This is a genomic window from Paraburkholderia sp. GAS199 (assembly GCF_050436585.1).
Taxonomy (GTDB): Bacteria; Pseudomonadota; Gammaproteobacteria; order Burkholderiales; family Burkholderiaceae; genus Paraburkholderia.
Genome location: NZ_JBNDMM010000006.1, coordinates 230,687 through 288,164 on the forward strand (window position 1 = coordinate 230,687; position 57,478 = coordinate 288,164).

General features: G+C 64.9%; 49 protein-coding genes and 1 pseudogene (2 of these 50 cut by a window edge). 31 read left to right on the forward strand and 19 right to left on the reverse strand.

All coding sequences use genetic code 11. The annotated features are described in order from the left end of the window. Positions 1–145, forward strand: the final stretch of a protein-coding gene (locus P3T18_RS23045) for a LysR family transcriptional regulator (RefSeq protein ID WP_429302275.1). 782 nt of this gene lie to the left of the window's left edge; the window shows 145 of its 927 coding nt (coding positions 783–927); the start codon falls outside the window, past its left edge; it ends in the stop codon at positions 143–145. 26 nt (positions 146–171) lie between these two features. Here P3T18_RS23045 and P3T18_RS23050 read toward each other — a convergent pair whose 3' ends face one another. Then, complete coding sequence (locus tag P3T18_RS23050) at positions 172–1,263, reverse strand: nucleoside hydrolase (protein ID WP_429302276.1); 1,092 nt, start codon at positions 1,261–1,263, stop codon at positions 172–174. A 2-nt stretch (positions 1,264–1,265) separates the two neighbouring features. Next, positions 1,266–2,375, reverse strand: coding sequence for a porin (locus tag P3T18_RS23055; RefSeq protein WP_429302277.1), 1,110 nt, complete (start codon positions 2,373–2,375; stop codon positions 1,266–1,268). Between the two features lie 349 nt (positions 2,376–2,724). Here P3T18_RS23055 and P3T18_RS23060 point away from each other — a divergent pair, with 349 nt between their 5' ends. Continuing rightward, complete coding sequence (locus P3T18_RS23060; protein ID WP_429302278.1) at positions 2,725–4,299, forward strand: methyl-accepting chemotaxis protein; 1,575 nt, start codon at positions 2,725–2,727, stop codon at positions 4,297–4,299. Positions 4,300–4,419: 120 nt separating this feature from the next. Then, entirely contained in the window at positions 4,420–5,469 is a 1,050-nt protein-coding gene (locus P3T18_RS23065) for an NAD(P)/FAD-dependent oxidoreductase (RefSeq protein WP_429302279.1), read from the forward strand. A gap of 158 nt (positions 5,470–5,627) precedes the next feature. Here the strand turns inward: P3T18_RS23065 and P3T18_RS23070 are convergent, their stop codons facing one another. Continuing rightward, complete coding sequence (locus tag P3T18_RS23070) at positions 5,628–5,858, reverse strand: hypothetical protein (protein ID WP_429302280.1); 231 nt, start codon at positions 5,856–5,858, stop codon at positions 5,628–5,630. Positions 5,859–6,041: 183 nt separating this feature from the next. On the opposite strand from P3T18_RS23070, the gene P3T18_RS23075 reads away from it, so the two are divergent. The 4 genes from P3T18_RS23075 to P3T18_RS23090 all read left to right on the forward strand — a co-directional run bounded on the left by P3T18_RS23075 (position 6,042) and on the right by P3T18_RS23090 (position 10,954). Next, entirely contained in the window at positions 6,042–8,192 is a 2,151-nt protein-coding gene (locus tag P3T18_RS23075; protein ID WP_429302281.1) for a PAS domain S-box protein, read from the forward strand. A 236-nt stretch (positions 8,193–8,428) separates the two neighbouring features. Then, on the forward strand, positions 8,429–9,688 hold the full coding sequence (locus tag P3T18_RS23080) for an acyl-CoA dehydrogenase (RefSeq protein ID WP_429302282.1): 1,260 nt from the start codon (positions 8,429–8,431) through the stop codon (positions 9,686–9,688). 1 nt (position 9,689) lies between these two features. Continuing rightward, positions 9,690–10,295: an SAM-dependent methyltransferase gene (locus tag P3T18_RS23085; RefSeq protein ID WP_429302283.1), complete on the forward strand. Its 606-nt coding sequence runs from the start codon at positions 9,690–9,692 to the stop codon at positions 10,293–10,295. After that, on the forward strand, positions 10,292–10,954 hold the full coding sequence (locus tag P3T18_RS23090; RefSeq protein WP_429302284.1) for a glycosyltransferase: 663 nt from the start codon (positions 10,292–10,294) through the stop codon (positions 10,952–10,954). Before P3T18_RS23085 ends, P3T18_RS23090 begins: the two co-directional genes overlap by 4 nt. Before the next feature lie 7 nt (positions 10,955–10,961). On the opposite strand, the gene P3T18_RS23095 is transcribed toward P3T18_RS23090, so the two are convergent. Further along, on the reverse strand, positions 10,962–12,362 hold the full coding sequence (locus P3T18_RS23095) for an MFS transporter (protein ID WP_429302285.1): 1,401 nt from the start codon (positions 12,360–12,362) through the stop codon (positions 10,962–10,964). Between the two features lie 235 nt (positions 12,363–12,597). Between P3T18_RS23095 and P3T18_RS23100 the strand changes: the two genes are divergently transcribed. Beyond that, a complete protein-coding gene (locus P3T18_RS23100) occupies positions 12,598–12,750 on the forward strand; it encodes a hypothetical protein (protein ID WP_429302286.1) in 153 nt (50 codons plus the stop codon). A gap of 88 nt (positions 12,751–12,838) precedes the next feature. Here the strand turns inward: P3T18_RS23100 and P3T18_RS23105 are convergent. Both P3T18_RS23105 and P3T18_RS23110 read right to left on the reverse strand, forming a co-directional pair. Next, positions 12,839–13,418 (reverse strand): annotated as a pseudogene (locus tag P3T18_RS23105) (PaaI family thioesterase). Between the two features lie 122 nt (positions 13,419–13,540). Then, on the reverse strand, positions 13,541–13,690 hold the full coding sequence (locus P3T18_RS23110; RefSeq protein WP_429302287.1) for a hypothetical protein: 150 nt from the start codon (positions 13,688–13,690) through the stop codon (positions 13,541–13,543). 442 nt (positions 13,691–14,132) lie between these two features. Between P3T18_RS23110 and mprF the strand changes: the two genes are divergently transcribed. The 8 genes from mprF to P3T18_RS23150 all read left to right on the forward strand — a co-directional run bounded on the left by mprF (position 14,133) and on the right by P3T18_RS23150 (position 25,918). Beyond that, on the forward strand, positions 14,133–16,727 hold the full coding sequence (mprF, locus tag P3T18_RS23115) for a bifunctional lysylphosphatidylglycerol flippase/synthetase MprF (protein WP_429302288.1): 2,595 nt from the start codon (positions 14,133–14,135) through the stop codon (positions 16,725–16,727). Further along, positions 16,724–18,037: a virulence factor family protein gene (locus P3T18_RS23120; RefSeq protein ID WP_429302289.1), complete on the forward strand. Its 1,314-nt coding sequence runs from the start codon at positions 16,724–16,726 to the stop codon at positions 18,035–18,037. Before mprF ends, P3T18_RS23120 begins: the two co-directional genes overlap by 4 nt. A 335-nt stretch (positions 18,038–18,372) precedes the next feature. Beyond that, complete coding sequence (locus P3T18_RS23125) at positions 18,373–20,013, forward strand: amino acid adenylation domain-containing protein (RefSeq protein ID WP_429302290.1); 1,641 nt, start codon at positions 18,373–18,375, stop codon at positions 20,011–20,013. A gap of 70 nt (positions 20,014–20,083) precedes the next feature. Then, on the forward strand, positions 20,084–20,344 hold the full coding sequence (locus P3T18_RS23130) for an acyl carrier protein (RefSeq protein ID WP_429302291.1): 261 nt from the start codon (positions 20,084–20,086) through the stop codon (positions 20,342–20,344). 19 nt (positions 20,345–20,363) lie between these two features. Beyond that, positions 20,364–22,202, forward strand: a complete 1,839-nt coding sequence (locus P3T18_RS23135) for an alpha/beta fold hydrolase (protein WP_429302292.1) — start codon at positions 20,364–20,366, stop codon at positions 22,200–22,202. Positions 22,203–22,483: 281 nt separating this feature from the next. Next, positions 22,484–24,058 (forward strand): threonine ammonia-lyase, biosynthetic, encoded by a 1,575-nt coding sequence (gene ilvA, locus P3T18_RS23140; protein WP_429302293.1) that lies wholly within the window; start codon positions 22,484–22,486, stop codon positions 24,056–24,058. Positions 24,059–24,343: 285 nt separating this feature from the next. Further along, positions 24,344–25,516: a 4-hydroxybenzoate 3-monooxygenase gene (locus P3T18_RS23145; protein ID WP_429302294.1), complete on the forward strand. Its 1,173-nt coding sequence runs from the start codon at positions 24,344–24,346 to the stop codon at positions 25,514–25,516. 180 nt (positions 25,517–25,696) lie between these two features. Further along, on the forward strand, positions 25,697–25,918 hold the full coding sequence (locus P3T18_RS23150) for a hypothetical protein (protein ID WP_429302295.1): 222 nt from the start codon (positions 25,697–25,699) through the stop codon (positions 25,916–25,918). 179 nt (positions 25,919–26,097) lie between these two features. On the opposite strand, the gene P3T18_RS23155 is transcribed toward P3T18_RS23150, so the two are convergent. Together P3T18_RS23155 and P3T18_RS23160 are read right to left on the reverse strand one after the other, a co-directional pair. Next, a complete protein-coding gene (locus P3T18_RS23155; protein ID WP_429302296.1) occupies positions 26,098–26,346 on the reverse strand; it encodes a hypothetical protein in 249 nt (82 codons plus the stop codon). Between the two features lie 84 nt (positions 26,347–26,430). Next, complete coding sequence (locus P3T18_RS23160) at positions 26,431–26,820, reverse strand: hypothetical protein (RefSeq protein ID WP_429302297.1); 390 nt, start codon at positions 26,818–26,820, stop codon at positions 26,431–26,433. 691 nt (positions 26,821–27,511) lie between these two features. Between P3T18_RS23160 and P3T18_RS23165 the strand changes: the two genes are divergently transcribed. Then, positions 27,512–28,444 (forward strand): TauD/TfdA dioxygenase family protein, encoded by a 933-nt coding sequence (locus tag P3T18_RS23165; RefSeq protein WP_429302298.1) that lies wholly within the window; start codon positions 27,512–27,514, stop codon positions 28,442–28,444. 323 nt (positions 28,445–28,767) lie between these two features. Next, positions 28,768–29,790: a 2-keto-3-deoxygluconate transporter gene (gene kdgT, locus P3T18_RS23170; protein WP_429302299.1), complete on the forward strand. Its 1,023-nt coding sequence runs from the start codon at positions 28,768–28,770 to the stop codon at positions 29,788–29,790. A gap of 170 nt (positions 29,791–29,960) precedes the next feature. Here the strand turns inward: kdgT and P3T18_RS23175 are convergent, their stop codons facing one another. Further along, positions 29,961–30,560 (reverse strand): GNAT family N-acetyltransferase, encoded by a 600-nt coding sequence (locus P3T18_RS23175; RefSeq protein ID WP_429302300.1) that lies wholly within the window; start codon positions 30,558–30,560, stop codon positions 29,961–29,963. A 206-nt stretch (positions 30,561–30,766) separates the two neighbouring features. Continuing rightward, positions 30,767–32,212, reverse strand: a complete 1,446-nt coding sequence (locus P3T18_RS23180; protein WP_429302301.1) for an NAD-dependent succinate-semialdehyde dehydrogenase — start codon at positions 32,210–32,212, stop codon at positions 30,767–30,769. 521 nt (positions 32,213–32,733) lie between these two features. On the opposite strand from P3T18_RS23180, the gene P3T18_RS23185 reads away from it, so the two are divergent. Beyond that, a complete protein-coding gene (locus P3T18_RS23185) occupies positions 32,734–32,937 on the forward strand; it encodes a cold-shock protein (RefSeq protein ID WP_007181784.1) in 204 nt (67 codons plus the stop codon). Positions 32,938–33,202: 265 nt separating this feature from the next. After that, positions 33,203–34,018, forward strand: coding sequence for a ProQ/FinO family protein (locus tag P3T18_RS23190; protein WP_429302302.1), 816 nt, complete (start codon positions 33,203–33,205; stop codon positions 34,016–34,018). Positions 34,019–34,207: 189 nt separating this feature from the next. On the opposite strand, the gene P3T18_RS23195 is transcribed toward P3T18_RS23190, so the two are convergent. Next, positions 34,208–35,539 carry a TAXI family TRAP transporter solute-binding subunit gene (locus P3T18_RS23195; RefSeq protein WP_429302303.1) on the reverse strand — a complete coding sequence of 444 codons (1,332 nt, stop codon included), beginning with the start codon at positions 35,537–35,539 and terminating at the stop codon, positions 34,208–34,210. Between the two features lie 250 nt (positions 35,540–35,789). On the opposite strand from P3T18_RS23195, the gene P3T18_RS23200 reads away from it, so the two are divergent. The 3 genes from P3T18_RS23200 to P3T18_RS23210 all read left to right on the forward strand — a co-directional run bounded on the left by P3T18_RS23200 (position 35,790) and on the right by P3T18_RS23210 (position 37,695). Then, positions 35,790–36,290, forward strand: a complete 501-nt coding sequence (locus P3T18_RS23200; RefSeq protein ID WP_429302304.1) for a DUF2946 domain-containing protein — start codon at positions 35,790–35,792, stop codon at positions 36,288–36,290. A 101-nt stretch (positions 36,291–36,391) separates the two neighbouring features. Continuing rightward, a complete protein-coding gene (locus tag P3T18_RS23205; protein ID WP_429302305.1) occupies positions 36,392–37,300 on the forward strand; it encodes a hypothetical protein in 909 nt (302 codons plus the stop codon). Between the two features lie 14 nt (positions 37,301–37,314). Further along, positions 37,315–37,695 carry a copper resistance CopC family protein gene (locus P3T18_RS23210; protein WP_429302306.1) on the forward strand — a complete coding sequence of 127 codons (381 nt, stop codon included), beginning with the start codon at positions 37,315–37,317 and terminating at the stop codon, positions 37,693–37,695. 33 nt (positions 37,696–37,728) lie between these two features. Here the strand turns inward: P3T18_RS23210 and P3T18_RS23215 are convergent, their stop codons facing one another. After that, complete coding sequence (locus P3T18_RS23215) at positions 37,729–38,613, reverse strand: LysR family transcriptional regulator (protein WP_429302307.1); 885 nt, start codon at positions 38,611–38,613, stop codon at positions 37,729–37,731. 160 nt (positions 38,614–38,773) lie between these two features. Between P3T18_RS23215 and P3T18_RS23220 the strand changes: the two genes are divergently transcribed. Beyond that, on the forward strand, positions 38,774–39,523 hold the full coding sequence (locus P3T18_RS23220) for a sulfite exporter TauE/SafE family protein (protein ID WP_429302308.1): 750 nt from the start codon (positions 38,774–38,776) through the stop codon (positions 39,521–39,523). Between the two features lie 149 nt (positions 39,524–39,672). Here the strand turns inward: P3T18_RS23220 and P3T18_RS23225 are convergent, their stop codons facing one another. Then, entirely contained in the window at positions 39,673–40,632 is a 960-nt protein-coding gene (locus P3T18_RS23225; protein ID WP_429302540.1) for a LysR family transcriptional regulator, read from the reverse strand. A 157-nt stretch (positions 40,633–40,789) separates the two neighbouring features. On the opposite strand from P3T18_RS23225, the gene P3T18_RS23230 reads away from it, so the two are divergent. From P3T18_RS23230 to P3T18_RS23245, 4 genes are all read left to right on the forward strand, one after another. Then, positions 40,790–42,100 (forward strand): MFS transporter, encoded by a 1,311-nt coding sequence (locus tag P3T18_RS23230; protein ID WP_429302309.1) that lies wholly within the window; start codon positions 40,790–40,792, stop codon positions 42,098–42,100. Between the two features lie 21 nt (positions 42,101–42,121). Further along, positions 42,122–43,375, forward strand: coding sequence for a Zn-dependent hydrolase (locus tag P3T18_RS23235; protein ID WP_429302310.1), 1,254 nt, complete (start codon positions 42,122–42,124; stop codon positions 43,373–43,375). A 16-nt stretch (positions 43,376–43,391) separates the two neighbouring features. Next, the gene (locus P3T18_RS23240; protein ID WP_429302311.1) at positions 43,392–44,414 is read left to right on the forward strand and encodes a histone deacetylase family protein; all 1,023 of its coding nucleotides are present in this window, start codon (positions 43,392–43,394) and stop codon (positions 44,412–44,414) included. A gap of 271 nt (positions 44,415–44,685) precedes the next feature. Then, positions 44,686–45,432, forward strand: a complete 747-nt coding sequence (locus P3T18_RS23245) for an SDR family NAD(P)-dependent oxidoreductase (RefSeq protein WP_429302312.1) — start codon at positions 44,686–44,688, stop codon at positions 45,430–45,432. A gap of 42 nt (positions 45,433–45,474) precedes the next feature. Here P3T18_RS23245 and P3T18_RS23250 read toward each other — a convergent pair whose 3' ends face one another. Then, complete coding sequence (locus P3T18_RS23250) at positions 45,475–46,356, reverse strand: LysR substrate-binding domain-containing protein (protein WP_429302313.1); 882 nt, start codon at positions 46,354–46,356, stop codon at positions 45,475–45,477. A gap of 122 nt (positions 46,357–46,478) precedes the next feature. Here P3T18_RS23250 and P3T18_RS23255 point away from each other — a divergent pair, with 122 nt between their 5' ends. Both P3T18_RS23255 and phnX read left to right on the forward strand, forming a co-directional pair. Then, positions 46,479–47,723, forward strand: coding sequence for a 2-aminoethylphosphonate--pyruvate transaminase (locus P3T18_RS23255; protein WP_429302314.1), 1,245 nt, complete (start codon positions 46,479–46,481; stop codon positions 47,721–47,723). A gap of 26 nt (positions 47,724–47,749) precedes the next feature. After that, entirely contained in the window at positions 47,750–48,553 is an 804-nt protein-coding gene (gene phnX, locus P3T18_RS23260; RefSeq protein WP_429302315.1) for a phosphonoacetaldehyde hydrolase, read from the forward strand. 43 nt (positions 48,554–48,596) lie between these two features. On the opposite strand, the gene P3T18_RS23265 is transcribed toward phnX, so the two are convergent. Next, positions 48,597–49,502, reverse strand: a complete 906-nt coding sequence (locus tag P3T18_RS23265; RefSeq protein ID WP_429302316.1) for a LysR family transcriptional regulator — start codon at positions 49,500–49,502, stop codon at positions 48,597–48,599. A 460-nt stretch (positions 49,503–49,962) separates the two neighbouring features. On the opposite strand from P3T18_RS23265, the gene P3T18_RS23270 reads away from it, so the two are divergent. After that, positions 49,963–50,994 (forward strand): diguanylate cyclase, encoded by a 1,032-nt coding sequence (locus P3T18_RS23270; RefSeq protein ID WP_429302317.1) that lies wholly within the window; start codon positions 49,963–49,965, stop codon positions 50,992–50,994. Between the two features lie 13 nt (positions 50,995–51,007). Here the strand turns inward: P3T18_RS23270 and P3T18_RS23275 are convergent, their stop codons facing one another. The 4 genes from P3T18_RS23275 to P3T18_RS23290 form a co-directional block, all read right to left on the reverse strand. Next, positions 51,008–53,857 carry an Hsp70 family protein gene (locus P3T18_RS23275; RefSeq protein WP_429302318.1) on the reverse strand — a complete coding sequence of 950 codons (2,850 nt, stop codon included), beginning with the start codon at positions 53,855–53,857 and terminating at the stop codon, positions 51,008–51,010. After that, positions 53,854–55,701, reverse strand: coding sequence for an Hsp70 family protein (locus P3T18_RS23280; protein ID WP_429302541.1), 1,848 nt, complete (start codon positions 55,699–55,701; stop codon positions 53,854–53,856). Before P3T18_RS23280 ends, P3T18_RS23275 begins: the two co-directional genes overlap by 4 nt. Before the next feature lie 5 nt (positions 55,702–55,706). Further along, positions 55,707–56,306 (reverse strand): DUF2760 domain-containing protein, encoded by a 600-nt coding sequence (locus P3T18_RS23285; RefSeq protein ID WP_429302319.1) that lies wholly within the window; start codon positions 56,304–56,306, stop codon positions 55,707–55,709. A 294-nt stretch (positions 56,307–56,600) separates the two neighbouring features. Next, positions 56,601–57,478, reverse strand: partial view of a helix-turn-helix transcriptional regulator gene (locus P3T18_RS23290; protein WP_429302320.1) — the 3' portion only. Its footprint extends 31 nt past the window's final position; only the last 878 of its 909 coding nucleotides appear in the window; the start codon falls outside the window, past its right edge — the gene reads right to left on this strand; its stop codon occupies positions 56,601–56,603.

Genomic DNA, 57,478 nt, shown 5'->3' on the forward strand with positions numbered 1-57,478 from the left:
CATGCATCTGCACGACGCCGAACTGGTCGCGCTGCGTCTGGACAAACCGCGTGTGGCGCGCTCGATCGCGCTCATCTCGCTGGCGGGCGACGACCGTGGCCCGCACGTGCGCGATTGCCGCGAATGGCTCGCCGCGCACATCTGAGTGCGCGGCGGCCCTGAGCGCGCGAATCACGGCAGCGTGGCGAGCCGCGCGCGCAGGGCGGCGTAAAAGCCGTCCGCGTCGACTTCGGTGATCCACGTCGCGTTCGGCTTGCGGCCGCTGCGGCCGTTCCAGTCCACCACGGTTTCGCCGAGCGTCCATTCGCCGGTCGTTTCGACCATCACGTTCACCTCGCGTCCCTTGAAGAGCGACGGGTCGATCAGGTAGCCGGTCGCGCACGGGTCGTACATCGGGGCTTCTTCCACGCCGCGACGGCCTTTCTGATAAGCCACTTCCGCCGCCATGATGTCGGCGGCCATGGTCGCGCAACGATTCCCCAGCGCGCGGATCGGCGCGATGCGTGCCGGCGTGATGGGTGCTTTCACGGCGACGTCGCGCGGCAACACGACGATCGGCACGCCGCTCGTGAACACGATCTGCGCCGCTTGCGGGTCGACGTAAATATTGAATTCGGCCGCGGGCGTGATATTGCCGCGCTCGAAAAATGCGCCGCCCATCAGCACAATTTCGCGGATGCCGTTGCGGATCTCGGGCGCTTCCGTGAGCGCGGTGGCGAGATTGGTCAGCGGACCGAGCGCGCACAAGGTCACGCTATGCGCCGGCGCCGCGCGCAAGGTGTCGATCAGATAAGCCACGGCGTGCTGCGAGGCGAGCGGCGCAAACGGTTCGTGCAGCGGCACGCCTTCGAGGCCGGTCTTGCCGTGCACGTTGGCGGCGGTGATCAGCTCGCGCATGAGCGGACGCGGACAACCCGCGTACACCGGCAGCGACTGCGTGCGTTCGGCCCAGTCGCGCACGATCCGCGCATTGCGTTCGGTGAGATCGAGCGGCACGTTGCCGGCCACGGTGGTGAGGGCGCGCACGTCGAGACGGTCGGCGGCGCCGAGCGCGAACAGGATCGCGATGGCGTCGTCCTGGCCCGGATCGCAGTCGATGATGACGCTGCGGCGCGCGCCGTTCGATGCAGTTGCGGCCGTGTTGCTTGCAGTATTGCTGACCGCGCCGGCGGTCAGCGGCCAGACGGATGCGCCGGCGGCGAGGCTCGCTGCCGTGCGCAGGAACGCGCGGCGTCCGGTGGTTCGATCGAGGGTCGTGGTCATGGTCAGAAAACGTGGCGCATGCCGAGTGTCGCGATCATCTGACGGATACCCGTGGACTGCGCGTACGCGAAGATTTGCGCATGTTGCGCGTCGCCGGCCGCCTGCTGCGCGATCACCGTGAGCGCGACGTCCGTGCGCTTGGAGAGGAAGTAGTCGGCCTGCAAGTTGACCTGATGCCATTTCGGGCTCGTGTTGATCACGTCGTATTTGCCGTCGGTGAAGGCATATGCCGCGCCGAGAATGAAGGCGGGCGTGACGCGATAGTTCAGGTTCAGGTTGTAGTTCTGCAGATGCAGATGCGAACCGTCCAGATAATCGTAGTGGACATCGGTGAACAATGCCGCGAACTGTGCGGCGCCGACCGTATAGAAGCCGCCCGTGCCGAAAATGCGTTGTTTCTGCGCATATGCAGCGGGATGCAGCGCGCTCTTCGAGAAGATCAGCAGCGACGAAGCGTAGTCGTTCGAGATCGCGCCGTCCTGATTGGTCGGGCTATACGGATTGTTGTACTGCGCGTACACGGCCGCCCATTTCAGCGGACCATGCTCGTAGCCCACGCCGAAGCTGTAGGCGTTGTTGTTGGCGAAACCGGTGGCGTTGCTGAAGCCGTATTCGGCCGTGGCCTTGAGTCCGCGATAGTCGGGCGTCACGTATTTGACGGCGTTCTGCACGCGGATGTCGTTATAGCCGTTGTCGTTGTCGCCGATATTCACGCCGTTGCTGGCGATGATCACCGGGCCCACGTAGTCGTGCACGGTGTCGTACTGACGGCCGAACGTCAAGGTGCCGTACTTCTTGCTCGCGAGTCCCACATAAGCCTGGCGGCCGAATTCGCGGCCGTTCTGCGAGGCGGTGCCGCTCATCACGTTGAAGCCGTTTTCCAGCTGGAAAATCGCCGTCATGCCGCCGCCGAGATCTTCCACGCCCTTCAAACCCCAACGCGGATTCTGGTTGGTGCCCGACAGCGCCTGCCACGCATTCTTGCCGCCCTGATTCGTCGCGTAACCGACACCGGCCGAAATCAGGCCGTACAGCGTCACGCTGCTTTGCGCGTGAGCGGCGCTGGAAAGCGCGCCGACGATCGCGAGAGGGGCGAACTTGAGGAGTTTCATCGTGGTCCAGTAGCGAGAGAGTGAGCGCGAGACATGCGCGTTTTTTCGAATGGGCTCGACTATACGAACTGGACGTCCATAAAAATAATGTTGTTTTCTTATAGTTCTATAAATTTAATCTATTTTATCCTGCTGGCCTCGCTGCAGGCGGCAACCACTGGTGAAACGGCGCGTTTGTCGCGCGGCGCCAGCGGTGTTGCGTGTTTACCTCGGGCCGCGGTTTTTGTTTTTGAGCGCTGTAACCTCTCGCTATAATTTCCATATACGGTTTTATTGTCCATATATGAAACAAACAAGGGCGAAGAACCGTCACCACACAAAACGGCGACCAGAGCGAGAACAAGAACCGATGACCCGACACCTCACCATCAATCTGCGCATTGCGATCACCATTGCGTTTCTCGGTCTGCTGCTGATCGCCACCGGCGCGCTCGGCATTCTCGGCATGGACGAGAGCAACGACGCGCAGCGCGAGGCGTATGCGGTGCATTTTTCGTCGGTGGTGGCGTTGGGCAAGTCGGGCACGGCGATGTCGCGTGCGCGCTTCGGGCTCGACTGGGCGATGAGCAATCCGCACTCGCCGCAACTCGCCGCGCAGCTCGAACGCGCGCGTAGGTTGCTGGCCGACTCCGACAAGTGGTGGAACAGCTTCCGCGCCTTGCCGAAAACGCCCGACCTGCAACGTCTCACGGACGACCTCGACGCGAAGCGCACCGCCGTGCGGCGCGACGGCATCGACAAACTGATCGACGCGATCCGGACCGGCGACGCAAGCTGGATGGACGAAAGCCGCGCGAATCATCTGATCGGCCTGTACACGGCCATGAACGCGAGCCAGGGCGCGCTGGAGGACTATCTGAACCAGCAGGCGAGCGACGCCAACGCGCGCTCGGCCGCGCGGTTCCGCACCTTGCTCACGGCCTGCATCGTCAGCATTCTGCTCGGCCTCACGGTGGCCTTCGTCAGCTGGCGCACGCTGCGTCGCGCGATCATGGCGCCGCTGAACGACGCATTGCGCCAGTTCGACGCCATCGCCGCCGGCGAACTCACGACCCAGGTGCCGATCCGTTCGAACGACGAAATGGCGATGCTGTTGCGCGGTCTGGCGTCGATGCAGGACAAGCTCGGCGCAACGGTCACGACCGTGCGGGCCGGCTCGCATTCCATCGCGTCGTCGACGCAGCAGATCGCGGCCGGCAATCTCGATCTGTCGCAGCGCACCGAAGAGCAGGCGGCGTCGCTCGAACAGACGGCGGCGGCGATGGAGCAGCTCACGTCCACCGTGCAACTGAATGCCGAGAATGCGCATCACGCGAGCGAACTGGCGCGTCGCGCCTCCGAGATGGCCGAGCGCGGACGCACGTCGGTCGGCAGCATGGTCGAGACGATGCGCGTGATTCACGCGGGGTCGTCGAAGATGACCGGCATCATCGGCGCTATCGAAGGCATCGCGTTTCAGACCAATATTCTCGCGCTCAACGCGGCGGTCGAAGCGGCGCGCGCGGGCGAAGAAGGTCGCGGTTTCGCGGTGGTGGCGGGCGAGGTGCGCAGTCTCGCGCAACGCTCGGCGGCCGCGGCCAAGGAAATCGGCGCGCTGATCGCCGAGTCCACCGCGCGCGTGGAAAGCGGCGCGGGCCTCGTCGATCAGGCGGGCGGCACGATGCAGGAAGTGCAGGCGGCGATCGAACGCGTCGCGCGCATCGTGAGCGAAATCGCGGCGGCCTCGAAGGAGCAGAGCGAAGGCATCAAACAGGTGAGTCTCGCCGTCACGCAGATGGACGAGGTCACGCAGCACAATGCGGCGCTCGTCGAGGAAAGCGCGGCAACCGCGAATTCGCTCGCGGATCAGGCGCGCCAGTTGAGCGAACTCACCGCGGCATTCAAGGTGGCGAATCGCGCGGCCGTGCACGAAGCCGCGTTCTGACGCGCGCCTATCCTCGCGAACTGCGGGTCGGCGAGCGTCCTTACGGCCTGTAATGGCATCGTTGCCGGGCGCGGGGCGATTCGGTATGGTGGACTATCGATCCTTCCATAGAGACTGCGCATGTCGTCCGACGCCCTTCAAGTTTCAACGCCGATTCGTTCCGATGTCCTGATTGTCGGCGCGGGTCCGGTGGGTCTGTTCGCCGCGTTCGAAGCGGGCGTGATCGGGCTGTCGTGCCAGATCGTGGATGCGCTCGACAAGGTGGGCGGCCAGTGCATGGAGCTTTATCCCGACAAGCCCATCTACGATATTCCCGCCATTCCGTCCTGTACCGCGCGCGAACTGGTCGAGCGTCTCATGACGCAATGCAAGCCGTTCGACGTGCCGATCCATCTCGAACAGCGCGTGGAGTCGGTCGAGCAGCGCGACGACGGCCGCTGGACTGTGCAGACCGATCGCGGCCTCGTGTTCGATGTCGCGGCAATCCTGCTGGCGGCGGGCAACGGCGCGTTCGTGCCGCAACGTCTCGCGCTGGCCGAAGCCGTGCCGCTGGAGTCGCGTCACGTGCATTACAGCGTGCAGCGTCTGGCCGATTTCGCGGACAAAAACGTGGTGGTGGCCGGTGGCGGCGATTCCGCGCTCGACTGGGCGCTCGCCTTGCGCAAGGTGGCGCGTCGCGTGACGCTCGTGCATCGGCGCAACGGCTTCAGCGCGGCGAATTCGAGTGTCGATCAGATGCGTCGTGCCGTGGAGGCGGGCGAGATGGACTTCGTGGTCGGCGCGATTTCAGCGCTCGGCGTCGAGGACGATGCGCTGAAGGCGCTGACGTTACGGCAGATCGAAGGCGAAACGCAACTCGCGGCCGAGCAACTCGTGGTGCTGTACGGGCTCGTGGCCGATCTGGGTCCAATCGCCAGATGGGATCTCTCGATTCACGGCGGCCGTGTCGATGTCGACACATCGAATTACGAAAGCTCGCGCGCCGGCATTTTTGCGGTCGGCGATATCGCCAACTATCCGAACAAGCAGAAGCTCATTCTGTCGGGTTTTCACGAGGCTTCGCTGGCGCTGCGCAAAGCGTATGGCTACGCGTATCCCGAGAAGAAACGCGTCCACGTCCATTCGAGTTACGACGCGAAACTGGCGGAGAAAGTCGCGGCAACCGAGTGATGTAATAAGTGACGTAATGAGTGACGTGTCGGGGCGTTTGCCGGGCTTTGCAGATCCCGTTAAGGCCCGGCCCGATCGGTAGATCGTCGGCCGGGCTCGTGACTGAAAACGCGGTTTGCTGTCAGCCGAAGTCGGTCAACTATCGACCGCGCATCCGCTTATTTTGCCGCGCCGCTGGCCGCGGCCGCGCTCGCGGCCTTGTCTTTCTTCTTGGCCTCGTGGTGGCCGATCGCGCAGCCGGCTGCCGCGCCCGCGACGCCGTGATCCCCGGCCACATGGCCCGTCACTCCGCCAACCGCGGCGCCCTTGGTGCAGCCTTCGGCCTGGGCGGCCGTGTTGACGAGTGCGAGCGCCGAAGCGAGTGCGAGGGTAGTGAGCGTTCTGTTCAATTCAAACTCCTTGGTGGTTTTCGACGAGAGTGAATACGGCGTAGCAATCCGGAGGCCCGGTCGGGAAAAAACGATTGCATGGCGGCGACGGCAGGCTGGCGGCATCATGGGCGAGCACATCGGCTGAATGAAAGCGGCGAGCGCGGTGTATGCTTTTAGTCGGAACCCACGATGAATCGAACCATGAACGAGCTTGACGTCTCCCCAGCCGGCGAAAACGGCGAGCCAGCCCGCGCGCAGGCAACGCCGGACGTGCCCCTGGCGGCCGCGTTGCAATCGGCAGCGGGGACACCGACGGAGGCCGCCGGGCAATCCGTTTCGCTGCCTGTTTCGGAGCCCGCGGCTTTACAGTCTTCTTCACCACCTTCCGCGCCGCAGACCTCGTTGCGGGCCGCCGCAGAAACAAGCACGCAGACAACCACGCAGCCGGCGGGTACGCCCGTCGCCGTCGATTACGAGTCGCTGGTTCAATCCATCGGCGACTACGCGATCTTTTTGCTCAATGCCACGGGCCATATCGTCAGCTGGAATGTCGGCGCGCAGAAGCTCAACGGTTACGCGCCGCACGAGATCATCGGTCAGCACTTCTCGCGCTTCTATACCGACGAAGCCGTGGCGCGCGCGTGGCCGGCCTACGAGTTGCAGCAGGCGTCGCTCACCGGCCGTTTCGAAGACGAAGGCTGGCGCGTGCGTAAAGACGGCTCGACTTACTGGTCGAATGTCGTCATCACGTCGATTCGCAACCAGGCCGGCATTCTCACCGGCTTCGCCAAGATCACGCGCGATCTGACCGCCGAGCGCGCCTATGTCGAAGCGCTGCGGCAAAGCGAAGAACGCTTCCGTCTGCTGGTGGACTGCGTGAAAGACTACGCGATCTTCATGCTCGATCCGGACGGCTATATCGTGAGCTGGAATGCGGGCGCGGCGCGTATCAAAGGCTATACGCGCGACGAGATCATCGGTCAGCATTTCTCGCGCTTCTACGTGCCCGAAGAGGCCGCGGCCGGCAAGCCCGCGCGCGAACTCGCGATTGCCCGGCAACTCGGTCACGTCGAAGACGAAGGCTGGCGCGTGCGCAAGGACGGCAAGACGTTCTGGGCCAATGTCGTCATCACTGCGGTGCACGACGAATCGAACCGCCTGCGCGGTTTCGCCAAGGTCACGCGCGATCTGTCGGAGCGGCGGCAACGCGAGGAACTCGAACGTTCCGGCGACCGCATGCGCAAGTTTCTTGCGACGCTCGCCCACGAGTTGCGCAATCCGCTGGCGCCCGTGCGCAACGCGGTCGGCGTCATGCAACTCGAAACGGGGCTGAGTTCCACGCTGGCGCGTTCACGCGACCTGATCGATCGTCAGGTCACGCACATCACGCGTCTCGTGGACGATCTGCTCGACGTGGGCCGCATCATGTCCGACAAGGTCGACCTGCGCCGGGCGCGGATCGATCTGAACGAAGTGCTGGCGCGCGCCATCGAAGCCGCGCGACCCTTCACCGATTCGCGCGAACAACGCGTCGAGGTACATATGCCGGTTGAACCGATGGTAGTGGATGGCGACATGACGCGCCTCGTGCAGGTCGTGCAAAACCTGTTGCATAACGCGTCGAAGTTTTCTCCGGTGCGTGGGCGAATCGAAGTGTCCGGCCGGGTCGATCATCGCGTCGCGGTGATCGAGGTACGCGACTTCGGTCGCGGCATTTCCATGCGGTCGCTCGATTCGATTTTCGAACTGTTCGCACAGGAGAAGGAAGGGCAGGACCCAGGCGAAGGCGGCCTCGGTATTGGTCTGACGTTGTGCAAATCGCTGGTGGAAATGCACGGCGGCAGCATTCTCGCCACGAGCGACGGCGTCGGACACGGCAGCGCGTTTACCTTCACGGTGCCGCTCGCCGCGGCGCCCGCCGACAACCCCGAGGCCGACACCGGCGCGCCGTCCGCGGTCGATACGCCGCTGCGCATTCTGCTGGTGGACGACAATCGCGATTCCGCGGACAGCCTCGCCATGCTGCTCGAACTCAAGGGCCACGAGGTGCGCATCGCCTACGACGGCATGCAGGCCGTGGACCTCGCGCCGCGCGTGGTGCCCCATCTCGCCATCGTCGATATCGCGATGCCGAAGATGGACGGTTACGCGACGCTCGCGGCCTTGCGCGAAATGCCCGCGCTCGCCGACACGCTGTACGCCGCCATGACCGGCTTCGGTCAATCGAGCGACCGTCAGCGCACCCAGGAAGCCGGCTTTCACACGCATCTGGTCAAGCCGGTCGAATTCTCCCTGCTCGAAGCCTTGCTCGCCGAAGTCGAGGCGCGGCGTAGGCAGCGCGGTCTCAACTAAGGCTCGTCCACGGCGCTTATCCACGGCGAGATTCAGTAGCGTGATTTAGAAGCGCGACTTGGAAGCGACGCAGGCGCCGCTCACTCCGCAATTTGCGGTGATCCCGTTCGCTTTTTCCTTTCTGCTTCCCGTTCGGTAAGCGGCGTGCACAAGGCACGCCGCTTGCTGAATTTCTGCGCAGGCACCGCGGCTACCGAGTCCGCCGGCCTGAAGTCGAACAGGTGCAGGGAGGCAGAATGCTCGATATGGATGATCGTGCGGCCGGCGTCGGCATGCCGATGCACAGGCCAATTCCGGCGTCAGGTGCGCGCGGCAGCGGCAAAGTGGGTCTGCGTGATGCGCAGCTTCCGTCTGGAGTCGCGCCGACAGCCGCTTCGCTCCAACGTTTTCTCGACGACGCGATATTCGCAGCCGAGGCGCACGCAACCGCACCTGCATCTGCGGCCACAGCGCTCGGCGCGATGCTCGAGGCGCTGATCGAACGCGGCTACGACCGCGCGCCGTTCATGCCGCTGCCGGGCGACGGCGACACGACAGCGCGCTGGGCGACCCTCGCTGCGGTGGCCGCGCGCGATCTCGGGCTCGTCAAACTGTTCGAAGGTCATACCGATGCGCTCGCCATTCTCGCGGAGTTGCGTGGGCCGACGCCGCCCGCCGGCAGTCGCTGGGGCGTGTGGGCCGCCGAGCCGCCCGACGCGCGCGTGCAGGCGACGCTCGCCGGCGCCGTCGCGTCCCCGATGCAAAAATTGACGCTGAACGGCACCAAATCCTGGTGCTCCGGCGCGAGCGTGCTGAGTCACGCGCTCGTCACCGTGTGGTTAAGCGATGGAACGGATAGTGGAGCCAACCGCGAACCCATGCTCGCCGCGGTGGCGCTCGATGATCCGTCGATCTCGATCGACACATCCGCATGGCAAGCCGTCGGCATGCAGGCGACCGCCAGCGCCGACGTCAGCTTTGCCGATACGCCCGCGACGCTGATCGGCGGCGCGCACGCATATGTGCGGCGTCCCGGTTTCTGGCACGGCGGCGCGGGCATCGCGGCCTGCTGGTTCGGCGCGGCCGCGCAGATCGGCGAGATGCTGCTGGATGCGTCGGCGCAACGCGCGGACGCGCATCGTCTGGCGCATCTCGGCGCAGTGGATGTCGCGCTATCGGGGGCGGCCGCGCTGCTGCGCGAAACCGCCGCGCTGATCGACGCGCATCCGCGAGCCGATTTGCAGCGCGAATGCGTGCGCGCGCGTCTTGCGGTGGAAGAGGCCGCGAGCGCCGTCATGACGCACGCGACGCGTACGCTCGGCGCGGGACCGTTGTGCCGCGACGCGCGTTTTGCCCGCTTGCTCGCGGATTTGCCGGTGTTTCTGCGGCAGAGTCACGCGGAACGCGATCTCGCGGGACTCGGCGAGTCGGTCGTGCAAAAGCATCGGGCCGACGTGGGCGACGCGGCCGACGCGGACCATCCATGGACGCTCGGGCAACGCAGGGAGGGCCGCTGATATGTCATCCGCCGTGATCTACATCGACGAGCTTTACCGTAACAGCGACGATCCCTGGCATCTGCGCGAAGGCTGGTACGAGCATCGAAAGCGGGCGTTGACGCTGGCGTTGCTGCCGCGTCCGCGGTATCGCAATGCGTTCGAACCGGGTTGCGCGAACGGCGAGCTGACTGCGGCGCTCGCACCGCGTTGCGACATGCTGCTCGCCGTCGATCTGCACGAAACGGCGGTAAGTCTCGCGCGCGAACGGGTGGCCGATCTGCCGCAGGTGCGCGTCGAGCAACGCATGGTGCCGCTCGAATGGCCCACGGATACCGGGCCGTTCGATCTGATCGTGATCAGCGAATTCGCGTATTACCTGGACGCCGCCGACCTCGAAACTTTGGCGGCGCGCATCAGTGCATCGTTGACGCCGGACGGCACCTTGCTCGCCTGTCACTGGCGGCGTCCGTTTGCCGAGGCGCTCGAATCCGCCGACGCCGCGCATGCGCTGTTCGACGAGCGCTGCGGTTTGTCGCGTCTTGCGCATCACGACGAGCCCGATCTGCTGATCGACGTCTGGTCGCGCGATGCGCGCTCGGTGGCGCAACGCGAGGGGCTTCTATGATCGGCGTGATCGTTCCTGCCCATAACGAAGAGGGTCTGCTCGCGCCGTGTCTGGCCGCGTTGATCGAGGCGTCGCGTCACGCCGACCTGGCGGGCGAGGCAGTGCGCATCGTCGTCGTGCTCGATGCGTGCACGGATTTTTCGGGCGCCATTGCGCGGGCTTACGGTGTCGAGACGCTCGACGTCGAGGCGCGCAACGTCGGCGTGGCACGCGGCACGGGCGCCGATTTTCTGCTCGCCGACAGCGCCCGTTGGCTTGCATTCACGGACGCCGATAGCCGTGTGTCGCCCGCGTGGCTGGTCGCGCAACTGGCGCTCGATGCCGACGCCGTATGCGGCTCGATCGCCGTCGACGACTGGGACTGGCGCACGCATCCCGAGAACGTGCGCGAATATTTTCGCAAGACCTACGTCGATGCCGACGGGCATCGGCACATACACGGCGCGAATCTCGGCGTGTGCGCCGAGGCCTATCGTCGCGCGGGAGGTTTTCCGCCGCTCACGTGCAGCGAAGATGTCGCGCTCGTCGATCGTCTGATCGCGACCGGCGCGCGCATTGCATGGAGTGCCGCGCCGCGCGTGACGACCAGTGCGCGCACGGCGGTGCGGGCACACGGCGGTTTCGGCGACACGCTCTCGGCATGGGCGACAGCGGTCTGAGCCGATCCTAGCCGCGTCCGCCGCGCGAAATCTCTTCGCCGGCACTGCGCGGCATGCGCAGCGTCACGGGAATCGACGCGAACGAGCAGAGACCGACCACGAGGAACGCAGGCCAGAAATCGGACCACGTGAGCGCCGGATGACCGTTCAGAACGCGCGAAATCTGCAGCGCGATCCCGCCGATCGTCACGCCCAGGCCGAGCGACATCTGCTGCACGACGCTGCCGAGACTCGTGGCGCGACCCACGTCGCGGCTGGCGATTTCGGCGTAGGTCAGCGAATTCAGACTGGTGAACTGCAGGGCAGGGAAGAAGCCGCCGAGCAGCACCACGACCCAGATGATCCAGGTCGGCGTGCCGGGAAAGAACAGGCCGCAGGCGGCGATCGATATGCCCGAGAGCGCGGCATTGACCACCAGCACCGAACGGAAGCCGAACCGGTGCAGCACGCGCGATGCGATCGTGCGCATGAACATGCCGCCGAACGCGGACGCGCAGGTGATCAGGCCGGACTGGAACGCGCTCATGCCGTGACCTTCCTGCAGCATCAGCGGCAACAGGAACGGCAGCGCGCCGAGGCCGATGCGAAAGAGCGATCCGCCCAGCACGCTCGCCTGGAACGTCGGCACCTTGAAGAAACGCAGATCGAGCAGCGGCAGTTTCACGCGCTGCGCGTAAGCCACGTAGAGCGCGAGCAGCACCGCGCCGCAGGCGCACATGCCGAAGGCGTCGCGATTCGAGATCAGCTCGCCGCCCACCAGTGAAAGACCCAGCAGAAGCAGTACCGCGCCCGCCGCCGACAGCAGGAACCCGATCCAGTCGAGCGGGCCGGGGTCCGGTTCGCGCGTGTTGGCGATGTAGCGGTTGGTCAGATAGATACCGAGCATGCCGATCGGCACGTTGATGAAAAAGATCAGACGCCAGTGCAGATACGTGGTGATGAAGCCGCCGAGCAGCGGACCGGCGGCTGGCCCGAGCATCGCGGGTACGCTCAGGTAATTCATCGCGCGGATGAAATCGGCTTTGTCGACAACACGGAAAATGATGATGCGCCCGACCGGCACCATCATCGCGCCTCCCACGCCCTGCACGAAGCGGGCGAGCGTGAAGGTTGCCAGTGAATTCGACGCGGCGCACAGCAGCGAACCGGTCACGAAAATGCCGATTGCCGTGCGGAACACCGTGCGCGCGCCGAAACGGTCGGCGAGCCAGCCGCACACCGGAATGAAGACGCCCAGCCCGAGCACGTAGCTCGTCACCGCAATCTTGAGCGTGACCGGATCGCGCCCGAAGTCGCGGGCCATGGCCGGCAAGGCGGTGACGATCACGTTCGCGTCGACGCTTTCCATGAACATCGCGCAGGCGACGATGAGTGGCGCAATCAGGGCTTTCTGCTGGGCAAGCGTCATGGAAGAGCTGCGGCGAAGCGTCGCGGGCGGGAGAGCAAAAAGGGCATTATTGCACCTGTACGGTGCGGATGGTTAATAGCCGCCAGGCTCGGCCCGGCCCTTTTTGGGATTGGGCGCCCGGCGGTCGTGGTTGCGGCGCAACACTTCCCCGGATTATTGATATTTGTTGCGGTGCGACACGAGAAGACTATAATCGGGTTATTGCCTAGGTATAAACCCTATACAGGAAGTCGCCATGAACACCGCAACGAACACCGCCGCCGCCCGTGCCACTCGCGCTACCAGCACCACGTTTTTCGGCAAGCTTCGCGCCTTGGCCCTGCACGCGCTGAACCTGCACCTGCAAAACTGCGCAGTGATCGCCGAAGCGCATCGTCGTCCGAACTAAGCACGGTGGAGCGGGGCGCTGTCCGGTTATCCGGATGTCGCGCCCGCAAAGTCGTGGTCGAAGCTGGAAGTCAGACGTCGGTTAGACGTCAGCGAACGGGCATTTCAAACACGAGGCAGGTCGTCGTGGCGTGAGCGAACAGCGTGCCGTCGGGTCCGATCAGGCGCGCTTCGGCCGTGGCCAGTTGTCTGCCGCAATGAATGACCTTGCCTTCGGCGCGCACGCGTTGCACGCGCGGCGTCACGGCTTTGACGTAGTTCACGCTCAGTTCGGCCGTGGTGTAGCCGCGTCCCGGCGGCATCATGGTGTTGGACCGCGCAACCCAGCGCGGAATCGAGCAGCGTTGCGATCCAGCCGCCATGCACGGTGCCGAGCGGATTCAGATGCTGCGCGAGCGGCGTCCCCTGAAACACTGCCCGCCCGGCCTCGGCTTCGACAATCAGAAAGTCCAGCGTACCGGCGATCGCCGCATAGGGCAGTTCGCCGTCAAGCATGGCCTGCATCACGTCGAGGCCGGTCTTTCCCGCTACCTGAGCGGGCGTCGCGACACCCGGCCCCGGCCCGGCTTCGATCTTCGCCAGCACTTCCCGTTCGCGCGCGAGCCAGCGTTCGAGTTGCTGGCCCGGCTGATCGTCGGCTGGCTGTTCAAGTTGAGCTGCGTTCGTCAATCCGTCTCTCCTGTTGTTCTGCTGGATCTGGTGTCCGATGGTTGCATCGTCATCGATTAAAGCACCAAAGCCTCGAACACGCAGGCGAGCCGGTGAGCAGACCCGATGGTCCGCGCGATCGGTCAGTGTCGGCTGATCCTCCATTCCGCCACGCGTACGACAGCGGGCCGGCGCATTTTCGTCGCCCGAGCGGAAAGCGCGCTCACCAGCAGCGCACTGGCCACGATTCCCACGAGATACACCCCAGCCATCAGCCAATCCAGTTCCGCCATGATCCTTCTCCATCGAGTGCAAATAACGCGTAACGACAACACGAAAACTCAACTGCTATAGCTCTCGATTACGGCGCGCCAATGCAAATCTTGACCCGGCAAAACCCGGTTTAAAACGGGGCGCGAAAAAAATCGCACGACGCAATCTCTGTCTCGCGATCCGCGATTAGCGTTTAAACTCCAGCCCCCGTTTGACGCGTTGTTCCCGATGCGAAAAGGTTGCGTCGACCCGTAATTTCGACCGTTTTCGCGAAACGCGGCCACTCATTGCGATGACCTGCTTTTTTATCTGCGCGAAATCGCTCGGATAAACCCTGCAATATCCCTGCGCGTGTCAACCTTTTTAACAGTCTGCCGTTATCCGTTTGTAATCGCCTGATTGGGGCGACGCCGTGACAGACGACCCGTCGTCACGACAGCACTAAGCAAGGCCGCATCGACCATGTTCCACCGAGTTCACAATAAATTCGACCAGCTGAGCGCGCGCTACGACCGTGTATCGAAAGCGCTCGGCAGCCGGGGCATCCTCTCGCCGTTGCTCGCGCTCGTCATTTGCGCGCTGTTGCTGGTCGTCCTGCAACATCTCTCGCAAGCGGTCGACTACCGTTCGGTGATCCGCCAGCTGCGCAATCTGTCGGTCGTGGAATGGAGCGCGGCGCTCGGCGCAACGGCGCTCAGCTACGTCGCGCTCGTCGGCCGCGACGCGGTCGGCCTGCGTTATCTCGGTGCTGTCGTGCCGCGCGCGGCGTTGTGGATCGGCGCGACGGCGGGCTCGGCGCTCGGCAACGCGACCGGTTTCGGCGCCTTGACGGGCGGCGCGGTGCGCGCGCGCGTCTATGGCGTGGCCAGCGTCACGCCGGCCCAGATCGGCCGCATGACGGTTTTCACGAGCGTCTCGCTGGCACTCGCGCTGGTGCTGATGACGGCGCTCGGCATGGTGTGCGCCGCCGATCCGCTCGCGCGCATGCTGCATCTCGCACCGCTGACGCTCGGTCTGATCGGCGCGGCGCTGCTCGTCGCACTCGGCGTCATGGCCGCGGCATGCCGCAGCGAAACCCGCCCGATCCGCACGCGCTGGCAGTGGCTTTCTTTCGATATTCCCGCGCGTCGCGACCTGCTCGCGCAGATCGCGCTCGCCGTGCTCGACGTGGTGGCGGCCGGCCTCGCGTTGTGGGCCTTGCTGCCGCATGCGGACGTGAGCTTCGTGACCTTCATCACCGTGTATGCGGCGGCCATGCTGCTCGGCATGATTGGTCACACGCCCGGCGGCGTCGGCGTATTCGAGGCCGCCATGGTATTCACGCTGAACGGCAGCGTGCATACGCACGAAATGGTTGCCGCGCTGCTCGCTTATCGCGCGATCTATTTCGGTGTCCCGCTGATCGTCTCAGCCGGCCTGCTGGCCGGTTTCGAAGGACGCGCGCTGAAAAGCCGTCTGCCGTTGCGTCACGCGGCGGGCGCATCGAAACTCGCGCCGCTGTTCCTGAGCCTCGTCACGTTCGTGGTGGGCGGCATGCTGGTGATCTCCAGCGCCACGCCCGCGTTCTGGCAACGTCTGCACGTATTGCGCGACGTGCTGCCGCTGTGGGTGCTCGAAAGCTCGCAGATGCTGTGCAGCGTGCTCGGCGTGGCGCTGCTGTTCGTCGCGCGCGGCCTGTTGCGCCGGCTCGACGCCGCATGGTGGATGACCTTGCTGCTCGCGGTGCTGAGCCTCGCGTTGTCGCTGACCAAAGGGCTCGCCTTCGTCGAAGCGGGCGTGCTGTGCATGCTGATCGCGCTGCTGTTGTCCACGCGCCGGCGTTTCAACCGGCACTCGTCGCTGTTTGCCGAGCGCTTCACGGCGGGCTGGCTGGTGTCGGTGGCGATGGTGCTGATGCTGGCGGTGTGGGTGATGCTGTTCGCTTTCCGCGACGTGCCCTATACGCGCGACCTGTGGTGGCAATTCGCCTTCGACGAACGCGCGCCGCGCGCCTTGCGGGCGACGCTCGCCGCGAGTCTCTTCGCCGCGACCTTCGCGTTCTGGCAACTGCTGCGTCCGGCGCCGGGCCGCTTCGTCAAGCCGCCCGCCGAGGATCTGCTCGACGCCGCGCACATCGTGCGCGCCCAGGAGCGCAGCGATGCCGGCCTCGCCTTGATGGGCGACAAGAGCTTCCTGTTCTCCGAGTCACGCAAGGCGTTTCTGATGTACGCGAAGTACGGCCGCACATGGGCGGCGCTGCACGATCCGGTCGGTCCGCGTGAAGAGTGGGCGGCGCTGATCGGCAAGTTCGTCGCGCTCGCGCATGCGCATGGCGGCCGCGCGGCGTTCTATCAGGTGCGGGCCAACGCCTTGCCGCTTTATCTCGACGCCGGCCTCACGCTGATGAAACTCGGCGAGGAAGCCCACGTGGCGCTCGACGATTTCGACCTCAAGGGTTCGCACCGCGCGCATCTTCGTTACGCACTCAAGCGCGGTGAGCGCGACGGCTTCACCGTCGAAGTGATCGATCAGGCGAACGTGCCGGCTTCGCTCGACACGCTGCGCGAGATTTCGGACGGCTGGCTGGATAGCCGCGACGCGCGCGAGAAGAGCTTCTCGGTGGCCGCGTTCACCGACGAATACCTCGCCGCGCAATCCGTCATGCTGGTGCGCCAGAACGGCGAGCCGGCCGCCTTCGTCACCTTCATGACGACCGATCTGAATACCGAAGCCACCGTGGGCGTGATGCGTCACGTGGAAAGCGCTTCGCCGTATGCGATGGAATATCTCTTCACGCAACTGGCGCTGCATCTGAAGCAGGCGGGATTCCGCTCGCTGAGTCTCGGCATCGCGCCGCTTTCGGGCATGCAGCCGACGCCGCTCGCGTCGCGCTGGCACCGTCTGGCCGGCATCGTGTGGCGCTTCGGCGGCCGCTTCTATAACTTCCGCGGACTGCGAGCCTTCAAGAGCAAGTTCCAGCCGCATTGGGAGCCGCGCTATCTCGCGGCGTCGGGCTCGGTAGGCGTGTTCTTCACGCTGGCCGACCTGTCATTGCTGGCGGGAGGCCGGCGTTCATGACCTTGCAACTGTTTTTCCGGCGCGCCGTTGCGGCGAGCCTTGCTTTCGCCGCGCTCGGCGGCATGTCCGGCGGCGCCACGGCGCTGGCGGCAACGGCTAACACCGCCGGCGCGCTCAATACCAGCACCGTGGCCGGCGGCCGTTACGGCGATGTCGCCGTCACGCAGCCGGTGGGACCGTTGCGCGGCTTCGTGGTGCTGTACTCGCAGGCCTCCGGCTGGAGTGCGGCCGATCAGCAAAGCGCGGACGCGCTCGCGAAGTCCGGTGCGATGGTGGTCGGCGTGGATACGGCGCGCTACGCGAGCAACCTCGCCGCGAAAAGCGAAGCCTGCCATCAACTGGTGGGCGACGCCGAGGCCTTGAGCCATCAGCTCGAACGTCAGTCGCAATCGAGCCGCTACTTTGCACCGATCGTCGCCGGCACGGGGCAGGGTGCGACGCTTGCGGTGCGCGTGCTGGAACAGGCGCCGTCGAACACGATCGCGGGCGCCGTCTCGGTGGATGCGCAACGCGACCTCGATCCGCGTTTCGCGCCGTGTCCGCCGGACCCGACCATCATCCGCGACAAGGTGCCGGGCTTCCTCGACAAGACCAGCACCGGCAACGGCGATCGCGCGCGACTCGTCGCACTGGTGTCGCCGCATCTGCAAACGCTCTCCACCAGCGACGACGACGTCTCCGATCTGCCCTTGATCGAATTGCCGGCGGCGCATCCCAACGGCCTCATGGCGATCGTGATTTCCGGCGACGGCGGCTGGCGCGACCTCGACAAGACCATCGCGCAAGCCTTGCAGAAAGACGGCGTGTCGGTGGTCGGCTGGGACAGTCTGCGTTATTTCTGGAGCGAGAAGCCGCCCGCGCAGACCAGCCGCGATCTCGCCCGCGTCATGCAGACCTACGGCGCGCGCTGGCACGCCGAGCACATTGCGCTGGTCGGCTACTCGTTCGGCGCGGACGTCATGCCGTTCGCCTATAACCGTCTGCCGGAGACGCTGCGCAGCAAGGTTTCGCTGATCGCGCTGCTCGGCTTCGCGCCCGACGCGGATTTCCAGATCCGCGTGGGCGGCTGGCTCGGCATGCCGGCCAGCGACAAGGCGCTCAAGGTCCGCCCCGAACTGAACCGCGTGCCGCCCGCCATCGTGCAATGCTTCTACGGCGAGAACGAGAAGGACACGCTGTGCCCGGCATTGACGAATAGCGGCGTCGAGGTGATTCGCACCGGCGGCGACCATCACTTCGGCGGCGACTACAACGCGCTGGAGCGGCACATTTTGAGCGCGTTCAAAAAGCAGAGCGGCGTGCGCGACTAGCCACGCCCGGCAGGGCGGGCCACTTCTTCCCGCGCACGGCGGGACGGCCCGGCTTTTGACAATTGTCGGTTGAGAGCGGTATCGCACATATGCGGACCTTGCCGGCTTTTATGATTCTTACCAACTGTTGATGACGTTCTCATGCGGTCCCGTCTTCCGTCAGACGGAACCGCAGTCGTCCGCAAACCTGTCTGTGACATCTCCTGCGATAACGTAGCGCGCCATCGGGTAGCACCGACGCCCGGCAGCGCGCATGGCATGAACGCCGGCCTTCCCGCCAGCGCATCGTGCCGGCGTGACGCTGTGCGCAATGCCCACATGGTTCGAGGCCGCGAATGCTGGATTCCTTTTTCTTCGACACTGCCGCGCGCGAGCCGGACCGCCCCGCGCTATGGGTCGACGAACGTCTGTTCAGCTATGCCGAGCTGGCCGCGCGAGCGCAGCGGGTCGCCGCGGGCGTGACGGCGGCGCTGGCCGCCATGCCGCGCGATTTGCAACCCGGCATGCAGTTGGACATGCCGTTGAGCGCGCAACCGGACGTGCCAGCCGACACACCGCAGGCCGCGCGTTGTCTGCTGTTCGCGCATCGCAGCGTGGCGGCCTATGCGGGTCTGCTCGGCATTCTCGAAGCCGGCTGCGCCTACGTGCCGCTCAATCCGACCGTGCCTGCCGTGCGCATCGCCGCGGTGATCGAGCAATCGGGCGCGGACCTGCTGCTGGTGGATCGCCGTTGCGCGCCGCTGCTCGACGAAGTGGTGCCGTTGCTCGATGCGTGTCCGCGTATCTTCATGCTCGACGATGCCGACGCTGATGCCGCCATATTCGAACGACTGCCGCTGACGTCGGACCCTGCGCCGCATGTAACTCGCGCGCCCGGCGATCTCGCCTATATCCTCTTCACGTCGGGATCGACCGGCGCGCCCAAGGGCGTGCCGATCTCGCATGCGAACGCCGAGGCCTACGTCGACGCACAACTGCGCCACTTCGAACGTCTGCCGGACGCGCGCTATATCCAGTTTTGCGAGCTCACGTTCGATCCCTCGGTGCACGACATGTTCGTGTGCTGGGCGAACGGCGCCTGCCTGTACGTGCCGAAAACCGTCGAGCCGATTTATAACGCCGCGTTCATCAAGCAACATGGCATCACGCACTGGAACAGCGTGCCGTCGGTCGCCGCTTTCATGCAGCAGTTCCGCAAGCTGCCGGCCGATGGTTTTCCGACTCTGCGTATGACGGTGTTCGGCGGCGAACCGTTGTCCCGTTTCGTCGTTCAGGCGTGGCTGCGTGCCGCGCCTCACACGCGGATTATGAATCTGTATGGACCGACCGAGACCACGGTCGGCTGTGCGCAATTCGAGGTCACGCAGGCTTTCGCCGACGATCCGGCGCATGCGGTGATGCCGCTAGGTCATGCATTGCCCGGCATGGAACTGCTGATCGTGGACGCCGATCTCGAACCGGTTGCGCCCGGCGAAAGCGGTGAATTGCTGATCGGCGGTCCGCAGGTGGCGCCCGGTTATCTGTCGCCGAACGAGGCCGGCAATCGCCGCTTCGTGTCGCGAACCTACGCGGGTTGCTGGTCGCAGCGCTGGTATCGCAGCGCCGACGCAGCGCGCGAAGTCGAAGGGCAGGGCATCGTGTTTCAGGGCCGGCTCGATTCGCAGGTCAAGATTCGCGGCAACCGCATCGAACTCGAAGAAGTCGAGCACGTCGTGCAGGATTGCAGTCGCGCGGCGTTGTGCGCGGTGATCGCGTGGCCGGTGGACGACGCAGGCCGCGCGGGCGGCCTGATCGCCTTCGTGACGTCGCCCCAAGGCGACCATGTGCAGATCCTGCAGGCGTGCCGCCAACGGCTGCCGGTGTATGCCGTGCCGCAACGCATCGTGTCGCTCGATGCGTTGCCACTCAATGTCAATGGAAAAATCGACAGGAAAGCCCTTGCGCTGCAATGCGTGAGCGGCGATACGGTTGCGTGAAGTCGATAGAAAAAGATGTTTCGGATGACTGAATAGTTGTGCCTGTTAGGCAAATAAATCGGGGAATAAGATGAAAGATCATGTGCGCCGTATTCTGCAGGAAACCGCATGTCTGGACGTGCCGGTCGATACGCTGAACGATAGCGACGATCTCTACGCAGCGGGTCTCTCGTCTCTCGGCACGGTCCGGGTGATGATGGCGATCGAGGAATATTTCGACATCGAAATTCCCGGCGAGCTGATTACTCACGAGATGTTTCAAAGCATCGACGCATTGGCCGCCGTGATCGGCCAGGTCGCGCCGGAAGAATCGCTTGCGCCGCGAACTTGATACGGCACCGCGACTTTCGATGATGGCTAATCCCTCTACCATGCGGCCGGTCATCTTCGACGGCTGCTTTGGATGGCTGCATCAGCCGCTCGCCGCCCAGCCGTCGATGGGCGTGGTGCTGTGCAGTCCATTCGGTTACGACGCGTTATGCGCGCATCGCGGCTGGCGCGAATTCGCCGAGGCGCTCGCCGCGCGCGGCATGCCGGTGGTGCGCTTCGACTATCCCGGCACCGGCGATTCGAGCGGCAGCGAAGACGATCCGGCGCGCCTGCGCGCATGGATCGACAGCATCAAGGCCGCGGCCGCCTTGTTGCGCGCGAAGACCGGCGTCACCCGGCTCACCTTGTGCGGGCTGCGCCTCGGCGCGACGCTCGCGGCGCTCGCCGCTGAAGAAATGGAAGAGATCGAGAATCTGGTGCTGCTGCTGCCCGCCACGTCGGGCAAGAGCTACGCGCGCGAACTCGACCTCGCGCATCAAAGCTGGTTGCGCACGCAAGCAGGCATCGAAGGTATCGAGGGCGTCGGGAGCAGCCACGATACGGAGAAGGCGAAGACGGTCGGCGCGCATGGTTTCCGTCTCTATCCGGATACGCTCGCTACGCTCGCCGATGTCGATCTGGAGCGGCGCACGCAGCGTCCGGCGCAGCGCGTGCTGATCCAGGACCTCGGTGAAGGCGCGCGCATCAAGCGTCTCGCTGCGCGTTATCAGACTCTCGGCGCGCACGCCGAACTGCAGATTTACGGCGAATACAGCAAGTTTCTGATCGACCCGCATTACAGCGTGCCGCCTCGCAACGCATTCGACAGCGTGCTCGAATGGCTCGGCGCAAGCGCCGTCGAGGCGGGCGAACCGGCGGCGGAAATTCTCGCGTGCGCGCCGGGCGCGCGCATCGATTTTGCCGACGGACGCGAGACGCCGGTGATATTCGGCGGCGGCCGCTACGTGGGCATTTATTGTCAGCCGAGGCGTGCGCTCGACGGCGTACCGGCCGTGCTGTTCGTCAACACGGGCGGCGTGCATCGCGTCGGCGACGGCCGCGTGGCCGTGTTGATGGCGCGGCGTCTCGCGGCGCAAGGCATCGCGTCGTTGCGCATGGATCTCGGCGGCCTCGGCGACAGCGTCCGGCTCGCGCAGGATCAAACGCTCGACATGGTCTACTCGGGACCGGCGCTCGCGGATGCGAAAGCCGGCATCGACTGGCTGGTCGCGGCCGGGCACGCGAAGGCCGTGATGTTCGGCGTCTGTACGGGCGCGTATGTCGCGATTCATACGGCGCTCACGCATTCGGCGGTGGTGGGGTGCGCTGCCGTGAATCTGCCGTTCTTCGTGTGGGGAAGCGCGGCGAGCCGGCCCGGCGCGCGTCCGGTGGCGTCGAAGGGCGTCTACCGGCTGTCGATCCGCAATCCGCGCAAGTGGCTGCGCCTGCTCACGGGTCGTGCGAACGGCACGGCCATCACCGCCGAATTCGTGCGGCGCATGATCGTGCGTGCCGGTGTGCGTGTGAACGCGGCGGTCGAGTACCTGATGGGCCAGTCGACGCCGCGTGGCGCGATACGCCGGCTCGCGCTGGAACTGGACCGCAAGGGCGTGCAGACCTCGCTGATGTACGGTCCGCTCGACGAAGGCCGCGACGAGCTGGAGATGTATTTCGGCCGTGACGGCAACGAACTCGGCAAGCTGAAGAACGTCGATGCGAAAGTGATCGCCAAGGTCGATCACGCGCTGTTTTCGCAGGTGGCGCGCGACGCGATCATGCTTCAGTTCGAGCAGTTCCTGCGCGAACGGGTGCTGAGCGCGCGACGCGAAACCGTCGTGCAAACTGCCGGGCTGTGCGTGGCGGAAGTGCAGCAGCCCTGAGATTTCGTCGTGTTTTCAGGGCTTTTCGCTTCTCAGCGCGGCTGCGCACGTCGCGGCACGGCGTGTCGTCGGGGATTGACAAAGCGGAGCAAGTCGACGAAGATCGACTCCATGAACTGCCTCGACATCCGTATTGCGCTGATTATTAGCACCATTCATCGAATGGTGGGTTAGCGCGCGTCTGAGAGTAGTCAACAATCAACCCGCCCCACAAGGCGGGTTTTTTTATGTCCGCCTGCTGGAGCCTGTTGCCGATTCATCTTGCCGCACAGGAGCCTGTCTTGCTGCTACACGAACTCAACCCGCTTGCCGCCGAAGCCGCCGACAGCGTGGCATTGCGACACGACTACCTCAAGAAAACCCTGACCGCGCGCGTCTACGACGTGGCTCGCGAGACCGAACTCGAACGCGCGCCGAACCTGTCGGCGCGGCTGCGCAATCCGGTCTATCTGAAGCGCGAGGACAACCAGCCGGTGTTCTCGTTCAAACTGCGCGGCGCGTACAACAAGATGGCGCACATCCCGGCCGACGCGCTCGCGCGTGGCGTGATTACCGCCTCGGCGGGCAATCACGCGCAGGGCGTGGCGCTGTCGGCGGCGCGCATGGGCGTGAAGGCGATCATCGTCGTGCCGGTCACCACGCCGCAGGTGAAGGTGGACGCCGTGCGCGCCCACGGTGGACCGACCGTCGAGGTGGTGCAGTTCGGCGAGTCGTACAGCGACGCCTACGGGCACGCCGTGCAATTACAGGAACAGCGCGGCCTGACCTTCGTGCATCCGTTCGACGATCCGTACGTGATCGCCGGTCAGGGCACGGTGGCGATGGAAATCCTGAGCCAGCATCAGGGTCCGATTCACGCGATCTTCGTGCCGATCGGCGGCGGCGGACTCGCGGCCGGCATCGCGGCCTACGTCAAATCGGTGCGTCCGGAGATCAAGGTGATCGGCGTGCAGACCGACGACTCGTGCGCGATGGCCGCCTCGCTCAAAGCGGGCGAGCGCGTCACGCTCAACGAGGTCGGCCTGTTCTCGGACGGCACGGCGGTGAAACTCGTCGGCGAGGAAACCTTCCGGCTGTGCAGCGAATATCTCGACGACGTGCTGCTCGTGAACACCGACGCCCTGTGCGCCGCGATCAAGGACGTCTTCCAGGACACGCGCAGCGTGCTGGAGCCGGCCGGCGCGCTGGCCGTTGCGGGCGCCAAGCAGTATGCCGAGCGCGAAGGCATCGAGGACCAGACGCTGATCGCGATCACCTCGGGCGCGAACATGAATTTCGACCGCATGCGTTTCGTCGCCGAGCGCGCGGAAGTGGGCGAGGCGCGCGAGGCGGTGTTCGCCGTGACGATTCCCGAAGAGCGCGGCAGCTTCCGGCGTTTCTGCGAACTGGTGGGCACGCGCAGCGTCACCGAATTCAACTACCGCATTGCAGACGCGCATTCCGCCCAACTTTTCGTGGGCGTGCAGATCCGCAATCGCAGCGAGTCGGCGCAGATTGCGGGCGCGTTCGAGGCGCACGGTTTCGCCACCGTCGATCTGACTTTCGACGAATTGTCGAAGCAACATATCCGCTACATGGTGGGTGGACGCTCGCCGCTCGCGCACGACGAACGTCTGTTCCGTTTCGAGTTTCCCGAGCGGCCAGGCGCACTGATGAAATTCCTCTCGTCGATGGCGCCGAACTGGAACATCAGCCTGTTCCATTACCGCAACCAGGGCGCGGATTACAGCTCGATTCTGGTGGGCATTCAGGTGCCGGAAAGCGAGAACAGCGAGTTCGAACGGTTTCGCGCCACGCTCGGTTATCCGCACTGGGAAGAGACGCACAATCCGGTTTACCGGTTGTTTCTCGCGTAGTTTTTTACTCGCGAAGCGAGCGAGTCGGACCACGCTGAACCATGCATCGCGTCGGGGTTTACCTTGACGCGATGCCTCGCCCTCGCAAGCCGCACGATCCGCACAAAACGTCGCCAGGGCTTTCGGGACGCGGCTTCCGGCAATCTGAGCGGCGCGCGGCCAGCAATCTGTCGGCGAGCTTTATCTCAAAACTAGATATCGCCTATCCGTCATATCGCGTTGCGCGATACAGACGGCTTTCGTCACACTGAGTGCAAATCAATCGCCGCATTCAGGAGACAAACCATGCGCACCCAAGTCGGCATCATCGGTGCCGGGCCGGCAGGCCTGCTTCTTTCCCATCTTCTCCATTTGCGCGGCATCGACTCCGTCGTGCTCGAATCGCGCACGCGCGAACAGATCGAATCTACCATCCGCGCGGGCGTGCTTGAACAGGGCACCATGGACCTGCTGACCGAGGCGGGCGTCGGCGCACGCATGAAAGCCGAGGGCGCGCTGCATCATGGTTTCGAACTGGCCTTCGAGGGCAAGCGCCGCCGCATCGATCTGACGGGGCTCACGGGACATTCGATCACGGTGTACGCGCAGCACGAGGTCATCAAGGATCTCGTCGCGGCGCGCGTCGCCGCACGCGGTGAACTGCGTTTCGGCGTGTCGGATACCTCGATTCACGACATCGATACGGCCACGCCTTCGATCCGCTATCGTCACGACGGCGAGGAGCGCGAGTTGCAATGCGACTTCGTGATCGGCTGCGACGGCTCGCAAGGCGTCTCGCGCGCGGCGATTCCGCAGGCGCTGCGCAACGACTACGAACGCATCTACCCGTTCGGATGGTTCGGCATCCTATGCGAAGGGCCGCCGTCGTCCGACGAACTGATCTACGCGCGGCACGATCGCGGTTTCGCGCTCGTCAGCACGCGTTCGGCGAACGTGCAACGCATGTATTTTCAGTGCGATCCGAAAGATTCCGTGGAAAACTGGTCCGACGATCGTATCTGGGCGGAACTGCACGCGCGTGTCGATTCGCATGACGGCCAGAAAGTCGTGGACGGCAAGATCTTCCAGAAAAACATCGTGGGGATGCGCAGTTTCGTGTCGGCGACCATGCAGCACGGCCGGCTCTTTCTGGCCGGCGACGCGGCGCATATCGTGCCGCCGACCGGCGCAAAGGGCATGAACCTCGCAGTCGCGGATGTGCGCGTGCTCACTCAGGCACTCGGCGCGTTCTACGCCGACAATCGCAGCGATCTGCTGGACAGTTACAGCGAAACCGCGCTCAAGCGAATCTGGCGCGCGGAGCATTTCTCGTACTGGATGACGAGCATGATGCATCGCATCGAAGGAGCGTCGCCGTTCGAGCAACGCCTGCAGGTCGCAGAACTGGAATACGTGACGACTTCGCGCGCGGCGGCTACCGCGATGGCGGAAAACTACGTCGGTATTGCGGCAGTGTGACACCCGCGCACGTTGTCGCGCATTGTATTTCCAGCAGCAACACTGAATTCGGGTTATGAGGATTTATCCGGACGCGCCGGCCTTCTAGACTGTACTCACTGCTGCGTTTCAACCGGAACGCAGCGCTGAAGGCGCAACGACTTGCAACGGCGCGCAAGACCCTATTCCGGAGGTGGCTTCATGAAATCGCTCATTCAATCCGCTGTTATCGCATTGGCGCTGGCTGCGCCGATCGCGTCGTTCGCGCAATCGTCCGATCAGCCGCAGAATCCGCAAGCCACGCAGCAAAGCGCGGCCGATTCCAGCGGATATGGCCCGAGCGGCCACGGTTCGTGGCAGGCCGGCAATTCCAGCGACACGACCGTCAGCAGCTATTCGCCGCCGATCCACAACGTGCGTTGATTTATCGGCGGCGCGTGCGCGTAGTCGAAGCGCCGCGTAACCCGTCAAACCCGTCGTGAAAGATGCAAAAAAGCCGGCTATCGGATCACTCCGATAGCCGGCTTTTTATCGATTGTTCTGCGTCGCGCGTCTAGTGCGCTGCATTAGCACTTTGCGCGCGAACTATGGGTAGGGCGATCTCACTGCATGCGCAGCAACGCCAGCTCGTTTTGCAGCAAGGCCATGAGGTCCTCGTCAGTGGGACGGGTGCCCCAACGTCGCGCGCCCGCCGCCGACGCGATCGCGATCCACGAGTGCGGTGGAAACCATTCGCGCAGCACCATGCCGTCCTGACGCAAACACAATTGGCCGGTCTGTTCGCTGTATTCCGTGCAGACGGCGACGCCGTCGAGTTGCGCCGTCACACGTCGTGGATCGTTGCGTACCATTCGTCGCTCCTGCAAAAGGCGCGGCTTCCAGTTTCCGCGTGGCATCGATGCGGCGTCGTCGCCGACGCGTCACCGATGCGCGTATCAATGATCGCGGCCGTGCCAGTCACCGTGATCGCCGTGGTCGCCGTGATCGTCATGACCATCGTGGCCGTGCCAGTCGCCGCGCGGACCATAGCCGCGTGCGTCGTGCCACTCGCGCTCGTGATGACGCTCTTCCCATTCGCGACGCGCCCAGTAGCGATGACCGTCGTAATAGCGGTCGCCATACCATCCCGGACTGACCACCACGACCGGCGGCGCATATTGCGGCGGCGGAGGCGGCGGTGCATAGACCGGCTCCGGTGCCACGGCCACGCCGGGAATGCCGATGTTCACGCCCACGTCGACGTGAGCCGATGCCGCCGACGAAGCGCCGATGGCGAGTGCTGCGAAGATCGTCATGGACAGCAGACGGCGGGTTGAAGTGCTCATGATGTTGTTCTCGTGTTTAACGTGTGATGGCTGTCTGCAAAGGTTTGCCGCGAACCGCGCAAACCGCGCGAGCTTTGCTCAATAGCGGTGATAGTGATCGTGATAGCCGCCGCCCACCGGTACGACGATGCAGCCGCCGAGTGCGCTGCCGAGCGAGACGGCGAGAATGAGCAATGCGAAAATTCGTTTCATGAGGTGCCTTCCCTTATACGTTTTGCGTTTGAACCGAACTCTACTGAGCAGCGGAATTACCAGTGTGTTTGTGTGTAACAGGACGTGTCGATTCGCGCGTCACCGCGTCTCGGCAGTCGTGCGGCCATGAAACGCGCGACAGCAGCGTGTGCAGCGCATGAATCAGCCAGAAACTGCGACTCAAGCCGTTGAGCGCGTTACGTAATTTGCCGCGCCGTGATCGGTGCAGACGCGACTCAGCACGGCCTGAGCGCAACCGGGAAGTGGCACGAAGCTTGAAACGCGAGGTAGCGGCTGATATGCAGCGCGGATACATTCAGTTTCAGATCACACACGTAAGGGCGTCCGCGATTCAGCATCGCGGCGCTTTCGACACCATCGCATCCGCAAACGGGCGTTTGCGCTCTGCGTGATAAGCACATCGGAAACAAGTGTTTTACGCGTGCGACGAACGCTGGTTAGATCGTGAAACTTTCCCCACGATCAGGAGCCGCCCAGCATGTCGAACCTCAGTCTCGCGACGTCCAGTGCTTTGGACATTCATCCCGTCACGGGCCGCATCGGCGCGGAAATTCGCGGCGTGCGTCTGTCGGGCCAACTCGACGCGTCGACTATCGATGCGATTCGCGCGGCGCTCGTGCGACACAAGGTGATTTTCTTTCGCGGCCAGTCGCATTTGCAGGATGCCGATCAGGAAGCTTTCGCGAGGCTGCTCGGCGAGCCGGTCGCGCATCCCACGGTGCCGGTGGTGGAGGGCAGCGACCATCTGCTCGAACTCGACTCGCATCGCGGTGGCCGCGCGAATTCATGGCATACGGACGTAACTTTCGTCGAGGCCTATCCGCAGGCGTCGATCCTGCGCGCCGTGACGATTCCCGATGTGGGCGGCGATACGGTGTGGGCCAATACGGCCACCGCCTACGACGATCTGCCGCCGCCCTTGAAGGCGCTCGCCGGGCAGTTGTGGGCCGTGCATAGCAACGAATACGACTACGCGAATCACACCAGCGTCGGCGAGCGCGGCCGCGATGTCGACGCGATCAAACGCTATCGCGAGGCGTTCGTGTCGACGCGCTACGAGACCGAGCATCCGGTGGTGCGCGTGCATCCCGAGTCGGGCGAGCACACCCTGGTGCTGGGACACTTCGTGAAGAGTTTCGTCGGATTGACGCCGTCGGCGTCGGCGCATTTGCTGGAAGTGCTGCAAGGCTACGTGACGCGGCCGGAGAACCTCGTGCGCTGGCGCTGGCAGGCCGGCGACGTCGCAATCTGGGACAACCGCGCGACCCAGCATTACGCCGTGAACGATTACGGCGACGCGCATCGCGTGGTGCGACGCGTGACGCTGAAGGGCGATGTGCCGGTCAGCGTCGACGGCCGCCGCAGTTTCACGCGCAGCGTGCAGCCGAATCTTTCCGCGAAGGCGGCGTAGGGCCGAAGGCGCGACGGGACCGGTCCTGTCGCGCCATCACCGGCGGCGAGTCTGTCGATCTTCGTCGTAACTTGTACGACAACGGATATCTCTACTATTCGAGAAAATTACCTGAATCCTTCCAGGTTTGTCCTTGCCAGATAAGGCTTCCCCGTCTGGAAGGGTAAACGATGACTGATAACGTCTCCGAAATCGGATTAGTGTTCCTTACGTGGTGCTATATTGCGCCGAAAGGAAGTCGAACGGCATAGACCGGGCTTCACTTCAGGGGCGATTCACTCAAGGAATTACCTATCACGGGACACATAGTCCACGGAGGAGACATGAGGATCAAGAAGGCCATCGACCGCGTGCCTGGCGGTCTGATGCTGGTGCCGTTGCTGCTCGGCGCCTGTGTTCACACGTTCGCGCCGGGCGCGGGCAAATACTTCGGCTCGTTCACCAATGGCCTGATCAGCGGCACCGTGCCGATTCTCGCGGTGTGGTTCTTCTGCATGGGCGCGACCATCGATCTGCGCGCCACGGGCGTCGTGCTGCGCAAGTCGGGCACGCTGCTCGTGACCAAGATGCTGGTGGCGTGGATCGCGACGATCGTCGCCGCGCATTTCATCCCCATCGACGGCGTCAAGGCGGGCCTCTTCGCCGGGCTCTCGGTGCTCGCCATCACCACCTCGATGGACATGACCAACGGCGGCCTCTACGCCGCGGTCATGCAGCAGTACGGCAGCAAGGAAGAGGCGGGCGCGTTCGTGCTGATGTCGATCGAATCCGGGCCGCTCGTCAGCATGATCATTCTTGGCGCAACCGGCGTGGCGTTCTTCGAGCCGCGGCTGTTCGTCGGCGCGGTGCTGCCGTTTCTGGTGGGTTTCGCGCTCGGCAACCTGGATAGCGAACTGCGCGAATTCTTCGGCCGCTGCGTGCATCCGCTGATTCCGTTCTTCGGCTTCGCGCTCGGTAACGGCATCGATCTGAACGTGATCGTGACGAGCGGCTTGCCGGGCATCGTGCTGGGTCTCGGCGTGATCGTCGTGACGGGCATTCCGCTGATTTTCGCGGACCGCTGGATTGCGGGCGGCAATGGCGCGGCGGGGCTTGCGGCTTCGTCGACGGCGGGCGCTGCGGTGGCCAACCCGGCCATCATCGGCGAGATGATTCCGCGCTTCAAGCCGCTGGTGCCGGCCGCCACGGCGATGGTCGCTACCGCGTGTCTGGTGACGGCCATCCTGGTGCCGATTCTGGTCGCGCTATGGACGCGCCGGCATCATGCGCGCGACGCCTTGCGCGAGGAATTCGTCTCCGCAACCACGCCGCCGCCGCTGAGCGAGCAGCGCGACGTGCATGTGTGACGTGCATGGATGAGGGCGGTGCGTGGTAGCTATTCTTCCTGGCGGGCAGCTTTAGTTCACGTGGCCGGCGCGGCGACTGAGCCTGCCGCCACCTTCACATACGACTGATCCGGACCGGGGCCGCGCGTTGCGCGGCCTCGTGCATGGCGGCAACGTTCGCCGCGCGTGCGCTAACGTCCGAGCTTCGTTTCGAGCATGGCTTTCACCTCGGGCCACTCGTTGTCGATGATGCTGAAGCGCACCGAATTGCGCTTGCGTCCATCAGGCATGATCCGCTCGTGCCGCACGATTCCTTCCTGTTTCGCACCGATGCGCAAGATGGCCGCGCGCGATCTCTCGTTGAGTTCGTCGGTGGTGAACTGCACGCGCACGCACTGCATCGCGTCGAATGCATGCGCGAGCAGCAGATACTTCGCTTCGGTGTTGACGACCGAGCGTTGCGCCGATTTTCCGAGCCACGTATGGCCGATTTCCAGCTTGCGATTCGCGCGGTCGATCTTCCAGAAACGCGTGCTGCCCACCACCGCGCCCGTGTCTCGCCTGACGATCACGAATGGCATGACCGTGCCGGCCGCGCGACCGGCGAGTGCAGTGGCGATGTAAGCGTCGATGGTGTCGCGGCCGGGCACGACCGTGAGCGTCATGGTCCACAGTTCGCCGTCCGCCGCGGAGCCGAGCAACGCTTGCGCGTCGTCCTGCCGAAGCGGTCTGAGTTCGACGGATGGTCCGGTGAGGGTGGCTTGCGTGAGTTCAGACGCGGTGTCGTTCATGAGAGGCGGCAAGGGTGGTGTCGCGGCGCATCATCATAGAACGAAGCGTGGGCGACGGTGAACCACGCGAGCAGCGACGAGCCGAAAAAAGAAAGGTCCGCGAACCTGCGTTCGCGGACCTTCCTGGCTGGGTCATGGCTGGCTAGTGGCTGCCCCGTTACTACCTCGTTACTCGGTCGAGGCAGCCCGGCGCAGTTCAGCGCGGATCAGGCTGCCGTGACGGAAACCGACTTCGTGACCAGATAGGCTTCCATGGCTTCCGGACCGCCTTCCGAACCGTAGCCGGAATCTTTCACGCCGCCGAACGGCATTTCCGGCCACGGCGTTGCCGGCTGGTTGATCCACAGCATGCCGACTTCGAGTTGCTGCGACAGCAGATGCACGTTGCTGAACGCCTTCGTGAACGCATAACCGGCGAGGCCGAACGGCAGACGGTTCGCTTCGGCGATCGCGTCTTCGAGCTTGTCGAAACCGCGGATCGCGGCGATCGGGCCGAACGGCTCGTTGTTGAACACGTCCGATTCGAGCGAGACGTTGGTCAGCACCGTGGGCGCGAAGAAGTTGCCTTCCGTGCCGACGCGTTCACCGCCGGTTTCGATCTTCGCGCCGGTCTTGCGCGCGTCGTCGATCACCTTGCTCATGGCCGTCAGACGGCGGGCGTTGGCGAGCGGCCCGAGCGTGGTGCCTTCGGTCAGGCCGTCGCCGAGCTTGAGGCCTTCGGCGTGCTTGACCAGCGCGGCTGCGAACTCTTCGCGGATGCTGTTGTGCACCAGGAAGCGGGTCGGCGAAATGCACACCTGGCCCGCGTTGCGGAACTTCGCGCCACCGGCAGCGCGCACGGCGAGTGCGACGTCCGCGTCTTCAGCGACGATCACCGGCGCGTGACCGCCCAGTTCCATCGTTGCACGCTTCATGTGCGAACCGGCGAGCGCCGCCAGTTGCTTGCCCACCGGCGTGGAGCCCGTGAACGTGACCTTGCGGATCACCGGATGCGGGATCAGGTAGCTGGAGATTTCCGCCGGGTCGCCGAACACGAGGCCGACCGTACCGGCCGGCACGCCGGCTTCGACGAATGCCTGCAGCAGCGCGGCGGGCGAGGCGGGCGTTTCTTCCGGCGCCTTGACGAGGAACGAGCAGCCGCTCGCCAGTGCCGCGCTCAGCTTGCGCACCACCTGGTTGACCGGGAAGTTCCACGGCGTGAACGCCGCGACCGGACCGACCGGCTCCTTCAGCACCAGTTGCTGTACCGAGATATTGCGCGAGGGCACGACGCGGCCGTACACACGGCGGCCTTCGTCGGCAAACCACTCGATGATGTCGGCTGCGGACAGCATCTCGATGCGCGCTTCGGCGAACGGTTTGCCCTGTTCCTGGGTCATCAAACGAGCGATGTCCGATGCGCGTTCACGCACGAGCGCGGCGGCCTTGCGCATGGTCGCGGCACGTTCGTTGGCGGGAATCTTGCGCCAGGCGTTGAAGCCGGCCTGCGCGGCGGCCAGCGCGCGGTCGAGGTCGGCGATGCCGGCGTGAGCGACCTTGCCGATGGCCTGGCCGGTAGCGGGGTTGATGACGTCGAGGGTTTTACCGCTGGCGGCGTCGCACCACTCGCCGTTGATGAGAAGTCGGGTGTCGGTATAGCTCGAAGTGGCCATGCTGGGTTCCTGTAGAGGGGAAAACAAGGCGATGGGGCGCGCGGCCGCGACAGCGGCGGGACCCGCGTGCCCAAGGATGGACTGCCGATAGTAATCATCTTATCTGATTGTGAAGGATCGTACCGGCGCTGCGGGTGTGGCGACGACGCGGCACGCGTGTTGCTGCACCGGTTGCCGCAGTGGAGGGAAACCGGCCACAGCGCCGGCTTGCAAAGAGGCGTAGAGTCGGACAGCATCGGTCTGATGGAAGCAGCGCCGCGCCGTGCGCAAGCCCATGGCAGCATCGGGCGGGATTCCGGTTTCAAGCCGGGTTTCACGGCGACAGTCATCCGGCACGATGGATCGGGTCGCAACAGAAGGCAGCAGGCAGCAACGAAGGGTCGCAGGAAAGACGGAACGCAGGGACGCAGCACGCAGGAGCGACGCGCGCGGATTGCCGGTTGAGCGGTGAGCCGGACGCCGAGCAGAAAGCCGACACGGCGGATGCCGCCGGATTAACCAGATGCAAACGAGGAATCGAGATGCCTACCGGTACAGTGAAGTGGTTCAACGACGCAAAGGGCTTTGGTTTCATCACCCCGGACGACGGCGGTGAAGATCTGTTCGCCCATTTTTCGGAAATCCGTAGCGAAGGTTTCAAGTCGCTGCAGGAAAACCAGAAGGTCAGCTTTGAAATCAAGCAAGGGCCGAAAGGTAAGCAGGCGGCGGATATCAAGCCCGTCTGAGGCAGTGCATACCGGCTCGCGCGAAAGCGCGTAGCCGGTGTGGCGGTCCGGCCGGCGGCGTGCAGCGTTGCCTGAAAACTGTAAGTTTTCGCGTGGTCTGCGTGCAGTTATCGAATGCCGTTTGACGCCGCATGCCGCTGCGAACAGCCGTTGAAAACCGCATTCGCGCAACACGCGCGCGCGGCCGCGTGGGCAGCGTCACGAGCCTGTTGGCGCACGCTGCTACAATCTGTTTCTTTCCCGTTTGAATTTTGACTTTTGCGCTATGGGTTTCGAACAACTCGCTGAACTGAAGAAGCAACTGGCCGCGGCTCGGGCCGAAGCGGTGTCCGCCGCCAAACCTGCCGCCAAGGCGGGTGGAAAGCCGGGTGCGAGGCCTGCGCGCAAGCCGGGTGCGCCGCACCGTGGCGCGCCGGCCAATGCCGGTGCCGCCGCGCCGGAGGCGAAGTCCGCCGCCAAGGCCGCACGGCCGGCAGCGAAGCAGGAGGCTCGTCCGGATGCGAAGCCCGTGGACCCGGTGGTCAAGTCGATCGGCCGCCTGCAGAAGCGCTTCCCGACCGCGTTCCCGAAGAACCCGGCGCCGAAGTTGCCGCTGAAGGTCGGTATCTTCGAAGACCTTGTGGTGCATGCCAAGGAACTGTCGTTGAGCGAAGCCGAGTTGCGCGACGCCATCAAGACGTGGTGCCGTGGCAGCCGCTACTGGAAGAGCCTCGTGGAAGGCGCTGCGCGCGTCGATCTGACGGGCGGCGCGGCAGGCGTGGTGACGGCGCAGGAAGCGGCTGGCGCACAACGTCTGCAGGCACATCGCGCAGGCAAGGCCGCAGCGAAATCCGCCAATGGTTCTGCGAATGCGGCCGAGTCAGCGACGGCAGGCGCGCCGGCTGAAGGCGTGCAGGCCGCGCAGGTCAGTGCGGCTGCAAATGCGGCTGCCAGCACGACGGCGGCGGACGAAACCGTTGCGGCGGTGCGAGCCGAAAGCAATGCACCGGAGCAGCAACCGGCCGCCGCGGACGTCGCGAACGCCCCGGCAGCGGAACCCGTCGCGCCGGCAACGGCATCGCAGGCCGACGCACAAAGCTGAATCCGCGCTAGCGGTTCGACCCGAAGGCTGGCTGCTGCCTCATGCAGAGCCGGCCTCGGGTCTTCGATATCAGGCCGACGCCTCGCTGCGTCGCGCTGTCTTCAGGTTATTCCCCAGGCTGCACGCCAATCGCACGTCATCGCTCGCGGACCGTCGAGCGGTCGCCACGCCCGCGCGCAAACGTCTCTCCTACACCGCACCCAGCCGCGCGCGCACGAAGCCGACGTGCTCGCGCAGCACGTAAAACGCGTCCGCGTAGGCGAGCGGCATGCGCAGCCGGTTCAACGACTCCTCGATCTGATCCAGTTCCGCGAAAAGCTTCACGCGCTCGGCTTGCGTCGAGTCGGCGAGCGCGCCGCGTTCGATTGCGATCAGCGCGCCGTAATAGCGGTAGATGCGCGAGCGCACCCGCCAGCGATAGAGCGCGGGAATCAGGCGCATGGCCGGAAAGAGCAGCACGGCCATCGGCAACAGGAGCACCAGCGTGCGGTCGCCGATGCTGGCCAGCCAGAACGGCAGCGTGCGATATAGAAAGCTCTTGCCGGTCTTGTAATAGCGCTGCGCGTCCTCGCTGATCTGATACTCGCGCGCAATCGGGTTCGGAAACTCGCCCGCATGTTGCAGCAGGCCCGGCATGCCGTGCACTTCCTGAGCGGCTTCGATCAACAGGTCGGAGATGGCCGGATGCAGATTGGTGCGCGCCACGAGTTCGACGGTCGGGCTGATCAGATGTACCGTGTCCGGCGGAATCCTGCGGCGCAAATCGAGCACACCCGCGGGCAGGTCGATCTGATCGAGATACGGAAAGAGGCGCGTATAGGCGCTCGCTTCGTCGAAGTTCATCACCGAAATGCCGGGCACTTTCAGCAGGCGCAGCATCAGCCCGCGCGTGGCGGAGTCGCCGTTGAGGATCGCCGCGTCGACCTCGTTGGAAACCAGTTGCGTGGCGGCCTGCAGGCCGTCGCTCGGCACGAGGGTCGTGCTGCCGCCCGGAGCTATGCCGTTTGCATCAAGCAGCTTGAGCGCCAGCAGTCGTGTGCCGCTGCCTTCGCGTCCGATCGCGATCCGCTTGCCTTCGAGTTGGGACAGTTGAGTCACACCCGTGCCGCGATAAAACACCACCACCGGGATGTAGAACACGCTACCGAGCGACATCAGATGCGAGGTGTCGTGGCCGTCCGCGACACCGCCTTGCACCAGCGCCAGATCGACGTGCTGCTTTGGGTCCAGCAGACGTTCCAGGTTCTGCACGGAACCGTCCGACTCCAGCACCTTCAGGGTGATGCCATTCTGCGCGAGGATCTTGCGGTACTGGCCCGCGGCCACCATGAAGGTGCTGTCGCGCGGACCGGCGCTCATCGTGATCGTCTTGGGCGGCGCGGGATCGACCACCCACACGATCAGCGTCACCACCGCGACGATCAGCGCGGCCACGATGGCATAAGGCAGCGTGTGGTCGCGCCACTCTGCATGCGAATGATCGCCGGGGAAGTGCGGGGGACGCGGGCGAGGCGCTTTCATTGACACTCCATGCCGGTAGCGGGGATGGATCATTGTCCACCGTCGGCTGCGGTTTTGCCGCTGGCGTTTGCACTATCCGCTCGGGGTCATCCCTGGGCCGCGCGGCAGCACGAAGACGGCGCGGCGCGATGCCTCGAATCGCTCGCCGGCTCTGTGCAGCGCCGCACGCAGCGGGCGCGTCCCACGCTCAAAACGGCCGGCGGCGCGTGGCATAATCGGCGCAAGTTCGTCTCGTGCCGCCAAGCGTATCGTGAGTCGTGTCCATCGGATGATCGGCAGTTGGCTGGGATTGTTTGCGATCCTGATGGCCACACTCGCGCCGACCGTCTCTCACACGCTGGCCGCCTGGCGCAGCGCGAGCGGCATGCAGGACGAGCATTGCGCGATGGTGTCGATGGCTCCGATGGATGGCATGGCGTCGATGCCGGATATGCCCGATATGCCGGACATGCCCGGCATGCACCACGGCAGCCGCATGCACGACATGGCCGGCAAACCAGCCAGCAACGCCATCGTCAAGGCCGCCTCCAACCAAGCCACCGACACTCACACCCACACCGCCGCCTCCGACGGCGACGCCTGCGGCTATTGCAGTCTGCTCGCCCACATGCCGGCCGTGCCGAGCGTCGAGGCGCTGTTCTTCGTGACCGTCCGCGCGATCCAGTTGCGCGTTGCCGTTCGCTTCGAGCGTGTTCGTCGCGTCGAACCACTGACATCCGCGCAACCTCGCGCGCCACCGCTTCATTCCTGATCCCCAGCCTTCAGTCGCGATGCCGTGTGGGCATCGCGGTGTCGTCGCGCGTCCATTCGACGCCGCGCCGGCATTGTCACGACTCAGGAACAGGATGAACCATGTCTATTTCATCGAGCTACGAATCTTCGAGGCGCGGCCGTCCGTTGGCGGCCGTCTCACTGGCCGCGGCCGTCGCCGGCACGCTGCTTTGCGCGTCCACGGCGGCCCACGCGCATGCGATTGCCGGCGACCGCGTTTTCCCCGCGACACTGTCCATCGACGATCCCGGCGTCGGCGACGAAGCCAACTTCCAGTACGGTCACCAGCGCGTGCCCGGCGACGACGGCGATCAGAGCATCAACACCTTCGACGTCGAATACGACAAGCTCATCACGTCGCGCCTCGCGCTTTCGGTGGGCGGCACGTACGTCATGCAGAACAACCCGCACGCGCGTGGGTTCGACAACTTCGGGGTCGGTCTGAAATACCTGCTGTATGTGAACGACGCGCACGAGTTCATGACGTCGGTGGGCGTGGATGCCGAACTCGGCGGCACCGGCAGCCGCGCCATCGCCGACAATTTCTCGACCATCTCGCCAACGGTGTACGTGGGCAAAGGCATGGGCGATCTGCCGGACTCGCTCGCGTATCTGCGCCCGATCGCCATCACCGGCGAAGCGGGCCCCGCGCTGACCACCGGCGCGGGGCAGCCGAACGCCTTCAATTACGGCTTCACGGTGCAGTACAGCCTGCCGTATCTGCAGCAGCACGTGCGCGATATCGGCTTGCCGCAACCGCTCGCCAACGTGATTCCACTGGTGGAGATTCCGCTCTCGCGCAGTCAGGGACAGACAACCGGCACGGTGAATCCGGGCTTTATCTGGATCAACCGTTATGGACAGTTCGGCGTCGAGGCGCAGATTCCGATTAACCGCGCGAGCGGCTCGCACGTCGGCATTCTGGTGCAGGCGCACATTTTCTTCGACGATGTGGCGCCCACCACGATCGGCAAACCTCTCTTCCAGTAACGCAGGAGCCCAACATGAAAACGCAATGGATGACCTGGCGCGGCGCGTCGAAAACGATGGCCGCGCTCGTCGCGAGTTTTATTCTGAGCAGCGCGGCGCTCGCGCATGTGTTTCCGCAGAAGCAGGAGCCCGGTGCGGGCGCGACGGTGGCGTCGCCCGCGCAGGTGCGCATTCTGTTCGACGGCCCGCTCGAAGCCGCGTTCAGTTCGCTGACCGTGAGCGACGCCAACGGCAAGCCGGTGAACACGGAGAAGAGCGTGGTCGATCCGCAGCAACGCGCGCAGATCGCGGTGGCGTTGCCGCCGCTCGCAACGGGCCGCTACAACGTGCACTGGATCGCAGTGGCGTCGGACGGCCATCGCACGCAGGGCAATTATTCGTTCACGGTGAAGTAGCGCGAGCCGTCGCGCTACGCGAAAACGGTCGGCTCACTGGCCGGCGAGGTGCCTCACCAGCGCCTTTTCCGGCCGGCGCAACGCATGCCTGTCGCGCATGCAGAGCAGCAACTGGCGCGTGGCCCATGCGTCCGTGAGTTCGATCGTGCGCAGACCCAACGTGCCGCGATAACGCTTCGCCGCGGTAGCCGGCACGATGGCGATTCCCGCGCCCTGTTCGACCATGCAGCAGACGTTTTCGAAAGTGCGCATATGCGCGCGGATAGTGAGCGGCTGGCCGGATAGCAGCGCGCGTTCTCCGAGATACGTGTGCAGCGCGCTGCCCGTGCTCAGTCCGATGAAGTCGCGCCCGCCCACTTCCGCGAGCGTCACCCGTCGACGTGTGGCGAGCGGATCGTCGCGGCTCGTCACGAGCACGAGTTTGTCGACGGCGAAGGGCAGCGTGTGTAATGCGCCGTGCTCGACGGCGTCGGAAATGATGCCGATTTCCGCGGCGCCGCTCAGCACCGCTTTCACTGTCTCGCTGCTTGGGCGCTCCTTCAGATCGATCTGCACGTTCGGGTGATCGCGCAAAAATACGCCGATCGCGGACGGCAGGAATTCGGTGATCGCGGCGGTGTTGGTCCACAAACGGATGCACGCCTTGGCGCCGTCCTGATGCTCGCCCAGCTCGCGCTGCATGCGCTCGATCTGTCCGAGCACGAGCCGCGCGTGATGCGCCAGCGTGTCGCCGGTCGCGGTGGATTCCACGCCGCGCCGGCCCCGTTCGAGCAGCGGCATGCCCAGCGTTTCTTCCATGCCGCGCAGCCGCGCGCTCGCCGACGGCAGCGACATGTTGGCGCGCGCGGCGCCATGCGTGATGCTGCCGGTTTCCAGAATATAGAGAAAGAGGCGAAGGTCGATCAGATCGAAGCGCATGGTTCAACGATGAAAAATACAGCGTGAAGAAGCGGTTGGCGAGACCCGCGGCCTGTTGTGTAGCCTAAGCCGCAGCCTAAGTCTCGGTACGTATCTTACGCATTGTGGCCGTCGTTGCGGCGATTGAAAATCCACCCATGTCATTCAATTCGTCCAGCCGATGATCTCTTCGTTTGCGATCCGCATGAGCGTCGTTGCCGCGACTTTCGTCGTGGCGGGCTTCGTCAAGGGCGTGACCGGCATGGGTCTGCCGACCGTCGCGATGGGCGTGCTCGGCACGTTGATGCTGCCGGTGCAGGCCGCGGCGCTGCTGTTGCTGCCGTCCTTCGTCACCAACGTGTGGCAGTTGTTCGCCGGGCCGCGCGTCGGGGCGCTGGTGCGGCGCTTCTGGCCGATGATGACCGGCATCGTCGCGGGCACGCTTGCGGCGGCGTCCTTCATTGCGGGCGGTGGCGGCGGCTGGGCGGTGGTGGGACTCGGCGCGGCGCTCGCGCTCTACGCGCTCGCCGGTCTGCTGAAGTGGCGCGTGGCAGTCGCGCCGCGTCACGAGCGCTGGTTGTCGCCGCTGATCGGCGCTGTCACGGGGGCGATCAGCGGCGGTACAGGCGTGTTCGTGATGCCGGCGGTGCCGTATCTGCAGGGGCTGGCTTTGTCGAAAGAAGATCTCGTGCAGGCGCTCGGTCTCTCGTTCACGGTATCCACCATCGCGCTTGCCATCGGTCTGAGCCGCGAGCAGGCGGTCGACCTGAGCGATCTGCGCGAATCGGTGTTCGCCGTCGCGCCAGCGCTGATCGGCATGTGGATCGGCCAGCGCGTGCGCGATCGCATCAGCGCAGCGACGTTTCGCCGCTGGTTTTTCGTTTGCCTGCTCGGCCTGGGTATTCAGTTAATGGCGCGCGCGTTCGTCTGACAGGAAGTGAGTCCGGCAAACGAAGGAGGGACGTATCGTGTGGTCGAGTATTCTGGACACCTTTGGCGCACTGGCCGTGCTGGCGAGTGTGGCGGCCAAGATCGCGTGGTGGAGAAAACGCGAAAAGTGCTGACCTGTGTAGCACATTCTTAACGGGGAGCGAGGCGCTCGGGCAGTGCGTAACGCTGCATGGTGCGCTCCATGCCATCGAGAAAAGCCTGCTCCGCCGCGTTCATCTTGCGCGCGCGCAGCCACAGCAGGTCGATGTCGACATCCACCAGTCCTTCTTCCGGCGGCAGGCGCCACAAGCGCTGTTGCGCGAGATCGTCGCGCACGATGTGCTCGGGCAGACAGCCGATGCCATAGCCCGCGAAAATCAGCCGCCGCACTTCGTCGAGACTCGGCGAAGCGGCGACGATGCGCCCGGTGAAGCCGCGCTGATCGCGAAACACGGTGAGCGGCGAGAGACTGTCGCCGATCTGGTCGCTCGTGAACGAGACGAAATTTTCCGCCAGCAATTGATCGACGGAAAGCGCATGACGGCCGAACAGGCGGTGATGCCGTCCGCAAAACAGTGCATACCGTTGACGCAGAAAACAGCGCTGTTCCAGTTTGTCGACGGGTGTGCGGCACAAGCCGAGTCCTGCCGTGGCCGTTTTTTGCAGCAGCGAGGAAATGATGTCCGACGAACGCATTACCTCGATATGCAGATCGACACGTGGATAGGTCTTGTGAAAGTCCGCGAGAAATTCGTCGTACACGCCGGAGTCGATCCGGCTCACCGTCAGGAGGCGGATCGAGCCGGTGATGTCTTCGCTGCGGTCGTCCAGTTCGGTTTCGAGCCGCGACATGTGCCCGTAGATATCGCTGGCGATCCGGTAGACCTCCTCGCCGGCGCGCGTGGGTTCGAAGTGCGGCCCGCGGCGCGTGATCAGATTTCGCCCGAGCGTGTCTTCGAGCCGCTTGAGCGCCTGGCTGACGGCGGGCTGCGTGAGATGCAGGCGGGCCGCGGCGCGGCTCACGCTGCGCTCCTGCATGATGACGAGAAACGTGCGCAGCAGATTCCAGTCGAGCCGGTCGTTGAGGAAGCGCGTCACGTCCGCGCGCAGTTGAGTCATGACGCCGCCTTGATGAGTCAGGGTAGGTAACGGGCAAAGGTATTAGCCAGATTTATAGTCAAGATAATAAACCGAAATTTGACTAATGTTTTATGGATGGCGATAAACGCTCAAGCGGATTTCCGTAAAAAACGAGTGAGGAGCGACCATGAACCAACCCATCCCGCCGGCGCGTCAGCCGGTGCGCGCGGCGAGCGCCGCATTCATCGGCACGATGATCGAGTGGTACGACTTTTATATTTACGCCACGGCCGCCGCGCTGGTGTTCGGCGAACTGTATTTCCCGTCGCATGACCCGTTCGTCAGCACGATGGCGTCGTTCGCGACCTTCGCGGTCGGCTTCTTCGCGCGTCCGCTCGGCGGCGTGATCTTCGGCCATCTGGGCGACCGCATCGGCCGCAAGAAGGCGCTCATGACCACGCTAATGATGATGGGCGTGGCGACGGTCTGCGTCGGTCTGCTGCCGGCGTACGCCAAGGTCGGCGTGCTCGCGCCGGTGCTGCTGGTGTTACTGCGCGTGGTGCAGGGCGTGGCGGTGGGCGGCGAGTGGGGCGGCGCGGTGCTGATGGCCGGCGAACACGCGCCGAAAGGGCGGCGCACGTTCTTCGCCTCGTTCGCGCAACTCGGCAGCCCGGCCGGCCTGATTCTCTCGCTGATCGCATTCCGCGCCGTGACCGCCATGCCGCACGACGACTTCATCGCCTACGGCTGGCGTTTGCCGTTTCTGGCGAGCGCGGTGCTGCTCGCGGTCGGCATCTTCATTCGCATGGGCGTGAACGAATCGCCCGAATTTGCCCGCGAGAAGGAAGCGAAACGCACCGTCGAGTTGCCGATTGCCGAGGTATTCCGCTCGTCGGGCGCGCTCGTCGCGCTGTGCATCGGCGCGAACACGATCGGGATTGCCGGCGTGTATTTCACCAACACGTTCATGATTTCGTACACCACGCAAAACATCGGTGTGTCGAAGTCGCTGATTCTCGACTGTCTGTTCGCGGTCGCCATCATCCAGTTCCTGTCGCAGCCGCTCGCGGCGTGGCTCGCTGAAAAGCTCGGCGGCGCGCGCTTCCTCAAGCTCGCCGCGCTCTGCGCCATGGTGTCGCCGTATCCGATGTTCACGCTCGTGCAGAGCGGCAACCGTCTGTCGATGATCGTCGGCATCGCGATTGCCGTGGTGTGCATGGCGAGCTTCTATTCGGTGATCGCGGGCTTTGTCAGCGGCGTGTTTCCGGTGCGTGTGCGCTATTCGGCCATCTCCCTGTCGTACCAGGTGTGCGGCGCGATTGCCGGCGGCCTGACACCGCTTGCGGGCACCTGGCTCGCGCACAGGTTCACCGGGCAATGGTGGCCGCTCGCGGTTTTCTACACGTGTCTGGCCGGTATTTCGCTGCTCTGCATCGTCGCGCTGGACGCGTTGAAACATCGCCGTGCCGATGCACTGGATGCGTTGGCCGCACGTTGAACCGGATAGTCAGAAAGGGAAATGAACATGCTGTTGAAAGTGGATGGACAACGCCTGTGGGCGAGCCTGATGGAGATGGCGCAAATCGGCGCGACGCCGCGCGGCGGCGTGCGCCGTCTCGCGCTGACCGAAGAAGATCGTCGTGGACGTGAACTGTTTTCGCGCTGGTGCACGGAAGCGGGCATGAGCGTGCATACGGACGAGGTCGGCAATCTGTTCGCGCGTCGCGAGGGCGCACGCGCCGGCGCGAAAGCGGTATTGATCGGCAGTCATCTCGACACGCAGCCCGAAGGCGGCCGTTTCGACGGCGTCTACGGAGTGCTGGCCGCGCTCGAAGTGGTCCGCAGCCTGAATGATCAGGATATCGAAACAGAGCATCCCATCGAAATCGTCTCGTGGACCAACGAAGAAGGCGCGCGCTTTACGCCGGCCATGCTCGGGTCCGCCGTGTTCGTCGGCGCGACGCCGCTGCAAGTCGCACTCGACACGCGCGACGCCCAGGGCGTGTCGCTCGCCGACGCGCTGAAAACGTGCGGCTATCCGCAGCCGCGTCGACTCGGCGCGAGCGGTGTGGAAGCGTATTTCGAGGCGCATATCGAGCAGGGGCCGATTCTGGAGAGCCACGGTCATCCGGTCGGCGTGGTGACCGGCGGCCAGGCGATCCGCTGGCTCGACATCGAAGTGACCGGTGTGGCGGCCCACGCCGGCACCACGCCGATGCCGTACCGCAAAGACGCGATGTTCGCGGCCTCGGCGATGGCGCTGCAACTGGAAGCCATCGCGAGCGATTACGCGCCGCTCGGGCTCGTGACGATCGGTCAGGTCGACGTGCCGAACTCCTCGCGCAATACGATTGCGGGCAAGCTGCGCTTCACCGTCGACCTGCGTCATCCCGACGACACGAAAATCGATGCCATGGAGCGTGACGTGCGCAGCGCATTCGAGCGCATCGCGGCGCAACGTGGCGTGCAGGTGTCGATTTCGACTTACTGGACGAGTCCTGCCACACCGTTCGACGCGCATTGCGTCGGGCTGGTCGAAGAGGCCACGCGGCAACTCGGCTATTCGTACGAACGCATCGTCAGCGGCGCGGGACACGACGCGATTCATCTGGCGCGGCACGTGCCGACCGCGATGGTGTTCATTCCGTGTGTCAACGGCCTCTCGCACAACGAAGCCGAAGACGCCTTGCCAGCCGACGTAACGGCGGGCGCGAATGTATTGATCAATGCGGTGCTCGCGCGGGCCGTGGTGGCCGCGCCGGTTCACGCCTGAAGCAAAGGAAGCTGACATGAAGACGTTTTTTCATCCCGCGCAACTGAAGCATCATCCGCGCAGTTATCTGTCGCGCGGACAGATGCGCACGCCGCAGGAAGTGCCGGAGCGCGCCTTGCGGCTGGTCGAAGCGGCGAAGTCGCTCGGCTTCGACGTGCGTGAGCCGGCCGATTTTGGCGCCGCGCCGCTCGCGGACGTGCACGGCATGAACTATCTGCGCTTTCTCGAAGAAGCGCATCGCGAGTGGAAGAAGATTCCCGCGGAGTGGGGCGACGAAGTGATGTCGAACGTGTATATCCGCGAAAACAATCCGCTGCGCGGCGTGCTCGCGCAGGCCGCGCGCTATCTCGCCGACGGCAGCTGTCCGGTGGGCGAGCATACGTATGAATCGGCGTACTGGTCCGCGCAAAGCGCACTGGCCGGCGCTCACGCGATTCTCGACGGCGAGCGCGAAGCCTACGCGTTGTGCCGGCCGCCCGGCCATCACGCGCGCGAAGAAGCAGCGGGCGGTTTCTGCTATCTGAACAATGCCGCCGTTGCCGCGCAGGCGCTGCGCGCGAAATACGGCCGCGTGGCGATACTCGATACCGACATGCACCACGGTCAGGGCATTCAGGAAATTTTCTATGGCCGCGACGACGTGCTGTACGTGTCGATCCACGGCGACCCGACCAACTTTTATCCGGTGGTGGCGGGTTACGAAGACGAACGCGGCAGCGCGCAAGGCGAAGGCTACAACGTCAATCTGCCGATGCCGCACGGCTCCACGGAAGCCGTGTTCTTCGAGCAACTCGACGCGGCGCTGCGCGTGGTCAGGCGTTTTCAGCCGGACGCGCTCGTGATCGCGCTGGGTTTCGATATCTACAAGGACGACCCGCAGTCGATGGTGGCCGTCACCACCGAAGGCTTCGGCACGCTCGGCGCGCGGCTCGGCGCATTGAAGCTGCCCACGCTGATCGTGCAGGAAGGCGGCTATCACATCGAAACGCTCGACGCGAATGCGCGCTCGGTTTTCGGCGGCTTCGCATCGGATCGATAGCGTGGTTTGCCGGACGCCGTGAGGCAAAAAATGTTTTCCACCAACCAGGCCTCGCGGACCGTCGCGAGGCCTTTTTCATTGCCGGCTTAACAAGCTTGTCCGATTGTTCGGATCATCCGTCGTATCTGTTCGCCGCGAGCCGCTTTATTCTTGCCGCGTATCTGCCTACATTGTTCCCAGTAACAGCGCCTCGGCATGTCTGGTTAGCGGCGCCGGCCTCGCGAATCTTGGCCCGGCGCTTCGGCGCGAATCCCACATAAAGGAAACGATCATGAGCAAACTCACAGGTAAGGTTGCAGTAGTCACGGGCGGTTCGAAAGGCATCGGTGCGGCAATCTCGAAGGCACTGGCTGCGCAGGGCGCGTCGGTGGTGGTGAACTATGCGTCGAGCAAGGCGGGCGCGGATGCCGTGGTGGCCGAGATCACGGCAGCGGGCGGCAAGGCGGTGGCGGTGGGCGGCGACGTGTCGAAAGCCGCTGACGCCAAGGGCATCATCGATACCGCTATCGAAACCTACGGCAAGCTCGACGTGCTGGTGAACAATTCGGGCGTCTACGGCTTCGCGCCGCTCGAAGAAATCACCGAAGAACATTTCCACCATCACTTCAATGTGAACGTGCTGGGTTTGCTGCTGGTGACGCAGGCGGCCGCGAAACATCTGGGCGAAGGCGGCAGCATCATCAACATCAGTTCGGTGGTGAGCCGCATCACGCCGCCGGGAAGCGCTGTTTATACGGCCACCAAGGGCGCGGTGGACGGCATCACCGGCGTGCTCTCGCGCGAACTCGGGCCGCGCAAGATTCGTGTCAACTCCGTGAATCCGGGCATGGTGGCAACGGAAGGCACGCATAGCGGCGGCATCATTGGATCGGACTTCGAAACATGGGCGGTCAGCACGACGCCGCTCGGCCGCATCGGTCAGCCGGGCGATATCGCCGACGTAGTGACCTTCCTCGCGTCCGACGACGCCCGCTGGGTCAGCGGCGAGAGCCTGATCGTCAGCGGCGGCTCGCGTTAAGTGTCTACTGCGATATGAGCCGGGCCGCTGGCCGGTCCGGCTTCAACCGTTCTTTTCGATCGCCGCGCCGCTCAGTTCGACGGCGAACAGCGCGTCGAGCAGATGCGAACCCGGCCGCTCCGCGAGCCGGGTGAGCGATTCGATCATCTGCACCTGGCAATCCTCCAGCGGAATCATCCTGATCCGCCGCGATTCGTTGAATTCGGCGCGCGCGATCACACCGACGCCCATGCCCTGAGCGACCGCTTCTTCGAGCGCCTCGCGTCCGTCCACGTACATCACCGGTTCCACCTGCAAAGATCCGCGCACCAGTTCGATTTCGAGCAACTGCTGCGTGACCGACTGCGCCTCGCGAAAAATCATCGGCTGCTGCACCAGTTCCGCGTAACTCAGCTTGCGTTTCTTCGCGACGGCGAAACTCGCCGGCACCATCGCCACCAGCGGATCGCGCCGCAACACGCGCGCTTCCAGCCGGCTATGGACTTGCGGCGCAGCGGTGATGGCGGCGTCGACCGCGCTCGATAGCACGCGCTGCATGCAGTCCGCGGCATTGGCGATCGACAGCGTCACGACGATGCCCGGATGCAGCCTGCGGAACGCGCCGATCAGCGCCACGGCCAGATCGGGCGCGTCCGCGACCAGCGAGAGCGAGCCGGTTTCCAGTCCGCCTGCCGATTCGAGCAGTTGCCGCGCGTCGCGCTCGCAACTCAGCATCTGCCGCGTCACGCTGAAGAGGCGCAGCCCGAGTTCGGTGGTCTCGACGCCGCGCGGGCCGCGCTCGAACAGTTTGACGCCGTAATCCTGTTCCAGGCGCCGGACGTGGTCGGAGACGGCGGGCTGCGTCAGCGAGAGCGCCTGGGCGGCGCGGGAGAAACCGCCGTGCTCGGCGACCGCATGGAAGGCCCGCAATTGCGCGTATTGCACGTCGGTGGCTCCGGGGTATAAGTTTTTAAGATGGTGGCATCGATTATATCGATTTTACCGATGGACGCGCATTCGGTACTGTGTCAGGCATCGAAACAGCGTTTCCCCCGGAGAGTTTCACCATGGAAAGCGTGTCCAACCGTTTTGCGTCGCGATTGTCCGCGCGAGCTTCAGCCCAGCCGGACGCCCCGTCCTGCGCGGCGCCGGCGCTCGGCGAACCGTATCTTCTAACGCCGGGCCCGCTCACCACGGCCTTCTCGACGAAGGAAGCGATGCTGCGCGACTGGGGCTCGTGGGACGGCGATTTCCGCGCCATGACCGCGTTGCTGCGCCGCAGCCTGCTGGAGATCGCCGGCGACACTGCGGGCGACTACGACTGCGTACCGCTGCAAGGCAGCGGCAGCTACTGCGTCGAAGCGATGCTGGGCAGTCTGATTCCACGCGACGGTCACGCCCTGGTGCTGGCGAACGGCGCGTACGGCAAACGCATCGCCACCACGCTCGGCTACCTCGGCCGTGCCTGCACCGTGCTCGACAAGGGCGACTACCTGCCGCCGCGCGGCGTTGAAGTCGAAAGCATGCTGGACGCCGATCCGCGCATCACGCACGTGGTCGCGGTGCATTGCGAAACCAGCTCCGGCATTCTCAATCCGATCGAAGAGATTGCCGCGGCCACGGCGAAGAAAGGCCGCAAGCTGCTGATCGATTCGATGAGCGCGTTCGGCGCCGTGCCGCTCGACGTGCGCGAGATTGCCTGCGAAGCGTTCGTGTCGTCGGCGAACAAATGCATCGAAGGCGTACCCGGTTTCGGTTTCGTGATCGCGAAGAAAAGCGCGTTGCAGCAGGCCAAAGGCCGCAGCCATTCGCTCGCGCTCGACGTGTACGACCAGTGGGACGTCATGAACCGTACCGGGCAATGGCGCTTCACGCCGCCTACGCACACCGTCGCCGCGTTTATCGAAGCGCTGCGTCTGCATAGCCTCGAAGGCGGTCAGCCGGGGCGTCTCGCGCGCTACGCGAACAATCGCGACGTGCTGGTCGACGGCATGCGCGAGATCGGCTTCGAACCGCTGCTGGGCGCGAACTGGCGCTCGCCGATCATCGTCACGTTTTTCTCGCCGGCGCATCCGTCGTTCAGTTTCGAGCGTTTTTACGAACTGATGAAGCAGCAGGGTTTCATCATCTATCCGGGCAAGCTGACCGTGGTGGAGAGCTTCCGCATCGGCTGCATCGGCCAGGTGGACGCGCGCGTGATGCGCAAGGTGGTCGAAGCGTGCGCGCTATCGCTGCGCGCGATGGGCGTCGACGACGCCGCGCCGCCGCAGGTCGCGCTCGACGAACGCAAGACGCTGGCGCAAGTCGCCTGAACGGGTCATCTCTGGGATCGAAGTCAATGAAACACGTCAAAGCAGTTATTTTCGACTGGGCCGGCACGGTCGTCGATTACGGTTCGCTCGCGCCGATGGGCGCCTTCGTGGAAACGTTCGAGCAGTTCGGCGTTTCCATCACCATCGACGAAGCGCGCGGTCCGATGGGCATGGCGAAGCGTCCGCATATCGCCGCGCTGATGGCCTTGCCGCGCATCTCGCAGGCATGGGCGCAGAAGTACGGTCACGTGCCCGGCGAAGCGGATATCGACGCCGTGTACGACGTTTTCGTGCCGAAGAACATCGCCGTGGCGGCAAGCTATAGCTCGGTGATTCCGGGTGTCGCCGACGTGGCGAGCGCGCTGCGTCACGACGAGATCAAGATCGGCACCACCACCGGCTATACACGCGAGATCATGGCCGAGATCGTGCCGGGCGCAGCGGCCCAGGGCTTTTCGCCCGACAGCATCGTGTGCACCGGCGATACGCCGGAAGGGCGTCCGTCGCCGTACATGATCTACAAGACCTTGCCCGAACTGGGCGTGTGGCGCGCGAAAGATGCGATCAAGGTGGACGACACCGAGGTCGGCATCGAAGAAGGCATCAACGGCGGCACGTGGACGGTCGGCGTGGCTGTCAGCGGCAATGCTTTCGGTATGGCCGAAGACGACGTGAAGGCGCTCGCGCCCGCCGAGTTTGCGTGGCGGCGCAAGGCCGCGGTGGAGAAGCTGCGGGCTGCCGGCGCGCATTACGTGATCGACAGCGTGGCCGATCTGATGCCCGTGGTGCACGACATCGACGCGCGTCTCGCGCGCGGCGAGCGTCCCTGAAAAACGGAAACGCCGGCTGCGTGGCCGGCGTTTTCCTGCTGAGCTAATTGAAGAAGCCCACCGCGAGGTCGATGAACTCGCGGATTTTGCGCGGCACGAATTCCCGGCTCGGATACACGAGCGACACGGCCACGTCGCCGTTGACTACTTCGTAGTCCGTGAGAATCTGCACGAGCGAGCCTGTACGCAATTCCTCGATCACCATCTCGCGCGGCAGCAGCGCGATGCCCATGCCGCCGAGCGCCGCCTGCTTCTGCATGACCATGCTGTTGACGGTAAACGATGCGTCGAGCGAAATGCTTTCCTCGCTGTTTTCATTCACCGCGCGAGGTCGGAACACCCAGTTCTGCGGATTGGTGTCGAGCGGCGCGCCGATCAGTCGATGCTGCGCGAGCGCGCCGGGTGTCGCCGGATAACCGGCCTGTGCCAGATACGCCGCGGACGCCACCGGCACCGCCGACGAATTGATCAGCCGCCTCGCCACCAGCGACTCCGAGCGCACCATGTGCTCGGTAACAATGCCGACATCGAAGCCGCCTTCCAGCAGATCGACCCGCTTTTCCGTCAGCGTGACGCGCAGATTCACGTGCGGAAATTTGGCCTGATACTCCGCGAACAGCGGCGTGAGCCGAAACAGCGAAAAGCTGCCTAGCGCCACGATGCGCAGATCGCCCGCCACTTCCTTCGAGGTCGTGGTGGCGCGCGACTCCACTTCCTCCAGTTCCGCCATCAACACGCGACAGCCGTCGGCGTAATCCGCGCCGGCTTCGGTCAGGACCACCTTGCGCGTGGTGCGCTGGAACAGGCGAATGCCGAGATGTTTTTCGAGGCTCGACACATGGCGCGTCACGACCGAGGTCGAGACGCCGAGTTGCGTGGCCGCCTGCGCGAAACTGCCCGCGTCGGCCACCTTGACGAAGGCCTGCATGGCCTGGAAGAGATTGATCATGGGCATACGGTTGACGGATTCATTGACGCGGCACCAGCGGTCGAGAACTCACCGTGTCGGGCGATGACGAAAGGTCCGGTAAGGCAGATGAGGGCGGGCGCGGGAGCAATGAGACCGGTTCTGTTGGCATGAATGGGCGGGCGCGGCGAGATCGCGCGGCGTGGGGCGGGTGAAGCGAGCCGGGCGGCGGCTCGGGTGACATCAGTCATCACCCAATCGTCTGCTGAATGGCCGCTTGCCCGCAGCGCCTGGCGTTGCGCGGTGTCGGCGTCGATTGTACTGGCTGCGCGAGCTTCGGGGGCGCGGCGGCGAAGCGGCGTCGGATCTCGGCAAGCCGCGCCAGGCATGACGGCCAACCGTATTTGTCTGCGGAAATTCTTGCTGGAGAAATTAGAGGCGCGGCTCAAGTTCCGGGTGTTTTTGCCGTTGATAGCAAGCAATGCCACTCGGGAAGCCTGCCGTGCAACTTGCTTACAGTAACGACCGCCTAGCCAGCCGGATGATGATGCACGATTCGCCCGCGGGCGAACCCGAGGTGGAATCATCGGTGATCGAGTGGTTGTTGCACGACGATCAGGTGATGCGTGAATGCTTCACGCACGCCGCTGAAATTCTCAAGAGCGTCACCGGCTCGGCGATCACCGCGATCACCTTGCTCGACGCCGAATACCAGCATTACCGGGCGGAAGTCGGCATGGCCATGCCGCTCGTCACGCGGGCACGTTCGCTGGCGGACTACGCGGTACGCGACGAAGAACTGTTCGTGATCGAAGACGCCCACAACGACGTGCGCTTCGGCGAATGCATGCTGGTGCAGCGTCATCCGTTCGTGCGCTTCTACGCGGCGATCGCTCTGCGTGCGCCGAACGGCGAGATCGTCGGGGCGTTGTGCGCGATGGACCCGTCGCCGGGCCGGCTCGACGCCGGACAGCGCGCCGTGTTCTATCACCTGCGCGCGATGATCGAAAACGATCTGAAGATGCGCACGGCCACCGCCATCGATCCGCTCACGCAGTTGTACAACCGCCGCTTCCTGCTCGAAAGCATCGCGCTCAAATGGAAGGAAGCGCGCGACGGCGATGTGATGGGCTCGGTCGTGGTCGACGTGGACTGGTTCAAGCAATACAACGACACCTACGGCCATCAGGCGGGCGATCATTGTCTGCGCAAGGTCGCCTCGGTGATGCAGGCGGCCGCCGACGGCGAGCGCATCATCGCGGGCCGGATGGGCGGCGAGGAATTCGGTCTGCTGGTGCTGCATGCCGAGCCGGCCGTGCTCGAACGCACGCTCGAAACGATGCGTCAGAGCGTGGAAGACCTCGCCATCGAACATCGCGCTTCGCCGCTCGGCATGGTGACGGTGAGCGTGGGCGCGTCGCTCACGCGCATCAACGACCTGTCGCGCCCGGCGCATCGCGATGGTTTCGCCAGCGCAGACCGCGCGTTGTACGCGTCAAAACATGCGGGCCGGAACCGGGTGACGATGGCGTAACTACCGGCCGTCTTCACTCCCCAATCAGCTTCAACCCCGCCGGCAAGGATTCGCCGAACACGCGTCCTTCGTCGGCGTTATCGAGCGCCACGACTTCGCTCACCATCGTGATCCACGCGCGCGGCGCATTGGCCGCTTCGAGCCGCCGCACCACCGCGTGACGCAGATCGTCGGGCAGGTCGCGCGAGCGGTCGCCGGTCATGCGTGCGATTTGCACGGCGGCGAACGCGGCGGGGTCCACCTTCTTCCAGTCGAGCGCGAGAATCGCGTTCAGCCACGGCGCGACGGTTTCTGGCGGCACAACCGTGTGCGCGCTGCCATAGAAAGGTTGCCGCGCGCCGATCCGTCCGACCGCCCACCAGCTCTGATGATTTTCAGCGGGCTTGCGAAGCCGCGCCAGCACCGACTCGCCGAGTTCGATCTTGCGTTCGACCGGAATCCTTTCGAGCGACGCGCTCAACCGGACCATATCGGCAACGCCGGTTTTCGACACGTCGAAGGGCAGCTTGTGGCGCGACTGCGCAGCCGTTTGCAGATACGTCATGGCGTCGAGCACGCGCAGTTGCGCGTCTTCGTTCAGACCACCGGCGGCACGCCGCCACAACGTCCACCATTCCGACCAGACCTGGCTCTCCTGAACATACTGGATGCCGTCGTCGAATAGCGACCACAGTTGCTCGACGCGCCATTCGTCGAGCGGATAGCCGAAACCGGGACGCACGCAATAGCCCGCGAGATTCAGCCACAGACGTTCGTGATCCGCCGAACGACGGCGGCGGCGTGCACGTTCCCACAGCGCGCCGAACAGTTCGCGCAGCAGGGCGCTGTTCCAGCTTTCGCGCGGACCGAGCAGCTGCTCGAGTTGTGCGCGCAACCTTTTGACTTCTTTCGGGCCGACGTTTTGCGAACGTGAGCCAAAACTGCGGTCGATCTGTTCGATGGCTTCGTCGAGTGCGGAATGGCGCGTCTGCGCTGCATCAACGGAAAAATCGACCTGCGCGTCTTCGCGACGCAACTGGAATTCGAGCAGCCAGCGTTGCGCGGCATGATCGCGTTCGATGCAATGCACTTCGAGCGTGCCGACTTCGGTCAGCGAAGTCGCGATGCGCACGACCGTCTCTCGCGCGCTGTTCGACTCGCGCGGTTGCACGATGGTCGCGATGGGCGGCAGCCGCACGAAATCGCTGCCGTCGAGATCGGCGAGTTCGCCCGCGCGATACACCGTATCGGCGCTCGACGACACCAGGTGAAAACGCACGGGATGGCCGAGACGCAGCGCAAACGTGCGGTCTTCGATGAGAATTTCGTGGCCTTCTTCGGTGCCGCGCGGCAGCAGGCAGATGCCGCGTGGGGTCGAACCGGTGGCGTTGTCATGATCGGTATCGGTGTCGTCCAGCACCAGAAAATAGCTGCGCGGCGAGCCGCCGCCGATTTTCGGCGCGCTGCCCGCGCGGGCGAGCGCATAGGCGACCGCGCCGCGCGCCACCGCGACGTCCGGATTGTCGTTGTGCAGCACCTTGAGCGGCGCGCCGCGCCAGTCGCCGAGTGTTCGTGCGAGGCGCTGCGTGAGCGCCTGTGCGCGAAACACGCCGCCATTGAGCAGCAATGTGTCGGGCACCGGCAAGGCAGCCGGCGCGCTCGTGCTCGCGTCGTCCGCAGGGTCGGATTCACCCAGCGCCTTGCGCGATTGCGTTGCGAAGCGGCTCAGAAACGCCGCGATATGACGCGTGACGGCGGCGTCGCTCGCATACGGCAGGCCGAATTCGACGATCGCGCCGCGCGCACGCCCCGGCCGCTCGCTCGACTTCACCGCCGGGAAAAAACCGTCGACGATGATCTGCTCGACTTCCTCGCGCGTGACCTGCGCCGTGCGTGCGCCGCCGATCATTCTGGAACCCGCGCCGAGCAGAGTGATCGACGCGCCCGCCGGCGCGTTTTCGCCGAGCAGCTGTTCCTTCGCGCCGCGGCACCGTTCGACCAGTTGCGACAGACTCGCCGCGGACAACCGCGTGCGCTCGCCGCCGCCGGACAGGCGCGCTTCGGCCAGATGCGCGAGCGCGAGGTCCATGTTGTCGCCGCCCAGCATCAGATGATTGCCGACGCCGATGCGCGTGAGGACCGGCTCGCCGCCGTCGCGCAGTTCGACTTCGATTAGCGTGAGGTCGGTGGTGCCGCCGCCCACGTCGCAGATCAGCACGAGTTGCGTGCCGGCGAGGGCGTCGGCGAGCTGGTCGCGATGATGGAACAGCCAGTCGTAGAACGCCGCTTGCGGCTCTTCCAGCAGACGCAGCGCGGGCAGGCCGGCCATGCGCGCGGCTTCGACGGTCAGCGCGCGGGCGCCGTCGTCGAACGAAGCGGGCACGGTGAGCACCACGTCCTGGTCTTCGAGACGCGCGTCGGGAAAGCGCTGGTTCCAGGCGGCGCGCACGTGCGCGAGATAGCTCGCGCTGGCTTCGACCGGCGAGACTTTGCGGACGTCGTCGGCGGCGCCCCACGGCAGGATCGGGGCGGTGCGGTCGACCGAAGCGTGCGACAGCCAGCTCTTCGCGCTCGCCACCAGACGCCCCGGCACCTGGCCGCCGAGCGCGCGCGCCAGCCGGCCGATCACGACGGGCGGCTCGTGCGCGTTCGCGCTATGGGCCGCCGTCTGCCACGGCAATTGCAGATCGCCCGCGCTCAGTTCGCCGGCCGCCGCGTGATACCGCACCGACGGCAGCAGTGGTTGCGCGCCGACTTCGCCGAGCCCGACCAGCTGCTCGACGTCGAATACGCGAATCTCCCGCGACCCCGCCTCGGCGTAGGCGAGCACCGTGTTACTGGTGCCGAGATCGATCCCGACGGCAAAGCGCTTCATCGCGCTCATGCATGGGCGCTGCCGCGCACATCGAATTCGACCTTCCAGCGCTCCTCGCTGCCGCGCGGCACGGCTTCGAGTTCGAGCGTGCCGGCTTCGGTCACGCGCGCATGCAGCTTCACCGGGACGACTTCGCCGGCCGTGCGGCCGGACGCGGGCAGGGTGGCTTCGATTTCCTCGAGTTCCTGCAATTCTTCAGGACCCCAGAAGTCCAGCAGCGTGCCGACCTGATCCTGACGACGCACCGACGAACCGAAGAAGCGGAAGTGCACGGGCTCGCCGACCACCAGCCCGAATTCCTGCGCGGGCAATTCGGCGTCGGTGCCTTCTTCCATGCCGAACGGCGCGACGCACAGCGCCTGGATCGGCGGCTCCAGACCCGGCACGGCGGGCATCGCCGACTCGATCGCGATGTAGTACGCACGCGCGGTGCCGCCGCGAATCCGCACGCCCTTGCCGCGTCGCACGTAGCCGTAATAGGCCGCGCCGCGGGCAACCGCGAGATCGAGATCGGCGCCTTCGAGCAGACGCGCGGACGCCGCGCCTTCCGCCGCGAGCCAGCCGTTGAGCGTGCTCATGATGCGCTCCACCAGCAGCGGCGACTTGAACACGCCGCCGTTGAACAGCACCGCCGTGGGATGCAGGAAGCTCGCGCCTTCCTTGACCGGCGCATTCAGGCCGTCGAGTTCCGCGAGCGCACCCACCTGACGGCCGAGGAACGCGGCCAGGTGACGCGTGATGCCCGCGTCCTGCGCGTACGGCAAACCGAGTTGCGTCAGACCGGCACGCGCGCGGCTCACCGGACGCGCGCCGCTGTCCACTTGCGGGAAGAAGCCTTCGAGAATGGTCTGGGTCAGCTCGGCGCGCGTGAGTTCGGTGCGGATCGAGCCGCCGATCAGCTTCGAGCCGCGGCTCGGCACGACGAGCGGCACGGTATCCGTGGATGCATCGCTCAGCAGCGTTTCTTTCGCCGAACGGCACGCGTAGGTGAGGGCGCGCAGTTGCCAGGCGTCGGCCTGCGTGCCTTGCGCCGCGAGCTTGCGCGCTACCACGTGCGCGAGCGCGAGGTCCATGTTGTCGCCGCCGAGCAGGATGTGTTCGCCGACCGCGACGCGATGCAGTTCGAGATTGCCTTCGCGCTCGATCACCGCGATCAGCGAAAGGTCGGTCGTGCCGCCGCCCACGTCCACGACGAGGATGATGTCGCCCACCCGGACCTGCTTGCGCCACTCGCCGCCGCTCTTCTGGATCCAGCTGTAGAGCGCCGCCTGCGGCTCTTCGAGCAGCGTCATGCGGCCGTAGCCCGCGGCTTCGGCGGCTTCGGCTGTCAGCTCGCGCGCGGCCGGATCGAACGAGGCGGGAATCGTGACCGTGATGTCCTGCTGGTCGAACGGCGCATCCGGATGCGCGTGATTCCAGGCTTCGCGCAGATGCGTGAGATAGCGCACCGAGCTTTCGAGCGGCGAGACGCGCGCCACTTCCGGCGGCGCGTCGTTCGGCAGGATCGCCGCGCGACGGTCGACGCCGGGATGACAAAGCCAGCTCTTCGCGCTCGACACGAGGCGGATCGGCGTGGCCGCGCCGCGGCTGCGGGCGAATTCGCCGACCGCGAATTCGCGCTGGCCGGTCCACGGCAGATACAGGTCGCCCGAGGCGAGTTCGTCGGGATGCGGCAGATACAGGAACGAGGGCAGCAGATCGAGGTTGTCGATGGCGCCGGGGCCGGTCAGCTGGGCAATCGGCAGCACGCCCTGAGCGGTCTTTTCGCCGTCGCTCGCGGTGGTGTCCACGTAGGACAGCGCGCAATGCGTGGTGCCCAGATCGATACCGATCGAATAGCGGGATTCGCGCATGTCGCTCATAGCTCCACCTCGGCCGGGGCGATGATCTTCGCGTTGTGGCTTTCCGTGAGCTTCGGCAGACGGACTTCCTCGACGCGCCAGCCGCGATGGCTGATGCTGCCGGTGAACGGCGCCTTGCCGACCACGTTGCCGGTCAGGCGCACGGCGCTGGCGTCGAAGCCTTCGGCGAGCGTCACGCGGCTGCCTTCGGCTTCGTCGCGCACCGGGCGGATCGTGAAGTGTTCGCGCAGGGTGGCGCGGCAGCCTTCGTGGACGAGGCGCGCGGCCGCGCCAATGTCGGCGTCGCTATAGGCCTTGATGTCTTCTTCGACGAAGTCGATCAGGCGGGCGTCGCGTTGCAACAGGCCGAGCAGTTGCAGCGCGGCTTCGGGACCGGCTTCCTTCAGGGTCGGCGCGGGTGCGGGTGCCGGAGTAGGTGCAGGTGCCGGAGTAGGTGCAGGTGCCGGAGCGGCGACCGGTGCGGCCGCCGGCGCAGCAGCGCCGCCATTACGCAGACGCAACACGCCGGCAGCGAATTCGCCGTCGCCGAGAATGCTGAAGAAAGTGCTGACGGCAAGAGAAATCCTGCCGAAAAAAGAGGGGTTCGAATCGGTCATCAATGCTCCTGAAGGGCTCTGTTAGAGGACGAGCTGTCCTGTGCGCGCCGCGTGCGGCACGCCTGAGAAGGCCTGCTGGGCGGGTTTCGAGCGAAATCGCGAGGAGCGCTCGAGTCGCCGCCGAGGTCGGATTCATCCGGACTCATGCCGCGCCTTCGCGCGTGCAGAACCCGTATTTTGCCCTGTGGCGCGTCCGGCGCGGGCAAAGGCGGGCATTCTAGCGCTTATCTGGCGCCAGATCGGGCGGGATTGGCGGGCGCGGCCCATGTGGACGACAGCGCCCGCGCCAGCGTTTCAGCGTGAACGTTCGCGCCGGTACGCCGATGGACTCGTGCCGTAGTGCTTCAGAAAGGCCGTCGCGAAGTGACTCGGACTCGAAAATCCGGTCGCCACGGCAATCTCGGTCACGCTCGCCGTCGACGTGCGCAGCAGTGCCACCGCTTTCTCCATGCGAACGCCCAGCACGTATTGCCACGGCGTCGTGCCGAAGCTCGCCTTGAAGCTGCGCGACAACTGCGCAACCGACATGTCCAGCAGCGCAGCGAGTTCGTCGAGGCTCACCGGACAATGCGCCATGTCGGCGATGCGTTCGGCGAGCAGGCGCGCTTCGCGTTCCGAGAAGCGCCGCGCGCTATCGCGAGGGCGCGCGGGCGAGGGGTGAGCATGGTGCGACTGAGGCGACTGTTGCGATCGCAGCTGGCGCAGATAGGCGTCGCGCAGATGAAAGTGCAGCACCTGAAGCAACGCATCGCGCGCCATGCGGGCGAGGTCGTCGTCGCGCGTGGCGAGTTGCGAGAGCTTTCTGGCCGCCTGATACAGAAACGGATCGTGGTGGCCGACGCGCGCCTTCAACGCGCCATCGTCGGGCAGACCTGCCGGCAGCGTGAATTCGGCGAATTTCACCTGATCGCCATGCGCCAGCGCCGCGTAGCGGCAGCCCGCGGGAATCGCCCAGATATCGCCGATGGCCGGCAGCGCCTTGCTCGATGGACCGACCGAAAACGTCGATTCCATGCGACGCAGGCGTCCCGCCAGATGCACGACCACGGTGTGATGCGAGCCTTCGAAGCACCAGTCGGTCGGCGCTTCGACGTTTTCCGTGGCGAGCGTCGCCACCATGCCGTCGGTCAGAAGTTGCCGGCGCGCGATCACCACGCGCTCGGAAAGCGGAC

What these genes read in the sequence shown, in the direction of transcription:
- P3T18_RS23050 (WP_429302276.1), bottom strand. Translation starts at nt 1,263, where the DNA reads ATGACCACGACCCTCGATCGAACCACCGGACGCCGCGCGTTCCTGCGC.
- P3T18_RS23055 (WP_429302277.1), bottom strand. Translation starts at nt 2,375, where the DNA reads ATGAAACTCCTCAAGTTCGCCCCTCTCGCGATCGTCGGCGCGCTTTCC.
- P3T18_RS23060 (WP_429302278.1), top strand. Translation starts at nt 2,725, where the DNA reads ATGACCCGACACCTCACCATCAATCTGCGCATTGCGATCACCATTGCG.
- P3T18_RS23065 (WP_429302279.1), top strand. Translation starts at nt 4,420, where the DNA reads ATGTCGTCCGACGCCCTTCAAGTTTCAACGCCGATTCGTTCCGATGTC.
- P3T18_RS23075 (WP_429302281.1), top strand. Translation starts at nt 6,042, where the DNA reads ATGAACGAGCTTGACGTCTCCCCAGCCGGCGAAAACGGCGAGCCAGCC.
- P3T18_RS23080 (WP_429302282.1), top strand. Translation starts at nt 8,429, where the DNA reads ATGCTCGATATGGATGATCGTGCGGCCGGCGTCGGCATGCCGATGCAC.
- P3T18_RS23085 (WP_429302283.1), top strand. Translation starts at nt 9,690, where the DNA reads ATGTCATCCGCCGTGATCTACATCGACGAGCTTTACCGTAACAGCGAC.
- P3T18_RS23090 (WP_429302284.1), top strand. Translation starts at nt 10,292, where the DNA reads ATGATCGGCGTGATCGTTCCTGCCCATAACGAAGAGGGTCTGCTCGCG.
- P3T18_RS23095 (WP_429302285.1), bottom strand. Translation starts at nt 12,362, where the DNA reads ATGACGCTTGCCCAGCAGAAAGCCCTGATTGCGCCACTCATCGTCGCC.
- P3T18_RS23100 (WP_429302286.1), top strand. Translation starts at nt 12,598, where the DNA reads ATGAACACCGCAACGAACACCGCCGCCGCCCGTGCCACTCGCGCTACC.
- P3T18_RS23110 (WP_429302287.1), bottom strand. Translation starts at nt 13,690, where the DNA reads ATGGCGGAACTGGATTGGCTGATGGCTGGGGTGTATCTCGTGGGAATC.
- mprF (WP_429302288.1), top strand. Translation starts at nt 14,133, where the DNA reads ATGTTCCACCGAGTTCACAATAAATTCGACCAGCTGAGCGCGCGCTAC.
- P3T18_RS23120 (WP_429302289.1), top strand. Translation starts at nt 16,724, where the DNA reads ATGACCTTGCAACTGTTTTTCCGGCGCGCCGTTGCGGCGAGCCTTGCT.
- P3T18_RS23125 (WP_429302290.1), top strand. Translation starts at nt 18,373, where the DNA reads ATGCTGGATTCCTTTTTCTTCGACACTGCCGCGCGCGAGCCGGACCGC.
- P3T18_RS23130 (WP_429302291.1), top strand. Translation starts at nt 20,084, where the DNA reads ATGAAAGATCATGTGCGCCGTATTCTGCAGGAAACCGCATGTCTGGAC.
- P3T18_RS23135 (WP_429302292.1), top strand. Translation starts at nt 20,364, where the DNA reads ATGATGGCTAATCCCTCTACCATGCGGCCGGTCATCTTCGACGGCTGC.
- P3T18_RS23145 (WP_429302294.1), top strand. Translation starts at nt 24,344, where the DNA reads ATGCGCACCCAAGTCGGCATCATCGGTGCCGGGCCGGCAGGCCTGCTT.
- P3T18_RS23150 (WP_429302295.1), top strand. Translation starts at nt 25,697, where the DNA reads ATGAAATCGCTCATTCAATCCGCTGTTATCGCATTGGCGCTGGCTGCG.
- P3T18_RS23155 (WP_429302296.1), bottom strand. Translation starts at nt 26,346, where the DNA reads ATGGTACGCAACGATCCACGACGTGTGACGGCGCAACTCGACGGCGTC.
- P3T18_RS23160 (WP_429302297.1), bottom strand. Translation starts at nt 26,820, where the DNA reads ATGAGCACTTCAACCCGCCGTCTGCTGTCCATGACGATCTTCGCAGCA.
- P3T18_RS23165 (WP_429302298.1), top strand. Translation starts at nt 27,512, where the DNA reads ATGTCGAACCTCAGTCTCGCGACGTCCAGTGCTTTGGACATTCATCCC.
- kdgT (WP_429302299.1), top strand. Translation starts at nt 28,768, where the DNA reads ATGAGGATCAAGAAGGCCATCGACCGCGTGCCTGGCGGTCTGATGCTG.
- P3T18_RS23175 (WP_429302300.1), bottom strand. Translation starts at nt 30,560, where the DNA reads ATGAACGACACCGCGTCTGAACTCACGCAAGCCACCCTCACCGGACCA.
- P3T18_RS23180 (WP_429302301.1), bottom strand. Translation starts at nt 32,212, where the DNA reads ATGGCCACTTCGAGCTATACCGACACCCGACTTCTCATCAACGGCGAG.
- P3T18_RS23185 (WP_007181784.1), top strand. Translation starts at nt 32,734, where the DNA reads ATGCCTACCGGTACAGTGAAGTGGTTCAACGACGCAAAGGGCTTTGGT.
- P3T18_RS23190 (WP_429302302.1), top strand. Translation starts at nt 33,203, where the DNA reads ATGGGTTTCGAACAACTCGCTGAACTGAAGAAGCAACTGGCCGCGGCT.
- P3T18_RS23195 (WP_429302303.1), bottom strand. Translation starts at nt 35,539, where the DNA reads ATGAAAGCGCCTCGCCCGCGTCCCCCGCACTTCCCCGGCGATCATTCG.
- P3T18_RS23205 (WP_429302305.1), top strand. Translation starts at nt 36,392, where the DNA reads ATGTCTATTTCATCGAGCTACGAATCTTCGAGGCGCGGCCGTCCGTTG.
- P3T18_RS23210 (WP_429302306.1), top strand. Translation starts at nt 37,315, where the DNA reads ATGAAAACGCAATGGATGACCTGGCGCGGCGCGTCGAAAACGATGGCC.
- P3T18_RS23215 (WP_429302307.1), bottom strand. Translation starts at nt 38,613, where the DNA reads ATGCGCTTCGATCTGATCGACCTTCGCCTCTTTCTCTATATTCTGGAA.
- P3T18_RS23220 (WP_429302308.1), top strand. Translation starts at nt 38,774, where the DNA reads ATGATCTCTTCGTTTGCGATCCGCATGAGCGTCGTTGCCGCGACTTTC.
- P3T18_RS23230 (WP_429302309.1), top strand. Translation starts at nt 40,790, where the DNA reads ATGAACCAACCCATCCCGCCGGCGCGTCAGCCGGTGCGCGCGGCGAGC.
- P3T18_RS23235 (WP_429302310.1), top strand. Translation starts at nt 42,122, where the DNA reads ATGAACATGCTGTTGAAAGTGGATGGACAACGCCTGTGGGCGAGCCTG.
- P3T18_RS23240 (WP_429302311.1), top strand. Translation starts at nt 43,392, where the DNA reads ATGAAGACGTTTTTTCATCCCGCGCAACTGAAGCATCATCCGCGCAGT.
- P3T18_RS23245 (WP_429302312.1), top strand. Translation starts at nt 44,686, where the DNA reads ATGAGCAAACTCACAGGTAAGGTTGCAGTAGTCACGGGCGGTTCGAAA.
- P3T18_RS23255 (WP_429302314.1), top strand. Translation starts at nt 46,479, where the DNA reads ATGGAAAGCGTGTCCAACCGTTTTGCGTCGCGATTGTCCGCGCGAGCT.
- phnX (WP_429302315.1), top strand. Translation starts at nt 47,750, where the DNA reads ATGAAACACGTCAAAGCAGTTATTTTCGACTGGGCCGGCACGGTCGTC.
- P3T18_RS23265 (WP_429302316.1), bottom strand. Translation starts at nt 49,502, where the DNA reads ATGATCAATCTCTTCCAGGCCATGCAGGCCTTCGTCAAGGTGGCCGAC.
- P3T18_RS23275 (WP_429302318.1), bottom strand. Translation starts at nt 53,857, where the DNA reads ATGAGCGCGATGAAGCGCTTTGCCGTCGGGATCGATCTCGGCACCAGT.
- P3T18_RS23280 (WP_429302541.1), bottom strand. Translation starts at nt 55,701, where the DNA reads ATGCGCGAATCCCGCTATTCGATCGGTATCGATCTGGGCACCACGCAT.
- P3T18_RS23285 (WP_429302319.1), bottom strand. Translation starts at nt 56,306, where the DNA reads ATGACCGATTCGAACCCCTCTTTTTTCGGCAGGATTTCTCTTGCCGTC.